Below are 57,671 nucleotides of genomic sequence, written 5' to 3'. Positions count from 1 at the left end.
TCGAGCGCACGGCGCGCAGCTGCTCGTACGGGCTCACCACGACGTCGACGAGCGCATCGGCGACGAGGCGGATGTCGCTCGGTTCGGTGTCGGGTTTCCACGCGTCGCGCAACGGCGGCGCGGGCTCGGGCTCCGAGTCGAGCACCACCGCGAGCAGGTCGGTGCCCGACACGCCGTCGACCATGCAGTGATGCACCTTCGACACGAGCGCCCAGTGGCCCTGCTCGAGGCCCTCGACCATCCACATCTCCCACAGCGGCTTGTGCCGGTCGAGCTGCTGCGACATCAGGCGGCCGACCAGCGTGCGCAGCTGGTGATCGCCACCCGGCGACGCGAGCGCGGTGTGCCGGAGGTGATAGCCGAGGTTGAAGTGCGGGTCGTCGACCCACACCGGCCGGCCGAGCTGGAGCGGCACGAACCGCACCTTCTGGCGGTAACGGGGGACGGCCGGGAGCTTGCCCGCGACCATCGCCTCGAACTCGTCGTAGCCGGGCGCCGGGCCCTCGAACACCGCGATCGAGCCGATGTGCATGTGGCTCACGGCGTCCTCGATGTGGAGGAACGACGCGTCGAGCGGGCTCATGCGATCCATCAGGACCTCCCCCGGTCGGTCTCGCGGGAGCGTACCGCCGCCCTTCCGCCGCGGCCCTGTCCGATTCGCGCCGAACATCCGATTCGACGGTTTCGGGTGCGGCTGCATCAAGACGTACCGGCACCGGGTCGATGAATACACATGAGCAGGGACGCGGCGGGCGGGGCCGCCGTAGGAACCCCGGACGTCGGCCTTCGTCGACGCGCGCGCCTGCGGATCCCCTCGCTCTCGCCAACGGTCATCGCGTACGGCATCGGTCCGGTCGCGCTCGCGCTGCTGCTCCTGTTCCGTCACGAAGGTCTCGTTGCGAAGGCACCGATCTGGGCGTACGTCACCGCGCTCGTCGGCTCGGGCATCACGAGCCGGGTCGCCGAGCGCTGGCGCAGCGCGGAGGCCGGATCGGCGCGACTGCACGTGCGCGTCGTCGTGCACGTGCTCGCGGTCACGATCGTCATCTACATGACCGGCTGGGGCCCCGGCCTCGGCATGGCGTACATGTTCTCGGCGCTCGCCGACATGGAGCAGTCCGGCGCGGAGGCGTGGCGCGCGTCGCTCGGTTGGTCGCTCGTCGGCTGCGCAGCCGGACAGATCTTCGTCTTCAATCGCTGGGCGCCGACGCTCATGACCCGTTCGCAGGCGATGACGATCGGCTTCCTCGGCGCGATCGTGTTCGCGATCGCGATCCGCATGGCCGGCGCGGTCGCCGAGCGCAAGGAGCAGATGGAGCAGCTGCTCGAGCACCGCGCGCTGCACGACTCGCTCACGGGCCTGCCGAACCGGCAGCTGCTCGTCGACCGGCTCACCCACGCGATCGAGCTCGCGCAGCGGCGGCGCGGCGTCCCGCCGGTCGTGATGTTCCTCGACCTCGACCGCTTCAAGCTCGTGAACGACACGTTCGGTCACCACGCGGGCGACGAGCTGCTCGTGCAGGTCGCCGAGCGTCTGCTCGAAGTGGTGCGCACGAGCGACACGCTCTCGCGCTTCGGCGGCGACGAGTTCGTCGTGCTGTGCGAGGAGCTCGGCGCGCACGAATCGGTGAACGCGATCAGTGAGCGCGTACACGCGGTGTTCGACGAGCCGTTCCTCGTCGCGGGCGAGAAGCTGCCCATGTCGGTGAGCATCGGCATCGCGGTGCTCGACGACGCAGTCACGACGACCGAAGTGCTGCTGAGCGACGCCGACGCCGCGATGTACTACGCGAAGGCGCACGGCGAGGCCGGCAAGGTACAGCTGTTCGACCCCGAGACGCGCGCCGACGCGCGCAACCGCGTCCAGACCGAGACCGCGCTCGCGCACGCGCTCGACCGCAACGAGATGCGCCTCCACTATCAGCCGATCATCGAGATCGCGACCGGACGGACCGTCGGTGTCGAAGCACTGGTCCGTTGGCAGCACCCCGAGCGCGGGCTGCTCGGACCCGGTGAGTTCCTCGAGCTCGCGGAGCGCACCGGCGCGATCATCCCGATCGGCGAGTGGGTGTTGACGGAGGCCTGCAACACGGTCTCGCGCTGGAACTACACGCGCCCGCCCGAGCACCGGCTGAACCTCAGCGTCAACCTCTCGCCCCGACAGCTCGCGGAACCGAACCTCGTGTGGAAGATCCGCGAGCTGCTCACGAACCAGCGCATCGATCCGCAGGCGCTGCGGCTCTCGTTCGAGCTCACCGAGACGTTCATCGCCGTGAACGAGGAGCGGGAGCGCCACCGGCTCGCCCAGCTCCACGATCTCGGCATCACGCTCGCGGTCGACGACTTCGGCACCGGTTACTCGTCGCTCGCGTACGTGAAGGATTTCCCCGTGAGCGTCGTGAAGATCGACCGCAGCTTCGTCGACGGCATCGACCTCGCGCCGCGCTCGCAGGCGATCGTGCGCGGCATCGTCGCGCTGGTGCACAGCATCGACATGAAGGTCGTGGCCGAAGGCGTCGAGACCGAAGGGCAGTACCGGGTGCTCACCGAGCTCGGCTGCGACTTCGCGCAGGGCTATCTGCTCGGGCGACCCTGCCCCGACGAGCCGCGCATCGACCCCGCGCCGGCACCGAGCGCGCCGATCGAGACGGAGACGGTCGTCACCTCGGCCTGAGCTGCGGCCTGATCAGCTCTGGTCCTGCTGGAGCTCGACGACGTTGCCCACCGGATCGGTGACGAAGACCTGCGCGACCTCGACGCCGCGTTGATCCTGCGAACCGCGCACGTACGGAATCCCACCGGCCTCGAGCTCCGCGACCGCGGCGACGAGATCGTCGACCGCGAAGCAGACGTGGTGCGCGCTCGGGTCGATGCGACCGTCGCCGCGCTCGGGCGCGCCGACGAGATGGAGCTGCACCGCGTCGACCGCGAACCAGGCACCCGGCACGCCGGGGATCTCGGGGCGCCAGGTGGACTCGAGCCCGAGCGTCCGCGCGTACCAGTCGCGCGTGCCCTCGAGATCACCGCTGACGTTGACGCTCGCGTGCAGCAGGCGCGTGATCTTCATGCGGGCTCCTCCGCGTCGGGCAGTTGCTCCATGAACTCCAGCCGGATGCCGCCCGGCGCCTCGACGAACACGATGCGGCGACGACCGAACGGACCGGACACGATCTCGGGTCCGTAGACGACGGTATGGCCCGCGAGCTGCGCGTCGAGATCGTCGCAGAACAGCGCGGGATGCAGGAAGCCCTCGGCACCGACGGCGTATCCGTCGCTCTCGTAGATCGCGCGGTCGAACAGGGTGATCTGGATCGGGCCGAGGAACACGTCGGCGCGCTCGATGCCGTTCCAGCTCATCCGGTCGCGCACTTCGAAGCCGCGTTGTGCGTACCACTCCGCCGCGGCGTCGACGTCGGCGACCTTGATCGCGAGGTTCGCCATGCCCGTGATCATGTGGCTTCGACCTCCACGAACGCGCCGCCGGCGGCGTCGGACGCGCGCACCGCGTCGAGCACGGCCATTCCGGCGACTCCGTCGACGAACGTCGCGGGCGCCGCGCCCGGTGGCGCGTCACGACCTTCGATGCGCGCGAGGAAGTGCTCACAGAGGCGCACGTACGGGCCGTAGTCGATCCCGAACGAGTGGAGCATGTCGTACTCCGTGACGAGCAGATCCGACGGCGGCGGCTGCGGCGGCTCGACGCGCAAGTCGTCGGGCGTCGGGATCTCGCGCACGCCGTTCGCGTCCTGAACCTGCACGCGATCGCCTTCGGACCACGCGGTGCCGAGCGCGCCGACGACCCGGGTGACGAAGAGCATCGGCCCGCGATCGGCGGCGACGGCTTGCAGCACTCCGGCACATGGGCCTGCGACGGAATCGGTGCGGAAGTGCACGACGTAACCGTCCTCGGCCGTCCAGGCGCGGTCGACGACGTGGCTGAGGGTCGCGCTGACGCCGGTGATGCGGCCGACGGTCGTTGCGATCTGATCGACGACGTGCGGCGCGTGCGCGCCGAGCCAGCCGCCGCCGGCATCGGCGTCGGACCACCACGCGGGCACCGCGCTCGACGCGTCGGCGAGCAGCGGGATGTGCATGAGGAAGGTCGCGATGCGGGGCGCACCGATCACACCGTCGGTGACCGTGCGCGCGAGGAGCGCCTGCCCCGGAGTGAAGCGCATCTCCGCGCCGAGCAGGTGCACGACGCCCGCGACTTCCGCGGCCGCGAGCAATCCGCGCGCCTCGGGCGCGTCGCGCGTGAATGGCTTCTCGCACAGCACGTGCCGGCCCGCGGCGATCGCCTCGTGCGCGATCGGCGCGTGGGTGTACGGCGGTGTCGCGATCGTGACCGCGTCGACGCCCGGCAACGCGAGCGCGTCGGCCAGCGCCGTGCACGCGTTCGGGATCTCGAAGCGCGCGGCACGCGCTGCCGTCTTCTCGGGGTCACGCCCGACGAGCGCGACGACGTCGAACCCCGCGGCGCGCAGCGCGCGGGCGTGCGTGAGACAGCCGAAGCCGGTGCCGACGACCGCGACGCCCGTCATCGCGCGGCCGCCGTCGCCAGCGCGTTTCGGACCCGCGGCAGCACGGCTTCACCGAGCGCTTCGATCTGCGCGCGCGCCGACGCCGGTTCGATGCCGGGCACGTGCACGCGCAGGTTGAGCGCGTCGGCGCCCGCGTCGCGAACCGCGGCGACGAGCCGTTCGACCACGACCGCGGCGTCGGTCGACTGCGCGAGCTCGTCGCTCCCCCAGCGCGCGGTCGCGGCATCGGGTGCGTAGCCGCGGTACACCGCGACCTGACGGTCGAACGCTCCGGGCGGCGGTTCGCCGAGCCAGCAGCGACGGACGAGCACGACGGGCTGGTCACCACCCGCGTCGCGGTACGCGTCGGTGAGCTCCCGGCACCGCGCCGCCGTCGAGAGTGAGTCGAAGAGCAGACCGCAGCCGTTCGCGGCGGCGCGACGCGCCGCGGTGACACTCGCCGCCGCGCTCAGGATAGGGATCGGATGGTCGCGGCAGCGGGCGATCGCGGCGTCGCGCGCGAGCGGGCCGTCGACATCGCCGCGCAGGAGGCGCGCGACCGTGTGCAACCCGGATGCGAAACGGGCGGTGAGGTCGTCCATCGTGGTGCCGGCGATCTCGAAGTCGACCGGCAGCGCGCCCGCGGCGACGCCGAGTCCGACGCGGCCGGGAAAACGCGCCGCGAGCCACGCGACCTCTTCCGCGACGAGCGCGGGCGCGCGGAGCGGCAACAGCAGCGGGCACGCCGCGGCCCAACCGTTCGGCATCGCGTCGAGCAGGAACGCGGCGAGCGACAGCGGATTCGGCAGGTAGCCCGCGAACCCGGCGTGGTGCTCGCTCGTCATCACTCCGTCGAAGCCGGCGCGCGCCGCGAGCGCGGCCTGCGCGCGCAGCTCCGCGATCGTGTCGACCGCGTCGAGCCCGTCGTGCGGGTAGCTACGCAGCGACACCGATGCCGGCGCGAACGGTCCGGTCATCAGTTCCTGGTGTCCTCGAGCTCGGTGGGCAGGTCGATCGGAGGGTTCGGCAGCTGCACGACGCCCCGCTCGTGCAGGAACCGCTCGTACCCGGCGTCGTCGGCGGGGAACGACCGCGGGTCGCCCATCATCACCTCGAAGAGGACGACACCTTCGGGACCCGCGACGAACGGGCCGAACGTGTCGCCCCGGTCGAGCGCGATGTGCGTGCCCGCCGGGCAGTGAACGTCGCCGCACGTCATCTCGCCCTCGAGCACGAATACGAGGTGGTCGCTGTTGTGACCGTGCGGGCGCACGATCATGCCCGGGTCCCAGCGCGCGTAGAGCGAGAGGTATCGGGGCGAGAACTCGAGCCACCGTTCCCACACCGACGCGGTGTGGTCGCCGTGTTGCTGGCGCCGACACTCCTGCCAGCGGTGGTCGTCGAGGTGGGTGAAGCGTGGACTGTTCGCCATGGACGATCAGCGTCCCACGAACGGGCGGCGCGCGGTCAAGCGGTCACAATGTCGACGTGCTCGGTCCCGACGACCTCGTGCTCTGCTCGGGGACGCTGCCCCGCGCGGCGACGTTCGGCGAGCGGCTCGACGCGGCGGCGGCCGGGGGCTTCACCGCGATCTCGCTCTGGGGTCGCGACTACTGGGCCGCGAGTCAGGACGGATGGAGCGATGCCAATCTGCGCGCCGCGCTCGCCGACCGCGGTCTTGCCGTCGCGGAGATCGATCCGGCCTGGTGCTGGACGCCCGCGCAACCCGATCACGAGTCGCTGCTCGCGCTCGACGACCTGGAGATCTTCCGGTACCGCGAGGACGAGCTCTTCGCGATCGCCGACGCGACCGGCGCGCGCTCGGTCAACGCCGTCGACGTCTTCGGAGGGCGCTGGGGCGTCGACGACGCGGTCGAAGCATTCGCCGGGCTCTGCGACCGCGCCGCCGAGCACGGCCTGCTCGTGCAGCTCGAGTTCCTGCCGTGGTCGAACGTCCCGGACGTGAACACCGCGTGGGACATCGCGCGCGGCGCCGGTCGCGCGAACGGTGGCATCGCAATCGACGCGTGGCACTGGTTCCGCGGGTCCAACGACCTCGACGCGCTGCGCGCGGTTCCGGGCGACAGGGTGCTCGGCATCCAACTGTGCGACGCGCCGCGTACGCCCGAAGCCGATCTCATGACCGCCGCGCTGCATGCTCGACTCGTTCCCGGCGCGGGCGATCTCGATCTGGCTCCGCTGCTCCGCGCATTGCGTGAGATCGGCGCGGTCGCACCCGTCGGCGTCGAGGTGCTCTCCGACGACCTGCACGCGCGCGACGCCGTCGAAGCCGGTCGGCTCGCCGGCGACGCGACCCGCCGGCTCCTCACCGCGTGACCGAGGTCTTCGTCAATCCCGCGCGGCGACCGTGGCGTGCGTCGGTGCGCAACGACGCGCGTGCGTTCCACCGCCGGTTGCCCGGTTACGAGGTGCGTCCGGTGCGCGCGCTGCCGACCATCGCGGCGCGGCTCGGTCTTCGAGACGTCTGGATCAAGGACGAGTCGGCACGCTTCGGACTGCCCGCGTTCAAGATCCTCGGTGCGTCGTGGGCGATCTACCGGCTGCTCGTCGACCGTCTCGGTCGCGAGCCCGAGTGGCGCGACATCGCAGCGCTGCGCGCCGCGTTCGAGCCGCTCCGCCCGCTCCGATTCGTCGCCGCGACCGACGGCAATCACGGGCGCGCGGTCGCTCGCGTCGCGATGCTGCTCGGCTTCGACGCGACGATCCTCGTGCCGCACGGCACCGCCGCGGCGCGCATCGACGGCATCGCGTCGGAAGGCGCGCACGTCGAGGTGATCGACGGCACGTACGACGACTCGGTCGCGGCGTCGGCGGCGCGGGCCGGCGATCGCACCCTCGTGGTGTCGGACACGTCGTGGCCCGGCTACACGACCGTGCCGGAATCCGTGATCGAAGGCTACGAGACGATCGCGACCGAAGCCGACGAGCAGCTCGGCCGCGCACCCGACCTCGTGGTCGTGCAGTCGGGCGTCGGCGCGCTCGCGGCCGCGATGGTCGATCACTACGCGGCGACGAGCCGCATCGTGGTGGTCGAGCCGAAGTCGGCCGCGTGTGGGCTGGCCGCGGCGCGCGCCGGCGAACCCGTGCTCGTACCGGGACCCCACGACTCGGTCATGGCCGGGCTCAACTGCGGAGCAGTGTCGATCGTCGCGTGGCCGCGCCTGCGCGACGGCGTCGACGTGTTCGTCGCGATCGACGACGACGTCGCCATCGCGGCGCTGCGCGAGCTCGCCGGGCTCGGGATCGCCGCCGGCGAGACCGGCGCGTCCGGGCTCGCGGGCCTGCTCGCGCTCGCCGTCGCCGCGCCCGAAGTCGTTGCCGATACCAGCGTGCTGCTGTTCGGCACCGAAGGCGTGACCGATCCCGTCGCCTACGCGCGCCTCGTCGACGGCGCGTGACCCGCGATCACGACAGCCGCTTCCGCATCTCCGTGGTGACGGTCTCGTAGCCGACCGCTTCGTAGAGCGCCTGCGCGCGGGGGTTGTGCCCGAAGACGTTGATCGCGATGGCGCCGAGACCACGCGCCCGCGCGATCGCCTCGACGGCCCCCAGCGTGGCCGTGCCGAATCCGCGACCCTGAGCGTCGGGCGCCATCACGATGTCGTAGATCCACAGCCCGCCGTCGTCGCCGGGACCGAGCCAGAGCCAGCCGACCGGGTCGTCGCCGCGCAGCACCCGCAGGAACTCGTGCCCAGTCGTCGCGCGGCCGTCCGGCAGCATGCGCGCCGACGCCGCGTCGGCCATCGCGCGCGCATCAGCCTCCAACCGTCCGTACGCGCGCGCGAGGTCGTCCGCGTAGCCCTCCTTGGAGCGCGCGAACCAGTCGTCGAACTCGGCGTCCGACATCGGCCGCAGCGACACTTCGGGCATCACGTCACCTCCGCCGTCGGTCGCGGGCAGCACCAGTCGGCGCGTCGGTCGCGTCGGTCGCGCCGGTCGGGTCAGCGGCCGTCGGGTACGACGATCTCGGCGAGCTCCGACCATTCGGCTCCCGGCACCTCGACATTGACGATGCGCGCCACGGCCGAGAGGTAGTTGCCGAGCTCCTCCACCACTCGCTGGAAGTGCTCGCTCGTGACGTGCGCGGCGCCGGCCTCGGCGTCGCGGAACGCCTCGATCAGCACGAACTCGTTCGGGTCGTCGACACTGCGCGACCAGTCGAACCACAGGTTCCCCGGCTCGGCGCGGGTCGCGTCGGTGAAGCCGCCGACACGGTCCATCCACGCGTCGGCGTGCTCGGGGCGGACCGGGAATTTCACGACGATGAAGATCACCGCGAGATGATCACGTCTCCGCGGCCGCGCCGCAACGGGCGCAACGGGCGCAACGGGCGTAGCGCTGGCATGATCGAGCCGTGGACACGTGGACCGGTGACGCGTGCTCGCTCGTCGACGCCTTCCGGCGCGGTGAGCGCAGTCCGCGAGAGGAGCTCGACGCGGTTCTCGACGCGATCGGCAACGACTCGCTGAACGCGTTCTCGCACGTCGATCCCGAACGGGCGCGCGCTGCGGCCGACCGTGCGGATCTCACGAAGCCCTTCGGCGGGCTGCCGGTCGGCATCAAGGAGCTCGAGCCCGTCACGGGTTGGCCGTTCACCGAGGGCTCGCTCGTCTTCCGCAATCGCGTGGCGACGCACACCGGCACGATGGTCGACCGCCTCCTCGGCGCGGGCGGCGCGGTGCCGGTCGGGCTCACGACCGCGAGCGAGTTCGGCGGCCTCAACGTGAGCGTCACGAAGCTCAACGGCGTCACGCACAATCCGTGGCGGCACGGGCGCACGGTCGGCGGTTCGTCGGCGGGCAGCGCGGCCGCGGTCGCGGGCGGGCTCGTGACCCTCGCGACCGGCGGCGACGGCGGCGGTTCGATCCGCATCCCCGCGGGCTACACCGGGCTCGTCGGCATGAAGGGCACGTACGGCCGCATCCCGCGCGGTCCGAACGCCTTCTTCCGTCCGGGCACGGTCGTGCTCGGCTGCCTCGCCCGATCCGTGCGCGACGCGGCGCGCTACTTCGACGTGTGCGCGGGGCACGACGCGCACGACCCGTGGAGTCTGCCCTCGCCGGGCGGCTGGGAGTCGGGGCTCGGCGCGCACGAGCTGCGGGGCCGGCGAATCGCGATCGTTCCCGACATCGGTGGCGTCACCTTGGAGCCCGGCGTCGAGGACCGCGTGCGGGCCGCTGCGAACGCGCTCATCCACGCCACCGGAATGGTCGAGGTGGAACGGGCCATCGAGCTACCGAACCTCGCCGCGCAGTGGGCGATGGGCAACCTCGCGACGCTCCTCGCCGAGCTGGGCGACGAGTGGCCCGCGTGCCTGCCCGATCTGACCGACGAGGTCGCGGTCGGCCTGCTGTGCGCGCAGTCGCTCTACAACCTGCACACCGCCGCGGTCGCCGAGGAGCAGCGCATCGCCGCGAACGAGGCGATGGCCGCGCTGCTCGACGACGTCGACTTCGTGATCGCGGCGACGAATCCCGGACCCGCGTTCGCGGCGGATGCCGCGATGAGCAGCCCGACCGCGAGCTTCGTCGACACCGCGAAGGCGAACCCCGCCGCGCGGCTCGCGTTCCGCGGGGTGATGGGTGGCGTGCGACTCGCGGCGGGCGCGTTCCCGAAGCTGCCGTCGGCGCTGCTCGACTTCACGTCGACGCGCTTCCCCGATCTCGTGAACATGGGGGCGCTGACGATCATCTCGAACATCTACGGCAACCCGGCGGTGTCGATCCCGGCCGGGTTCGTCGACGGTCTGCCGGTGGGGATGCAGATACTCACGCGTCATCATGCCGACGCGCTCCTGTTCGACGTCGCCCTCGCCGCGGAACGCGAGCTCGCGTGGCCGCTGATCGCGTCGACCGGAGTGCCCGCGCCGGCCCCGTGATCCGGCCCCGTGATCCGGTGACCCGGTGACCCGGTGATGCGTCTTCACGCGAGGAGGTCACGATGGCGAGTGTGAGCGTGCGGTACATCGTCGACGACGTCGACGACGCGATCCGCTTCTACGTCGATCGGCTCGGCTTCGACGAGGTGATGCATCCCGCGCCGGCGTTCGCGATGCTCGCCCGCGGCGACCTTCGCCTCGTGCTGAGCAAGCCCGGCGGCGGTCCCGGCGGCGGCGCGGCGATGCCCGACGGCACGGTCCCCACGCCCGGCGGCTGGAACCGCTTCGCGATCGAGGTCGACGATCTCGACACGCTGCACACCCAGCTCACGGCCGCGGGTGTGCACGCGCGCGGCCCGATCATCGACGGGGTCGGCGGCCGGCAGGTGATCGTCGACGACCCGTCGGGCAATCCGGTCGAGCTCTTCCAGCCGACGATCTCGGAGGCAAGGCTCGACCGCTGAGTTGCGGGGCATTACTCTCCGCACTCGTGGGAACACGGGCGGTCGCAAAGGGCCGACGACGCGCGGGGTGGTGGGGCGCCTGGATCCTCGCGGTCGCGGTGATCGGCCGGGGCGCGATCCCGGCCCAGACGGCCGCGGCCGCGTCACCCGCGGCGGTGCTCACCGCGACGAGCACGGCCTCCGACATCAACAAGATCGATCACATCGTCGTGATCATGCAGGAGAACCGCAGCTTCGACGAGTACTTCGGGATGTATCCCGGCGCCGACGGTTACACGCTCGACGGCGACGGGAAGCCGACGAACTGCGCGTACGACCCGCGCCAAGGCAACGCGTGCGTGCCCGTGTTCCACGACACCGACGACGTCGACTACGGCGCCGGCCACTCGATCACCTCGTACTCGCAGGACGTCGACGGCGGCAAGATGGACGGCTTCTTGGCCGCGTGGGAGCGCCGCTGCGCCGTCGGCGACACGCGCTGCGGCGGGCAGAAGCCGATCTCCGACGTGATGGGCTATCGCACGCGCGCCGACATCCCCGCGTACTGGGGCTACGCCGACGACTACACGCTGCTCGACCACATGTTCGCTCCGTCGAACTCGTGGAGCGCGCCCGAGCATCTCTACATGGTGTCGTCGTGGTCGGCGCGCTGCTTCCAGAAGAACGATCCGATGTCGTGCGAGAACGACGCCGAGTCGCCCGACATCCTCACGGCCGCGTCGGGCGGTCCCGCGGTGTACCAGTGGACCGACGTCACGTACCTGTTGAAGAAGTCGCACACGTCCTGGGGCTACTACGTGTTCGACGGCACGCAGCCGGACTGCTCGAACCCCGACGCGATCGCGTGCGTTCCCGCGCCGCAGGGTTCGAAGACCGCGAGCTTCTGGAACCCGCTTCCGCGGTTCGACGACGTGAAGAAGGACAAGCAGACCGGCAACATCCAGCCGATCCAGAACTTCATCGGCGCCACGAACACGGGAACGCTGCCCTCGGTGTCGTGGGTGCTGCCGAGCCAGCCGGTGAGCGACCACCCGCCGGCATCGATCACCGACAGCCAGAACTACACGACCTACGTCATCAACCACATCATGCAGAGCCCCGACTGGGACTCGACCGCGATCTTCCTCGCGTGGGACGACTGGGGCGGCTTCTACGACCACGAGGTACCACCGCGCGTCGACCAGAACGGCACCGGCATCCGCGTCCCGACCATCGTGATCAGTCCGTACGCGAAGCACGGCGTGATCGATCACTCGACCTACACGTTCGACTCGATCGTGAAGTTCATCGAGGATCGCTTCACGGGCGGTCAGCGCCTCGACCCGGCGACCGACGGCCGGCCGGATCCGCGCCCGACCGTGCGCGAGCTCGCGCCGACGACCGGAGATCTCCGCGACGCGTTCGACTTCACGCAGACGCCGTCGGCGGGCGTGATCATGCCGACGGTGAAGGCGGGCGCGCAGTTGGCGCAGCCGATGCCACCGATCCCGAAGGCGCGCGCGAGCGCGGCCCAACCCGCGGGCAAACGCCCGCTCGCGGGGACCGCGCCGTTCAAGGTTCGGTTCGACGGATCCGGGAGCCACGCGGCCGGCGGCATCGCGAGCTGGCGGTTGTCGTTCGGTGACGGCTCCGACGACGCGACCGGCACCGGTGATCCGCCGTCGTCGCTCGTGCATACGTACACGAAGTCGGGGGCCTTCACCGCCGCGCTCGTCACCAACGACGGCTCCGGCGGCCACGCGCGCGCCACACAGGTGATCAACGTGAGCCCGGCCGGCCCGCAGGCCTGGTTGTGGGGCACGCCGGTCACCGCGTTCACGCACGCGAACGTGACCTTCGACGCGTCGCTGAGCGACGCGGGCAACTGGACCATCGACTTCGGTGACGGCTCCGACCCGGTCCAGGGCACCGGCGTCCCGCCCTCGGACCTGCAGCACTCCTACACATCGGTCGGCAAGTACACCGCGACCCTCACGGTCACCGACGACCAAGGCAACTCGTCGGTCATGCGCGCGAACACGTTGATCTCCGCGCTGCGCAAACCGGGTGTGGGACCGATGCAACCGAAGCGGATCACCTCGACGGGCGCGCAGATCAAGGCGAAGATCGAGCCGAACGGCCTGCAGTCCACGGCCTACTTCCGCTGGGGTCTGACGCCCGACTTCGGCAACCAGACCACGCCGCGCGACATCGGCACACACAACCTCATCACCGCGATCGCGTGGGACCTCACGGACCTGCAGCCGAACACGACCTATTACTACGAGGCGGTCGCGATGAACTCGATCGGCACGTCGATCGGGAAGCTGCAGCACGTGACGACCGCGCCCTGAGCGCGCGTCCTCGCGTCGCGCGCGGTCAGCTCGTCAGAATCGCCGCCACGCGATCGCACCCGACGCGTTCGTCGTCGTGAACGTGCGCACCGCCGAGGTCGTCGTGCCGACGCCGTTCGTCGCGACCAGTTGGTACGAGTAGGTCGTCGAAGGGTCGAGCCCGCTGAGCACCGCGGTCACCGCCTGCTTGCGGTTGTCCGACTGCAGGTGCACGTCCGGGGTCGAGTGGTTCAGCGCGCCGTTCGCGCCCCACTCGTAGTGCGCGGTCGTGACCGAGTTCAAAGGGTTCACCGCGCCGTTCAGCGTTGCGGTGTCGGCTCCGACGGCGGTCGCCGCGTCGATCGTGACGCGCGGGCCGGTCGCGGTGACGAACGAGACGATGTTGCCGTTGGTCGTGCCGACGCTGTTCGTTGCGACACCGCGGTAGTAGTACCGCGCGCCCGGCGTCAGGTCCTTGACGATGACGGCGGGCACGGTGCTGCCGGAACCGGCCTGCTTCTCCGGCGAGCTCTCGTGCGCGCTGAGGGTTGGATCCGTGCCCCATTCGAAGTGGTACGAGGTCGGCTTGCCGTTGTTCCAGATCGCGGCGATGAGCTGCGATGACGTGGGGCCGGGATTCGGAGCGCGCGTCGTGACGGTCGGCGCGCGACTCGCGGAGACGACGGTGATCGCGCGCGCGACGGCGGAGAGCCCGGACTTCTTGTCGACGACGGTGAGCGTCGTCGTGTACGTGCCCGGCGTCGTGTAGTTGTGCGCGGTCGATCGCGGTGGCAGGCCGTTGCCCTTCACCGGATTCGAGCCGTCGCCGAAGTCGATGGTCCAGCTTCCACGCGAGCTCTGCGACGCGTCGAACTTCTCGGAGTCGCTGTCGAAACCGAGCGGCTTGTCGCCCTCGATCCACGCGTGCGGGGTCCCGGCCGTGACGTCGACCGAGACGCGGTCGGTCGCCGACGCGTCGGTGTCGTCGACGACGAGCAGGCGCGCGCTGTAGTGACCCGGAGCGAGGTACTTGTGCGAGATCGACTTGGGGGGCGCGCCCTTGCCGATCGCCTTCTTCCCGTCGCCGAACGTCAGCGTCCACCGCTTGATCGGCGCGTTGCCGGCGCGACTCTTCGACCCGTCGAACACGGTGCTGTACGGCGCGGTCCCGCTCAACCGACCGCCCGCCGCGGCGGCGGGTGTGGGCTGCGGCGCGCTCGCGGCCTTCTTCGCCGCGACGGTCGGAGCGGGGGTCGGGTGGATCGCCGCCGCGAGCTTGTCGGGCGCGACCGTCGGTAACAACGTGGGCTGGCGCGGCGTCTGCGTGAAGTCGAAGTCGTCGGCGAGGTCGGCGAGTTGCGGCGCGTTCTCGCGCACCGTCGGGCGGGGGTCGGCGCGCCCGTCGGTCGTCGGGTCGAGTCGCGCGCCGTCCATGAAGACGTCCTCGATGAACTTCAGATACGAGTCGAAGCTGTGGACGCCGCTGTCGATGTAGCCGCGCTTGGCGTAGGGGCTGATGAGGAGCGCGGGCACGCGGATGCCGAGACCGTTCGCGTCGACCTTCGGGGGCACGACGTTGTCGTAGAAGCCACCCCAGTCGTCCCACGCGAGGAAGACCGCGGTCGAGTCCCAGTCGGGTCCCTGCATGACCTGGTTGATCATGTAGGTGACGTACTTCTCGCCGTCGTTCACGCCCGCGGGTGGATGCTCGCTCACGGGGTTCGTCGGCACGACCCACGACACCGACGGCAGCGTGCCGTTCTGCGCGGCGGCCGCGAAGTTGTCGACGCTCTGGATGTTCGAGAGCGAGCCCGACTGCTTCACGTCGGTGAAGTTCGGCAACGGGTTCCAGATGCTCCCCGTCTTCGACGACTGCGGCAACGGCACACACGTGAGGTCGGACGGGTTGGTGCAGTCCGGCTCGGTTCCGTCGAACAGGTAGTAGTCCCAGCTCACGTGGTGCTGGTTCAACAGGTACGTGATGTCGGTCCAGGCGTAGTTGACGCTGTTCTGGAAACGCGCGTCGTCGACCGTGTTGATCTCGTTCTCACAGCTCGACGGATCGTTCTCGCGGTAACACCGCGCGGCCCACCCCGAGACCATGAAGAGATGCTCGGGGAGGCTCCAGGTGACGCCGGGCCCGAACATGTGGTCCATGAGCACGTAGTCGTCGGCGTACGCCCAGTAGTTCGGGATGTCGGCGCGCAGCTTGTAGCCCATGACGTCGGGGAACGGCTTCGTCACACCGCAGTCCTGTGCGCCCGGACGCGCCTGGCACTTCTTCAGCGCGACCGCGTACTGCTTGACGAAGCCGTTCATCTTGCCCTTGTCGATGTCGGCGTTCGCGTCCGACGAGCCGTGCGGGCCGCCGTTCTGAACGTCGGCCGCGTCGTGCCACGGGTACACGCACTGATCGGTCTCCGGATCGTTGAGACACACGGTCGGGTTGCCGCTGCCGTCGACGGGGATGCCGTCGGCGCCGGGGTACATCCCGAAGTAGTTGTCGAACGACCGGTTCTCCTGCATGACGATCACGATGTGCTTGATCTTCGACAGGTCGGCGGACGCCGACGTGCCCTTCAGCAGCGCGACCGGCCCGGTGGCGGCGCCGGCGCGTGCTCGTGCGATGACGACCGCGTTCCCGCCGACCGCGACGAGCGCGGCCGCGAGTGCGATCGAGACGTGGGAACGAGCTCGGCGCCAGCCGATCAAGGGCCCGGCGTTCCCGCGATCACGTTGGCGGGGAGCTTGACGGACGTGTGGCCCTTCGCCTCGTACTGGAACGCGTAGTACGAGAGCTTTCGCTTCGTGCCGTCGTGCGAGATCATCCCGAACCAGTTGTCCTTGTGCTTCGTCGACCCACCGGTGTCGCGGAGCTCGAACACGAAGAGCGGACCCGCGTACGGCAGCGCCATCCAGGTCTGCATCGCGTTCACCATCATCGCGGCCTGGTTGTTCTGGTCGACGTGCCCGTCGTCGGGTGCGCCCTTGGTCGGCGCGCCGTACTCCGTCGACCAGATGAGCTTGGCGCTGTCACCGTTGTCGATCATGAGCTGGCGCACGGTGTCGGTGCGGTACCACGGGCGGGGCTTCTTGCACGACATCGACGGGAAGCACGGGTACGAGTACGGGTGCCAGCTCACTGCATCGAACGAGCCCTGCGCGCCGTACTGGTACATCTGCGCGAGGAACGCGTCACCCGAGATGCCGCCGCGGCTGTTGTTCTGCGCGCCGAGCCCGCCCGTGAGCACCGTGATGTTCGGGTCGACGTTCTTGATCGCGGTGTAGCTGGCCTGCATGAGGCGCGTGTACGCGCACGCGTTCGCGGTGTGCCAGTCGGAGTGCGGCCCGGGCAGGTTCGGCGCGTTCTCGAGCTCGATCACGGGGACGCGCGCGCTGCCGTAGCGCTGCGCGACCTCGGCCGCGAAGTTGGCATACGCGAACACGTCGAACTCGGCCTGCGTCGTGCAATCCGCGACCGGGGGTGGGTTGTCGTACGCCCACAACGGCGGCGCGCCGATGATCGCCTCGAGCTTCATGCCCTCGGCCTGGACCATGTTCACGATGCGGTCGATGAGCAGCCAGTTGGCGTCGCTCGCGCTGTTGTGCTCGACGAGTCCCCACGGGATGTCGGCGCGCACCCAGTCGGCGCCGGCGGCCTTCATGATGTTCATCTCGGCGTCGAAGACCTCGGGGGTCTCGTTCGTGAGGTCGGCGCCGGTCGAGATGCCGAAGAAGTCGGGAGGAAACGTCGGAGGCTTCGCCGCGGTCGGTTGCCCCGCGTTCGCGACCAGCGGTCGCGTCGCGATCGCGCCAGTCGCGGTCGCGAGCACCGCGACGATGACGAGCACGCGTCGTCGGATGGAGTGTCGGTTCGTAGGTCGCATCGCGGTCAACTCGTGAGCTTCAGGATCATGGTTCCCTCACCGGGTCCTTGCGGATCCACGACGGCCGTCCACGCGCCGCTCGCGTCGAGCGTCACCGGGCCGAGCGCGAAGTTGGGGTCACAGCCGTTCACCGACGCGAGCACGGTGCCGTTCGGTCGCACGAACGACACGACCACACCGGCACAGCCCGTGAACGTCGACGACGAGATCGTGAGCGTGCGGGTCTGCCCCGCCGTGCCTTTGAAGTGGAAGATGCCGTCGGCGCCCGGCTGCTGCGCGGTGAACGATCGCAAGGCGTTCAGCGGGAGCGGCCGCACGTCGTCCTCGACGGTGAAGATCTGCGCGTTCAGCGTGCCCGCGGCGTCGCCCTGCGGGTCGATGATCAACTTCCAGGTGCCGCGCCGGTTCAGCGTGAACGTGTCGAGGAACGCGCCGTCCGAGCACGTTGTGACGGGACCGGCCACGGTCGTGCCCCCCGGACGTACGAGGGTCACCGCGACCGCGGGGCAGGCATCGCCCGTCACGTTCGAATTGCTCAGCACCGCCGAGATCTGGTCGCCGTTCTTGCCCTTGAAGGTGAGCGTCGCGTTCTGGCCGGGATGCTTGAAGACCAGCTTCGTGCGCTTGCCACTGAGGTCCGCGGGCTCGTTGAGATCGGTGAACGTGTACGCCTGGATCGAGCCGGTCATCGCGCCGGTGACCGGGTGCACGACGAACATCCACGTGCCGGTCTGGTCGAGCGTGACCGAGTCGAGGAAGGCGTCGGCGGCGCAGCCGTTCACGGTCGCGCCGAGTTGCGAACCACCGGGCCGCTGCAGCGACAGCGTGTAGCCCGGGCAACCGCTCGCGGTCGCGTCGGCGATATCGGCCGAGACCTCCTGCCCGGTCGTGCCGGAGAAGGTGAAGTCGCCGTCCTCCGTCGCGGCGAGCGAGAAGCCGAGCCGCGCGCCGTTCAGCGTGATGTCGCGCACCTGGTCGTTCGCGACGAGAGCTTGCACGTTCGCGGTGCCCGTCGCGGGTCCCTGCGCGTCGACGAGGAGGCTCCACGTCCCGGTCTGGTCGAGCGTGAGCGCCGCCAGCTGCGCGCTGGCGCTGCAGCTCGTCACGGGCGCGCCGAGCGTCGAACCGTCGGGTCGCACGAGCGAGAACGCGAAGGTCGGGCACGGGTCCGAGAACGTCGCTCCGGCCACCTGCGCGCTGATCGTCGTGCCGGAGGTCCCGTCGAACTGGAGCAGGCTGTTCTGCCCGGGCTGCAGCAGGTTCGCGGGGACCGCGGGGCCACCGACCTTGATACTCCGCACCTGGTCGGTCGCGTTGTGCGTTGCGAGCTGTGCGGTGCCGGTCGCGGCGCCCTGCGGGTCGACCCGCACGACCCAGGTCCCGCTCTGGTCGAGCACGTGCCCGTCGAGGAAGCCGGTGGCGCCGCACTGGGCCGCAGGAGTGCCGAGCGTCGTGCCGTCCGGTCGCACGAGCGAGAGCGTGTACGCGGGACATCCGGGGAAGGTCGCGTTCGCGACGGTGGCCGAAACCTTCTGACCACTCGTGCCGGTGAACGTGAACTGGCCGTTCTGCCCGGGCTCCGAGAGCGAGACGTTCGCCGTCGCGCCCCCGAGGGCCGCGCTCGCGTGCTGATCGGTCACGTCCCAGACCTGCAGGCCGCCCGAACCCGTGGCGTCGAGTTGCGGGTCGACGACGACGGTCCACGTGCCCGCCTGGTCGATCGTGGTCGTGTCGATGAACGCGGTGGCGCTGCACGTGGTCGCGCCGGCGGCCTGCGTGCCGTCGGGCCGGATCAGCGCGACGGCAACATCGGGACACGCGCCCGTGAACGACGCGCCGCCGAGCTCCACCGAGACCGCGTGCCCCACCGTCGGCGTGAACGTGAAGCGGCCGTTCTGTCCGGGCGTGCCCAGGTTCACCGCGGTCGCCGACGCGTTCAACGCGATCGGCCCGCTCTCGTCCGCGGGCACGCTCCACGCGCGCAAGGTGCCCGTGCCCGTGTTCTTCTTCAGCGCGTCGACGAACACGGTCCACGTGCCGCTCGCGTCGAGGGTCTGGGTGTCGAGGAAGTCGGTGCCGCCACACGTGCTCGTGGTCGTTCCGAAGCGCGTGCCGTCGGGACGCTTCAGCACGAGCGCGACCGCGGGACAGGCCGGACCGAACGTCGAGCCCGTCAACTCCGCGACCACGCGCGTGCCCGCGTTCGCGGCGAACTTGTAGTTGCCGTTCTGATTGGCCTTCGGGATCGCGACGCTCACCGGCGTGCCGTCGAGCGAGATCGCCCCCGTCGCCCCGCGCGCGGAGACGGCACCGAGACCCACCATCGCCGAGACGACGAGCACAGGCGACAACATCCGTGTGAGCTTTGACCGACCCCTCAAACGCGTTTTCCTCCGCACGGTCGCCCACAGTGTGTAGCCAACCGCCCTCGAACGGTCAACCGAGCGGGGATGAACTCTCGCCGTTCACTCCTGTTTCGCGCGAAGCGCGGCGATTCGAGCCCGTTGCGCGCGCGGATTACCCTTCCTTCTGCCGGACGGGGCGGACAGGAGCGGACCGCATGGTGAGGGGCGTGCGCACGAGGCGAGTCGTCGCCGGGGCGGTGGTGCTGGCGTTGATCGTCGCCCTCGCGGCGTGTGGTGGCGACGACGACGAGCCGAACATCCATGCGGCGAAGTCGGTGAAGCCGGGCGACGTCAGCGCCGCGCAGTACAAGGAAGCGGCGCGACTCGTGAACGTCGGCGGCTTGAAGAGCGCGCCGCCCGCGACGATCGTGCGGTGCGTCGCGAAGACGGTCGTCGAGAACCCGTTGCTCGACCAGGTCGCGAACGACATCGCGCAGATCGAGAACAAGGACCTGCGCCAGGCGGTGATGTTCGCCTACCTCTTGTGCGGTTACAACTACATCGTCGACACGTACATGCGCTTCGCGCCGCCGGGCATGTCGAAGCCCGACTTGAAGTGCGTGCGATCGAAGTTCACACAGCTGCCGACGCAGTCGCTCGCAGAAGTGATCGTCGAGGATCCCGACGCGGGTTACACCGGACCGCTCGTGATCCAGGCGTGCAAGTCGGGTTCGAAGGCGAACCCGTTGCTCAAGAACGGACAACTGATCGGCATGGGTGGAAGCTGATGACCGCGACCGACACGAACGACTCGATGCTGCTGCACGCGTCGGGTGTCACGAAGTCCTATCCGTCGCGACCGGAGCCCGTCGTCGCGCTCGACGGGATCGATCTCGACGTCGCCGCGGGTGAGTTCCTCGCGGTGACCGGACCGTCGGGCTCCGGCAAGACGACGTTGCTCAACTGTCTGTCGGGCATCGACACGATCGACACCGGCGCAGTCGTGCTCGACGGTGTCGACCTCGCCGGGCTCGACGACACGGCGCGCACCGACCTGCGGGGCTCGACGATGGGGTTCGTCTTCCAGGCGCCCAACCTGCTGCCCGTCTTCTCCGCGCTCGAGAACGTGGCGCTACCGCTCGTGCTGACCGGCACCAGCCCGGGTGACGCGCGGGCGCGCGCGAGCGACGTGCTGGAACGGGTCGGGGTCGGCCACCGGCGCGACCAGAAGCCCGGAGAGATGTCGGGTGGTGAGCAGCAACGGGTCGCGCTGGCACGCGCGTTCGTCAAGCGGCCGCGCGTCGTGTGGGCCGACGAGCCGACCGGCAACCTCGACTCGAAGTCGGCCGAGGTCGTGATGGCGCTGTTGCGCGAGCTCCACGGCGACGGCGCGACGGTGGTCCTGGTCACGCACGACCTCGGGCTCGCGGAACGCAGCGACCGGCGGATCGAGATGCGCGACGGGCGCGTCGTCGACGAGCAGCGCGGCTGAGCCGTGCTCACGATCGTCGTCCTGATCGTCACGGTCGTCGCGATCGTGCTCGCGGCGCGGGTCGGTGTGACCCGGCCGGAGCTGCGCGCGGTCGCGGTACGCAACCTGCGCGTACGGCCCGGGCGCGCGTTGCTCGTGGCCGCGGGCGTGCTGCTCGCGACGGCCACGCTCACGAGCGCGTCGGCGATCGGCGACTCGCTGCGATCGTCGATCCGCAACTCTGCGTACACGCAGCTCGGGCCGGTCGACGAGATGGTCGTCGCGTCGGGCGGTGCGGATACGGCACGCACGATCGCCGACACGATCACGCGCGCGCACCTCGACGGCGTCGACGGTGTGCTCCCGCTCGTCACCGCGCGGCTCACCGTGCAGGGTCGCGACTACGTGCCGCGCGTCGCACAGGCGCAGGTGATCGAGCTCGACTTCGCGGCCGCCGCACGCTTCGGCGGCGATCCCGCGCACACGGGCATCACCGGATCGACGCCGTCCGGGAACACCGGTGTGATGAGCGCGGACCTCGCGACCGAGACGTCGCTGCTCCTCCGCCACAGCGCCACCGTGCACGCCTACGGCACCGCGCGCACCTTCCACATCGAGGGCATCGCCCCGCGAGTCGGGCTCGCGGGTCTCGAGTCGCCGGGCGCGCCCGCCGGCAGCGCGTCGCTGAACCTGTTCGTGCCGCCGGGAACGCTCGCCGCGATGCAAGGCGCGGGCTCGCAATCCGGTCCCGCGCCCTCGGCGGTCGTCGTCGTGTCGAATCGCGGCGGTGTGCTCACGTCGCACGCGTCGAGCACTGCGGTGACCGCCGAGCTGCAACGCGCGCTCCACGGGCAGACGGTCGACGTGATCCCGGTCAAGCAGCTCGTCCTCGACGACGCCGCTGCGCAGAGCCGGCAGTTCAGCGCGCTGTTCCGCGCGTTCGGTCTGCTCAGCCTCCTCGCGGGTCTGCTCCTGTTGCTGCTCACGTTCGGCGCGCTCGCGCGCGAGCGCGCGCAATCGCTCGGGATCCTGCGCGCCTTCGGTCTCCGTCGCCGCGACCTCGCGGCCACGGTCGTGCTCGAGGCGCTCCCGAGCTGTGTGCTCGGCGTCGTGCTCGGCGCGATCGCCGGCGCGGGGATCGCCGCGCTCGTCGTGCTGATCGCGCACGGGACGCTGGCGAACGCGGCGTCGGGTGGTGTCGACCTCGCGTTCTCGGTCCGCACCGCGACGTTGCTCACGGGCCTCGCGATCGGTCTCGTCGCGTCGCTGATCGCCCTGGCGATCGCGGCCGGCGTCGTCGCCCGGACCGGCGTCGTCACGCTCATGCGCGGCGACACGGGCACGCCGCGCGTGATCGATCCGCGTCTGGTGCGCAACGGCGGCCTCGCGCTCGGAGGCGTCGGTCTCGTGGTCGCGATCGTCGGTGCCGTCGCCACGAACGCGTCGTTCGCGGTTGCCGGTGGCGCGCTCGTCGCGATCGCCGCGCCGTTGCTCGCGCCGCCCCCGTGGCGGCGCCTCACCGCGGCCGCCGCCGCCGTCGTCGAGATCGCGTGGGCCGTGATCGAGGTACGCGCGGGCCATCGGGCGTTCACCGGTCCGTCGCCCGCCGAGATCCTCACGATCGCAGCGGCGATGAGCATCGCCGCGGTCGCGCTCGTCAGCATCGTCGACCGCGCGCTCGCCGACCGGCGCCGTGCGGTCGGTCGCCGCCGGACCGCACCGGTCACGCTCGGGTTCGCGTACTCGCACGCGACGCCGAATCGCACCGCGACGATCGCGGCGATGTACGGCGTGGTCGTCTTCACGCTCTGCCTCGTCGTCACGATGGCGCACCTGTACGCGGGCAGCGTCGACAGTGTGGCGGCGCAGCTCGGGGGCAACGCCGCGCTCGAGGTGACGTCGAACGGCGCGCAACCGGTTCCGGTCAAGGACGTGCGCGAGCTCCCCGGCGTCACGCGTGTCGTCGGTGCGTCCTCGCTCGACACGCACGTGCTCGCGGGTGGTTCGCAATCGTTCGCCGACGTCACGCTCGTCGGCGTGAGTCCCGCGCTCGTCGGCCACGGCACTCCGCCGGTCGCGGTCGGCCCGTCGAGCGCGAGCACGTACGCGCGGGTGATGGCGAACCCCGATCTGGTGCTCGTCGGCGCCGACCTGCGCACGACACCGCAGAACACGCTCGACCATCACACTCCACGCGTCGGCGAGAAGCTCTCGCTCCAGGACCCGACGACGGGCGTGACGCGCACGGTGACCGTCGCGGGGCTCGTCGCCGCGGCTCGTTACGAGGGTGTCGATCACGTCTATGCGGCCGCGCCGCTGCTCGACACGCTCCACGCCGCGCCGGTCGTGCAGAACGTCTTGTACGTCGAGACGAGCCCAGGCACGAACAACGACACGGTCGCCGCGATCGTCGACGGCACGCACCTGCCGAACGGCGCGTACGCGCGCTCGTTCCACCACCTCGCCGACGACCGCCTGAGCGCGCAGCAGCGGTTCCTGAACCTCGTCTCGGGCTACACCGCACTCGGTCTGCTCGGCGGCGCCGCCGCGCTCGCGGTCGCGATGATCGATGCGGTGCGGGAGCGCCGGCGCCAGCTCGCAACGCTGCGCGCGCTCGGCTTCCGCCGTTCGACGCTGCGGCGCGCGGCGCGCGTCGAGGCGCTCGTCATCGGGCTCGAGGGCACGATCGCCGGCGCGCTCACCGCCGCGCTGCTCTCGTGGCGACTCGCAGCGACGGGCGCGATCGGCGAGTCGACACCGTTCAGCCTGCCGGGTGGCCTGTTGATCGCGATCGTGGTGATCGCGCTGGCCACCGCGCTCGCCGCGACCACGGTGGCGGCTCGCCGCGCCGCGCGCCTCCAACCCGCGGGCGCGCTGCGCGCGTCCGAGTGAGTCGCCTCACAAGGTGAGGATGAAGGCCTTCGCGTCCTTCGCCGACATCGTTCTCAGCTTCGCGAGCGTCGCACCGTCGACGGGATTGACGCCGTTCGCGAGCCGCACCTGCGCGGTCGCGGCGGCAATGTCGTCCTGCAACGCGTAGGCCTTCGCGAGCTCGAGGTGCGCGCGCTCGTGGAAGGCGTAGACCGTCTTCCACACGAGCCGCCGGTAGGCCTCGTGGTCGAGTCCGTCGGCGGTGTCGGAACGCTTCACCATCGCGGCGACCGCGTCGACGTCGGTCACCGATCGCGGTCCCGCCTTCCCGGCGACGACTTCCCCGACATAGCCGTCGGTGCGGTAGGCGACGAACGGCTCGAGCACGTGCATCGCGGTGACGTCGAGGAAGACGGGTCGGGTCCGCTGGATGCTGGCGATCATCCGCTCGACCATCTTGTCGGCGCTGTCGAGGCGGAGCGCGTCGCCGAGGTGCAGGCGCTGCGTCAGCTGTGCTCGTCCCCAGTCGAGTCCGACCGCGTTGGCGCTGACGATCGTGACGTCGCGTCGCTCGTGGTCGACGAGCTGTCGGTACAGCATCGGCATGCTGTACTCCTCGCCCCACACGAGCAGCACCGCGTGACGCGGAAGCTGCTCGAGGACGCGGTGGCCGTACGCGTCGGCGAGCGGCGCCACCTTCAGCGACGCGTGCGCACGGTGCACGACGACCGACGGCACGACAACCGCGGCGAGCAACGCCGCCGCGACCATGGCCGGCAGCACGCGCGCGCGCTCCGCGGGGGCATCGTCGTCGGAATCCGAACGCTGAGCCATCGCGCGCCCGACGAAGTCGACCGCACCCGTCGTTCCGACCGCGACGACCACTGCGATCACGATCATCGTCGCGAGCAGGTAGCCGCCACCGACGACGACGTTCTCGAACCCCCACATCTGCGTCACGCCGGACCCGATCGCGACGGCGACGAGGTTCACGCCGGCCGCGATCGCGAGGAACGCGACGCGCGCCGGGTCCAGACGCCGGCGAACGAGCTCGGCGACGCCGCACGCGAAGAGGACGGCGACGACCGCACCGAAGTCGCGCTCGAGCCCGCCGAAGAGCGTCGCGACGCGCTCCGTGACCGCGCCGACCTTGCCGCTCACCGTGCCCCCGAAGTCGTGCCGCATCACGAGCCCGACGAGGCGTGACGGGTTCGACGCCGCGCCCCAGTTCAACGTCGGATCCTGCGCCGCGCGCACGAGGACGTAGACGAGCCCGACGACGGCGACGACGACCAGGCTCGCGACCGCGCCGATCACCGCGGCGCGCGTCGGCCGGCGCCGGCCGAAGGCGACGAGCGTCGCCACCGCGAGGGTCATGATCGCGGCGAGCTGCCATCCCGAGCCGACGCTCGCACCGAGCAGGAGCCCGCTGACGACGAGCGCCGCCGTCGAGCCCCGCTCCTCCCAGATCACGACGCCGAGGGCCGCGCCCGCGAGCATGAGCGTGGTGACCGCGTAGTACTTGGCGAAGTCGGCGTTGAACCAGAACGACACGGCGGTCGCGAGCCCGAGCGCGCCGACGCTCCCGCCGATCCGGCTCGCGCCGAAGTGCCGTGCGAGCCGGAAGACGACGCCAACGGCCAGGGCCGCGCACACGAGGCTGAAGAGGTTCACGCGGAACGCCCAGCTGCCGAACGGCAGCACGGTGCCGAAGGCCTTCGCGAGCAACACGTACGTCGGGTAACCCGGCGCGTGCAGCACTCCGAGCGTCCGCACGCCCGCGACCGACTCCGGCGCGTCGCCGAGCGCGACGTGCGAGGAGAACGTGGACGCGAAGAGCACGGCGGCGATGAGCGTGAGCGCGCCCTGCCAGATCCACTCCTGCGGCGTGTCGCGTTCGCCCGGTCCCTCGATCCGCTCGCGCCGACGCGTCGACGGCGAGCCGGGACGCGCGTTCACGCGCGCGCCCGGTCGCGTTCCCGAGGCGCGTTGTACCTTGCGCCGCTGGTTTCGGCTGCGACTCATCGCGCTCGTGACGAACGGATCGATCCGGGCCCCCGCACGCCGCGGAGCGTAGCGAAACCGGGCTCACCGCCCGCCGGCACGCCCGGCGAGCTCAGTGCTCGTTCTTGATCACGAAGTAGGAACCGCGGATGGTTCCGGCGAGCTTCGACTTCTGCCGCGCGAACTTGAACCGGGATTCCAGCTCCGCGGGGATCTCCATCCCGTCCGACAGCTTGAACCCGACCGCGCGCTTCGACGCGTCGGCGATCGTGTACATCACGTTGATCGACAGACCGCTCTCGTAGAAGACGTACGCGATGCGGATGTTCTCGACTTCGAACTCCGTCGCCTCCAGCGGGGCCGACGAGATCACGAGGTCGCGCTCTTCGGCGAGGATCCGATGCACCCAGTCGACGGTCTTCTTGCCCTTGCTCGCCGGCTCCACCGTGAAGACGTGGTCGTACTTGTTCTTGAAGTAGCGCGCCTCGTTCGCCCGCAGGCCCGCGAGCGCCGCCGCGACGGGCGACGACTCGAGACCGACGGTCGAGACGTTCGTGAAGTCCACGGTGTACGACATCGATCGGGTCTCCTCGGAGGATCAGTCGACGCGGGCCGCATCGTTGCAGTCGATGCCGATCCCGGTGGGGACGCAGGCCATCGACTCATTGTGGCGTTTCGATGTCCGCTTCGATGTCACACGGTCGTGCGACACTGCGCGCATGCCCTTCGGACAGACCGCCGGTCCCCCGGCGACGCCCCGCCAGGTGAAGGAGCTGCTCGAGCTGCTCCAGGTCGCCGGCCACACCGATTTCCGGGACGCGCGTGGGCCGATGCGATTCAACCAGCGGCAGGCCGCGGGCCGCTTCACGCGCGACGAGGCCGACGGGTTCATCGAGCAGCTCCAGGCCACGGCCGACGGCGAAGCCGACACGCCCGTGGAAGCGCCCGTCGTCACCCGCGCGCCGCACCCGTCCACGGCGGAGCGCGCGCTGCGCCGGTTCTCGGATCAAGCGCTCGCGGCGGAGCTGCAACGCCGCGGCTGGATCGTCGTCGAGCCGTAGCGCGGCGCCCGGCGCGCTCGCAGCCGCGTTCAGACCGGCCGGCCCTCGAAGTCGCCGATGAGCGAGACCCGCGAACGATCGCCCTCCGACGGCGACGCGAACGCGGCGCGCTTGGTCTCGTAGTACGCGGACCGCAGATCGCCCTCGCGCGCCGCGTTGTACGTCGGGTAGAGCGCGCGGCGCGGGCGGTTCGTCGGGTTCGGCCCGCTGCGATGGGGCGTCCGGCTGTGGAACCACAACGTCTGGCCGGCACGGACCGACACCGGAGTCCACTCCAAGCGCGCGACGACGTCCGCGGCGACACAGCCGCGCCCGTCGACGGGCAGCACCTCGTCGAAGCAGCCCGACACGACTTCCAGGCCACCGTTCGTCGCGTCGGCATCGTCGATTGCGACCATCGCGGACGCGTGCACGTCGATCATCGGGTACGCGGGCGCGTCCTGATGGGGTGAGAAGCCCGCGCCGCCGGGGAGCTTGTAGTTGATCTTCTCCTTGTAGAGCACGGCGGGCTCACCGAGCAGCGCGCCGGCGATGTCGACGAGCGCGCCGTCGCACAGCAGTGCCCGCAGCGGAGCGTGCATCGGCACGAAGTTCTCGGTGCGACACAGCATCGGCCCGACGTCGGTGCCCTCGTAGTGCTGCATGACGCCCTGCTCGCCGTCGGCGAGCGCCGCGACCTCGTCGACCCAGCCCGACAAGGCGGCCGCGACCGGCGCGGCGAGCGCGTCGACCGCGACCCAGCCGTGCGTGCGGAAGTGCTCGACCAGTGCGTCACGCTCGGCGCCCGAGACCCCGAACGCCTCGACTCGCGGCGCCATCGTCATCCCGGAAGTATCGCCGAGCCGCGCGGCACGCCGATCGTCAGGCGTGCGGCTCGCCGAGGAGCACGTTGTCCGGGATCGCGACCTTCGACTTCCCCGTCGCCTCGTACCGGTACGTGTAATACGCGAGCTTGCGCTGCGTCATGTCGGTCGACGTCAGCCCGAACCAGTTGTCCTTGTGCTTCGTCGAACCGCCGGTGTCGCGGAACTCGAACACGAAGAAGGGACCCGCGAACGGGAACGTCTGCCACGTCTGCAATGCGTTCACCATCATCGCGGCCTGGTTGTTCTCGTCGACGTGGCCGTCTTTCGGGACGCCGTTCGTCGGCGCGCCGAACTCGGTCGCCCAGATGAGCTTGTTGCCGTCGCCGTTGTCGACCATCAGCTGCCGCACCGTCGTGGTCCGGTTCCAAGGGCGACTCTTGTCACACGACTGCGTCGGGAAGCACGGATACGAGTACGGGTGCCAGCTCACGGCATCGAACGAGCCCTGCACGCCGTACTGGTACATCGACGCGAGGAACGAGTCCCCGGAGATGCCGCCGCGCTTGTTGTTCTGCGCGCCGAGGCCGCCCGTGAGCACCGTGATGTTCGGGTCGACAGCCTTGATCGCCGGGTAGCTCGCCTGCATCAAGCGTGAGTACGCGCACGCGTTCGCGGTGCGCCAGTCGGAGTGCGGGCCCGGCAGGTTCGGTGCGTTCTGGAGCTCCATCGCCTGGACGCGCGCGCTGCCGTAGCGCTGCGCGACCTCACTCGCGAAGTTCGCGTACGCGAACACGTCGAAGTCCGGCGCGACCGGGCAGTCGGCGACGGGCGGCGGCGACCGATAGGCCCACAGCGGCACCTGGCCGATGATCGCGTCGAGCTTCATGCCCTGCGCCTGCACCATGTTCACGAGCCGGTCGACCAGTAGCCAGTGGCCCTCGTTCGGACGGTCGTGCTCGACCAGCGACCACGGGATGTCGGCACGGACCCACTCCGCGCCGGCGAGCTTCATGAGGCCGATCTCCTTGTCGAAGAGCGCCGCGCTCTCGTTCGTGAGATCGGCACCGGACGAGATGCCGAAGTAGCCGGGTGCGAACGAGGGCCGCGCCGTCGCCGCAGGACGCGCGTTGCCGGCGTCCGCGCTCAGCGGCGTCGTCGCGACGACGCCAGCGACGATCGAGACGAGCGCGCCGATCGTGCACAACCGCGCGCGCACGGAGTGCCGGGTCGTCGCGCGCCCCATCGAATTCAACCCGTCAGCTTGACGATCATGGTCCCCTCGACGGGTCCCTGCGGATCGACGATCACCGTGAACTTGCCTTTCGCGTCGAGCGTCGCGGGCCCGAGCACGAAGTTGGCGTCGCAGCCGTCGACGGACGCGAGCACGCTGCCGTCGGGGCGAACGAGCGAGACGACGACTCCCGGACATCCGGTGAACGTCGACCACGACACCGTGACCGTGCGGACCTGACCCGCGCTGCCCTTGAAATGGAAGTGCCCATTGGCTCCCGGTTGCTGCGCGGTGAACGACTTCGGCGTGCCGCTCGGAGCGATGGTGCGCACGTCGTCCACGACGGTGTAGATCTGCGCCCGCACCGTGCCGTCACTCGCGCCCTGAGGGTCGATGGCGAGCTGCCACGTGCCGGTCGCGTCGAGCGTCACCGCATCGAGGAACGCACCGTCGGCACAGGTGCTCGGCACGGCGACCGAGTTCGTGCCGTCGGGCCGTACGAGCGTGAGCGCGACGCCCGGGCACGCGCCGCCGGTCAGGCTGCTCGAGACGACGGCCGAGATGCGCTGCCCGGCCGTGCCCGAGAACGTGAGCGTCGCGTTCTGCCCCGGACGCTTGACGATGACCTTGAGGCTCTTGCCCGTCGACGCGGTCGGCTTCGTGAGCTCGTTGAACGTGTACGCCTGGATGCTCGCGTCGAGCGTGGTCCCCACGGGCTGCACGACGAACGTCCAGGTCCCGTCTTGGTCGAGCACAAGTGCGTCGAGGAACGCGTCGGCGTCGCAGCCGTCGACCGGCGCGCCGAGCGTCGTGCCGTCCGGCCGCACGAGCGCCAACGTGTAGCCGGGGCAGCCGCCGGCGAAGGACGCGTTCGAGACCGCGGCCGACACGTTCTGGCCCGCGGTACCCGTGAACGTGTAGTCGCCGCTCTGCACGGCGTTCAGATGGAGGCCCAGGCGCGCGCCGTTGAGCGCGATCGCACGCACGTCGTTCGTCGCGACGAATGCCTGCACCGTCGCGGTCCCCGTCGCCGGTCCTTGCGCGTCGACGCGGAAGCTCCACGTGCCGGTCTGGTCGAGCGTCTGCGCAGCGAGCTGCGTGGTGTCGGTGCAGCCGGTGACGGGACTCCCGAGGGTCGTGCCGTCGGGGCGCACGAGCGAGAACGCGAACGTCGGGCACGACCCCGAGAACGTCGCGCCCGTCACCTGCGCGGTGATCGTGGTGCCCGTGGTCCCGTCGAACTGCAGGAGGCTGTTCTGTCCGGGCTTCAAGAGGTTCGCGCTGACACCGGGACCGTTGATCTTGATGCTGCGCACCTGATCGGTCGCGTCGTACGCGGTGAGCTGCGCGCTTCCGGTCGCGCTTCCCTGCGGGTCGACGCGCAGTGACCAGGTGCCCGTCTGATCGAGGAGTTGCCCGTCGAGGAAGCCGGTGTCGCCGCATTGGCCGACGGGGGTCCCGAGGGTCGTGCCGTCGGGGCGCACGAGCGCGAGCGTGTACGCGGGACAGCCGGGGAACGTCGCGGCGGCCACGGTCGCCGACACCTTCTGCCCCGCCGTCCCCGCGAACGAGTAGATGCCGTTCTGACCGTCGCGAGCGAGCTCGACGTCGACGGCGCCACCGTTCAGGATCAGCGGCGCGTGCTGGTCGGTGTTGTCGAGAACCTGCAGCGCGGCCGAGCCGGTGCTGTCGAGCTGCGGATCGACGCGCGCGGTCCAGGTGCCCGCCTGGTCGATTGGTATCGCGTTGAGGGACGCGGTGCTGGTGCACGTGCTCGTGGTCGCGGCCTGACTGCCGTCGGGCCGGACGAACGACAGCGCGACGGTCGGACACGCTCCGCTGAACGCGGCGCCGGTGAGCGCCGCCGAGACCGGTTGGCCGACGGTCGGCGTGAACGTGAACGCGCCGTTCTGGCCGGGCGTGCCGAGACTCACCGCGGTCGCGGGCGCGTCGAGCGTGATCGGCGCGCTCTGGTCCGCGGGAACGCTCCACGCGCGCAACGTTGCCGATCCGATGTCGTTCTGCTGCGGATCGACGAGGAAACCCCAGGTTCCGGTGTTCGTGAGCGTTCGCGTCTCGAGCACCGCGGTCGAGCCGCAGGTCGTCGCGGTGGACCCGAGCTTCGTGAAGTCCTGGTAATAGAGCGACAGCGCGACCGCGGGGCAGTCGGGCCCGAACGTCGAGCTGGTGAGCTCGGCGAAGACGCGGGTGCCCGCCGTGCCGCTGAACGTGTAGATGCCGTAGTCACCGGACTTCGTGAGCGTCACCGTGACCGGCGAGCCGTTCAACGAGATCGAGCCGACGGCCGCGTCCGCGGAACGAACCCCGATGCCCGCGCACGCACCGACAATCACGATCGCGACCATGAACCGTCGCATCAGACCCACCCCCGCCCTCCCTGGCGGTCACAGTGTGGAGGCAACCGCGCTCGCACCGCAACAGAAGGACGCATCGCGGCGTCGCTCGTGAGTGTCAACGCGCGCTGGCGTTCCCCTTGTGAATCGTGTGGTGATCGAAGATCCACTCATGACGGCGGCGTGACGTTCCTCGCGGCGCTCGTTCAGGACGGGGGTGCGCAGGTCGTGGCGCCCATCGAGCACTTCACGACGAGGTCGTAGTCCAGGACGCTCGATGACGTGGTGGTGTCGGGTCCCACGGACTCCGTTCCGTGCCGCGGGATGCGCCCCTTGACCTCGGTGACGCCCTTCGGCAACCGGATCGTCAGCGGCGCGGGGCTCTGCAACACGACCTCGAAGGGCTCGGCCGACGTCGTGTTCGTCGCGTGGCAGACGCCGTGCGCGTTGTAACCCCACACGTGCGCTGCGTTCGTCGCCTGCGCGATCCCGAAGAACGACCCGCCGCCGTTCCACGGCTCCATCGAGTACGTGCGGTTGCCCTGGGGGTCGATGCGCACGCTCAACGGGCCGCCCGACCCTCCCGTGAGCGCTCCGGACCAGTCGTCGGTCGAGCTGTCCTGCCTGCCGCACTCCTCGTCGCCGCGCCCTTGGAAGAACGTTCCGCTGCCGGATCCCGTCGCCAAGATGCCCGCCGGATCGGGACGGCCCAGATCCTCGAGGGTCGTCGTGAGCGAGTCGCTGCCGCGATCGAGGTACAGCGGATCCCCGTGATGCGCGCCTGTAACGGCCGTTCGCAAGGATCGCCCGATTCGAGACGCACCCGGCGCCGTGAAGGGGGACCGCAGATGCACACGGTCACTGCAGCTCGCAGGAATCACCGAGCCACTTGGGCCGCGCCGGCCCTAGTGGTGGCCATGGCGGTCACATTCGTTTCGATGGGCACGCTCGCCGCCCCGGCGGCCGCCGCGGGCCGCGCTCCTGGTCCGGCCGCGGCGGCGATCGGCGCGTCAGGCCGGGCGCGCTCGACCAGCGGAGCGGCGCTCGTCGGAAACGCACGCCGGGTCGGTGTCGCGCCCGCGGCACCCGCGCACTCCGTCGCCCTCGGGACGCTCGCCTCCTCCACCGCGATGCACCTCATCGTCGCGCTCCAGCCGAGCGACCCTCACGGCCTCGAGCAGTACGCGACCGCGGTCGCGACGCCGGGCAGCGGCGCGTACCGCCGTTATCTCTCCCCGCACCAGTTCGCGCAGCACTTCGGCGCGACCCCCGCCGCGCTCGCGGCGACGAGCGCCGCGCTGCGCGCCGAAGGCCTGCGGGTCGGCACGGCGTCGGCCAACCGCTTGAGCCTGCCGGTCACCGGCTCCGCCGCGCGCGTCGGCGCGGCCTTCGGCACGGGGTTCCGCCGGTACCGACTCGCCGACGGACGGACCGCGTTCGCCAACACCGCCGCGCCCCTGCTGCGGCCGGCGATCTCCGCGCTCGTGCAAACCGTGATCGGGCTCGACACCGTGCACCAGCCGCAGCGGATCGGAGCGGGCGACGCGGCGGCACCTCCCGCGCGCGCGGCAGCCACGACTGCGAAGTCTGCGGCATCGCAGGTGGTCACCGGCGGTCCGCAGCCCTGCGCGGCCGCGTCGTTCGCGGGCTCGGCCCTCGGGGCCTTCACCGCGGATCGCCTCGCGTCCATGTATCGCTTCTCGCCCCTGTACGGGACCGGCGCGTTCGGCCACGGCGTGCACGTCGCGCTGATGGAGCTCGAAGGGAGCGACCACGGCGACGTCGCCGCGTACCAGGCGTGTTACGGCACGAACGCGACCGTGAACTACGTCCCCGTCGACGGTGGAAACGCCACGCCCCGGACCCCCGAGACGAATCTCGACATCGAGACCGTCATCGGTCTCGCTCCCCAGGCGACGGTCGACGTCTACCAAGCCCCGCCGGCGGGGAACGCCTTCTACGACGTGCTGAACGCGATCGTGACCGCCGACACCGCGCCGGTCGTGTCCATCTCGTGGGGCAGCTGCGAGCTCGTGACGGCACGCAGCGATCTCGAACCGTTCACCACGCTCTTCGCGCAGGCCGCGGTGCAGGGCCAGACGGTCTTCGCCGCGTCGGGTGACGACGGCAATGTCTGCGCCGAAACGTTGGGTGGGGACCTCAGCGTCAACTTCCCCGCCGACGACCCGTACGTCACCGGCGTCGGGGGCACGCGGGTCGTCGCCGAGGGATCGCCGCCCTCGGAAGTCGTGTGGAACGGCTGTACGGGCATCGGGTGTACGGCGGGCGGCAGCGGCGGAGGCATCTCGACCGCATGGCCGATGCCGTCGTACCAGGCGGACGCACCGGCGGGACTCCACGTGATCAACGCGAACTCCTCGGGCGCGCCGTGCGCCGCGGGATCCGGCTTCTGTCGTGAGGTACCCGATGTCGCGGCCGACGCCGCTCCCAGCACGGCCTACGTCGTCTACGAGGGAGGATGGACCGCCGTCGGCGGCACGAGCGCGTCGGCTCCGCTGTGGGCGGCGATGACCGCGCTGATCGACTCGACGCCGGCGTGTGCCGGTACGAGCGTCGGCTTCGCCAACCCCGCGCTCTACCGCGCCGCGGCCCGGTCGTACGCGACGTACTTCAACGACGTCACGGTCGGGAACAACGACGAGAGCAACGGCAACCACCCCGGGCTCTTTCCGGCGGGCCCGGGTTACGACATGGCGACCGGGCTCGGGACACCGAACGCGGCGGCACTCGCCGGTGTGCTGTGTCAGGGTCCGACTGCCTACGTCACGAACTCCGCCGCGAACACGGTGACGCCGATCGTCGGGAACGTGGCCGGCGCGCCGATCACCGTGGGGACGGCCCCGTTCGGCATCGCGATCACGCCCGACGGCACGACCGCGTATGTCGGGAACACCGGATCGAACACGGTCACGCCGATCTCGACGATCACGAATACTCCCGGTACGCCGATCCCCGTCGGCTCGCTGCCCGAAGGGCTCGCGATCACACCCGACGGCAAGACCCTCTACGTCGCGAACGGCTTCTCCGACACGGTCACCCCGATCTCGACGGCGACCAACACCGCGGGAACGCCGATCCCCGTCGGCGTCCAACCGAACGGTCTCGCGATCACACCCAACGGGAAGTTCCTCTACGTCGCGAACTCGCAGTCGAACACGGTCACGCGGATCACGGTCGCGACGAACACGCCGAGCAAGACGATCGTCGTCGGCACCACGCCGCGCCAGCTCGCGGTGACGCCCGACGGCAAGACCGTCTATGTCGCGAACTCCGATTCGAACACGGTGACGCCGATCGCGACCGCGTCCAACCGCGCGGGCGCGGCGATCGCCGTCGGCGCGGAGCCGTTCGGTGTCGCGGTCACCCCTGACGGCTCGACGGTCTATGTGAGCAACTCCGGATCGAACACCGTCACACCGATCGCGACGGCGACCAAGAGCGCGGGCGCGGCGATCGCAGTCGGCGCCTCGCCCTTCGACCTCACCGTCACCCCCGACGGATCCGCAGTGGAGGTGACCAGGTACGGCGACGACTCGATCGTGTCGATCGCGACCGCGACCAACACGGCGGGAGCCGCGGTGCCGGTCGGCCACCAACCGCAGGGAATCGCGATCGCGCCGGATCAAGGCCCCGTCGCCCGGTTCACGCACGGGGTCGGCCTCGCGATGTCGTTCAGCGCCCTGACCTCGGGCGCGCCGGGGACGCCGATCGCGACCTACACCTGGGACTTCGGCGACGGCACCGCCCCCGTCAGCACCGGCGCGGCGGACGTCAGCCACACCTTCGCCCGGCAGGGTTCGTACCGCGTGCGACTCACCGCGACCGACACGACGGGCACGGCGACGACGCGCGTGTTCACGGGGCGCACGGTCAGTCGGAACGGCGCCAAGTCGGCGACGGCGACCACGCTGGTCGTCGCGCAACCCGTCGATGCGTACATCTTGGACACGAACAACGACTGGCTGGCGCCCCTCGACGGGAGCGCGCCCACGGCGGTCGGGACCTACGCGTTCAGTTTCGCGATCACACCCGACGGTCGGACTGCGTACGTTGCCAGCTACGCCGAGAACACGGTGACGCCCGTCACGATCTCGACGCACACCGCGGGCACGCCGATCGCCGTCGCCGGCGGCCCGGACGCGGTGGCGATCTCCCCCGACGGCAGCACCGTGTACGTCGCAGGTGAGGACGGCAACATCGTCACCCCCGTCGACACCGCGACGGGCACGCCCCGCGCGGCCATTCCTGTCGGCGCGCAGCCGGGCGGCATCGTCGTCACGCCCGACGGCAAGACCGTCTACGTCGCGAACTCCGCGGACAACACGGTCACGCCGATCACGGCTGCGACCGGCGTGACCGGTCCGGCGATCCCGGTCGGGGCGAAACCGAGCGCCGTCACGGTCACACCGAACGGCAAGACGGTCTACGTCTCGAACTACCTCGGCAACTCGGTCACGCCGATCACGGTCGCGACCGACACCGCGGGGCCGGCGATCCCGGTCGGGGCGCGCCCGATCGGTGTCGCGGTCAACCCGAACGGCAGGACCGTCTACATCGCGAACTCCGCGGACAACACGGTCACGCCGATCACGGTCGCGACCAATGCAGCCGGCCCGGCGATCCGCGTCGGCCTGAGCCCGTACAGCATCGCGTTCTCGCCGGACGGCGCCCTCGCGTACGTCGCGGGGCTCGGCACGCTGCATGGCGACGGCAGCGACGGGGTCACCCCGATCCAGACCGCCACCAATGCGGTCGGTGCACGAATCCCGACGACCGTGGGAACCTACGAACCGCGGCCGATCGACATCGCGACCCTGCCCGACCAGGCACCCTCGGCCGCGTTCAGCGCCGTTCGAGGGCGGGCCGGGCAGCCGACGCAATTCGACGCCTCGGCATCGATCGCGAACGGCGCGCCGATCGTCAGCTACCAGTGGACCTTCGGCGACGGCTCCTCGGCGGCGGCGACCACGCCGACGGTTGCGCATACCTACGCGGTCGCGGGGAACTACAGGGTGAGGCTGACGTTGACCGACGCGTACGGCACGTCGACCAGGGTGGTCTTCACCGGCCGGACGGTGAGCCGCAACGGTTCCAAGCACGCCGCCGTCACCGTGACGGTCCGCATCAAGAGCTGACGGACGGCGCGCGTTCGAGACCGCCGACGAGCACGGTGCTGCGTGCGTGCGTGCGTGGGGCTAGATGGATTCGAACCATCGACCTCATCCTTATCAGGGATGCGCTCTAACCGACTGAGCTATAGCCCCCGGAACCGAGCGGGCATCGTACCAGCGGGGCATTTGCAGGCCCCGGGCGATCAGCGGCCTTCGTCCTCCTCGACGACCGTGATCACGACGCCACCCATCATCTCGGCGAAGAGGTTGTAGAACGCGGCCGCCACGACCGTGATGATCGTGCCGACGCTCACGATGACGAGTCCGAGCAGCGTGAAGCCGCGCAGGATTCGCCACGACAGGAACGTGAAGTCGTTCGAGCCGAGCAGGTCGCGCATGAAGTTCTGTACGGAGTCGATCACGCCCGCGACGCTCGCGATCTCCCACAACGCGATCGCGGCGACGAGCACGACGACCAACGCGCCGAGATAGAAGCAGATCGCCAGCTTCAGCACCGACCACAGATCGATCTTCGTGACCGTCTGCCGATAGCTGCGGCGGTTCGCGCGACCGACCGGGGCGACCACGAGGTTGCGCTTGCGCTGCTTCAGACGCTCGCGCCGGCTCAGCATCGGCGTCGTCGACGCGGCCGCGCCGGTGTCGCCGTCCGCGTGCGCGTCGGTGTGCGCGTCTGCGTCCGCGTCGAACGCGACGCGCTTGGCCACGTCAGTCACCTTCGTCCTCGGGCTCGACCGGCGGCGCGCCATCCGCGACATCCGCGTCGTCCGCGTCGTCCGCGAAATCCGTCGCGTCGCTGTCCGCGTCCGCGGTTGCAGCCTCGTCGCCCACCGTCTCGAGCACGCGCGCGACCGCGACGACGCTCTCGCCCTCGTCGAGGCGCGCGACGCGCACACCGGTGGCGGCGCGTCCCTGCTGCGAGATCTCGTTCACGCTCATTCGGACGATGTTTCCCCCCGACGAGAACACCAGCATCTCATCGTCCGCCGAGACCGTGAATGCAGCGACGACCTCACCCCGCTCCGCGGGCAGCTTCATGCCGCGAACGCCCTGGCCACCCCGGCCCTGGCGATGGAACTCGTCGAGCGGAGTGCGCTTGCCGTGACCACTCGACGACACGAAGAGCATCACCGCGCCCTCGCGGGCGACATCGCAGCTCACGACACCATCATCGCCGTTCTTGAGTCGCATCCCGCGGACACCGGCTGCGGCCCGCCCCATCGGGCGAACGTCCTCCTCGGAGAACCGGATGCTCATACCGTCGCGCGACGCCATGACGATGTCGTCGCGCCCACTCGTCTGCACGACGCGCACGAGCTCGTCGCCCGCATGCAGGTTCAGCGCGATGAGCCCCGACCGCAGCGACGAGTCGTACTCGCCCATGCGCGTCTTCTTCACGGTGCCCCGACGCGTCGCGAAGAACAGGTACGCACCGTCTTCGTAGGTGCGCGTGTCGATGATCGCCTCGATGTGCTCGTCGGGCTGCAGCGAGATCAGGTTGACGAGCGCGATCCCGCGCGCGGTTCGATCCTTCATCGGAATCTCGTGCGCGCGCAGTCGGTAGACGCGACCGCGGTTCGAGAAGAACAACAGGTACGCGTGCGCGGTCGTCGTGAGCAGATGCTCGACGTAGTCCTCGTCGCGCAGCTTCGCGCCGGCGACGCCGCGTCCGCCGCGCGCCTGCGTGCGGAACGCGTCGGCCGCGACCGTCTTCACGTAGCCGTTGTGCGACAGCACGACGACGAGCTCCTCATCGTCGATGAGGTCGAGCGTGTCGATCGCGCCGGGGTCGAACGTGATCTTCGTGCGCCGATCGTCGCCGTACACCTCGCGGACGTCGAGCAGCTCGTCGCGGATCACGCCGCGCAGCTTGGCCTCGTCGGCGAGGATCGACTCGAGCTCCGCGATCTTCGTCTGGAGCTCGTTGTACTCGTCGCGCAGGTTCTGACCTTCGAGCTGCGCGAGCCGGCGCAGCGCCATGTCGAGGATGTGCGCGGCCTGGATCTCCGAGAACGAGAAGGGCTCGGCCTGCAGCGCGTCGCGTGCGGCCGCCGCGTCGGCGCTCGCGCGGATCAACGCGATGATCGCGTCGATCATGTCGAGCGCGCGCAGGAGTCCCTCGACGATGTGTGCGCGTTTGCGCGCGTTGTCGAGCCGATACTGCGACCGCCTCGTGATGACCTCGACCTGGTGCGCGATGTAGTGGCCCAGTGCGTCGCGCAGATTGAGCAATCGGGGCACACCGTCGACGAGCGCGAGCAGGTTGACGGGGAAGCTCGTCTGCATCGGGGTGTGCTTGTAGAGCAGATTCAGCACCACCTGCGCGTTCGCGTCGCGCTTGAGGTCGACCACGAGCCGCACGGTGTCGCCCGCGGACTCGTTGCGCACGTCGCGGATCCCGTCGACGCGGCGGTCGTCGACGATCTCGGCGATCTTCTGGCCGATCACCTCGGCCGAGGTCTGGTACGGGATCTGCGACACGACGATGCTGACCCCGCCGTTGCGCCCTTCCTCGATCTCGGCGACCGCGCGCATGCGCACCGAGCCGCGCCCGGTCTCGTAGACCTCGTCGAGTCCCGCGCGTCCGAGGATCAGCGCGCCGGTCGGGAAGTCGGGCGCCTGCACGAACTGCTGCAGGTCCTTCACCGTCGCTTCGGGATTCGCGAGCAGGTGGACGGTCGCGTCGATGACCTCACGCAGGTTGTGCGGCGGAATGTTCGTCGCCATCCCGACCGCGATGCCGCCGCCGCCGTTGACCAACAGGTTCGGGAACCGCGCGGGCAGCACGAGCGGCTCGTTCGTGCTGCCGTCGTACGTCGGCTGCATGTCGACGGTGTCTTCGTCGATGCCGTCGAGCAATCGCATCGCGAGCGGCGCGAGGCGCGACTCCGTGTAGCGCGACGCGGCCGGCCGGTCGTTCGGGTCCGGAGATCCGAAGTTGCCGTGGCCGTCGATGAGCGGATACCTCAAGGAGAAGTCCTGCGCCATGCGCGCGAGCGCGTCGTAGATCGCGCTGTCGCCGTGCGGGTGGTACGAGGCCATCACCTGACCGACTGCGTTCGCGCACTTCTTGTGCGGCCGCTCCGGCCGCATCCCCTGCTCGTACATCCCGTAGAGGATGCGGCGGTGCACCGGCTTCAAGCCGTCGCGCGCGTCGGGCAACGCGCGCGCGGTGATGACCGACATCGCATAGTCCAGGAAGGAGCGTTCCATCTCCTCCTGGATCTCGATGGGCTCGGTGCCACCACCGAGTGTCTGCTGGCCGTCGTCGGACATGACTGAAAGGCTTTCGACGATCCTCAGATATCGAGGAAGCGGACATCCTTGGCGTTCGCCTGGATGAAGGTGCGGCGCGACTCCACGTCGTCACCCATGAGGCGCGAGAACGTGTCGTCGGCGATGGCGGCGTCCTCGACCGACACCTGGAGCAGCGAGCGCGACTCCGGCGCCATCGTGGTGACGCCGAGCTCCTGCCAGTCCATCTCGCCGAGACCCTTGAACCGGCTCACCTCGATCTTGCGACCCTCGTGCGACCCCTCGAACGCCGCGAGCGCGGCCTCGTCCTTGAGGTACGTGCGCTCCTTGCCGATGTCGGCGCGGAACAGCGGCGGCTGCGCGATGTACACGAAGCCCTGCTTCACGAGCCCGGGCAGCTGCCGGTAGAAGAACGTCAGTAGCAGCGTGCGGATGTGACTGCCGTCGACGTCGGCGTCGGTCATCACGATGATCTTGTGGTAGCGCACCTTCTCGGAGTCGAAGTCCTCGGCGATGCCCGCGCCGACCGCGGTGACGAGCGCCTGGATCTCCTCGTTCTTCAGCATGCGGTCGATGCGCGCGCGCTCGACGTTCAGGATCTTCCCGCGGATCGGCAGGATCGCCTGGAAGTGCGGGTTGCGTGCGCGCTTCGCGCTGCCGCCCGCGCTGTCGCCCTCGACGATGAAGAGCTCGGCTTCCTCGGGGTTACGCGACGAGCAGTCGGCGAGCTTGCCCGGCATCGACGCGGACTCGAGCAGTGACTTCCGGCGCGTGAGGTCGCGGGCCTGACGAGCCGCGACACGCGCCCGTGCCGCCTGCACGATCTTCGTGAGGATGGCCTTGGTGTCGGTCGGGTGCTCCTCGAGCCAGTCCCCGAGCTTCTCGTTCGTGACCTTCTCGACGAGCGACCGCATGTCGGTGTTGCCGAGCTTCGTCTTCGTCTGCCCTTCGAACTGCGGGTTGCGCAGCTTCACGCTGATGATCGCGGTGAGCCCCTCCCGGATGTCCTCTCCGAGGAGGTTCTCGTCCTTCTCCTTCAGGAGGCTCTTGGCCCGCGCGTACTTGTTCACCGCGTTCGTGAGGGCCTTCTTGAAGCCCTCCTCGTGCATCCCGCCCTCGGTCGTGGCGATGTTGTTCGCGAACGAGTGGAGGCCTTCGTTGTAGCCCGTGTTCCACTGCATCGCGAGGTCGACCTCGCTCGTGTCGCTCGAGTCCGCGAAGGCGATCACGTGCTCCGAGAGCGGCTCCTTGGACGCGTTCAGGTGGCGCACGAAGTCGCTGATGCCACCGTCGTACTTGAACGTCTGCTCGATCTGCGGGTCCGGGCGTTCGTCACGGAACACGATCTCGAGACCACGGTTCAGGAACGCCATCTCGCGTAGTCGCTCCATCAGCGTCTGCGCGCGCAGCTCGGTGTCCTCGAACACCGAGCCGTCGGGCCAGAACGTCACCGTCGTTCCCGAAGCGTCTTCCGGCGCGTCACTGACGCGCTCGAGCGGACCCTGCGCCTGACCACCGTCCTTGAACGACATCTCGTACCGGCCGCCATTGCGTGTGATCTGCAGGTCGAGGCGCGTCGACAGTGCGTTCACGACCGACACACCGACACCGTGCAGACCACCGGAGATCTTGTAGCCCTCGCCACCGAACTTGCCGCCCGCGTGCAGCGTCGTGAGCACGACCTCGGCTGCGGACTTGTCGGGATAGTCGGGGTGCAGATCGACCGGGATGCCGCGGCCGTTGTCGTCCACGCGGCAGCCGCCGTCGCTGAGGAGCGTCACGACGATGCGCGTGCAGAAGCCCGCCATCGCCTCGTCGACCGCGTTGTCGACCACCTCGTAGACGAGATGGTGGAGGCCCGACGGACCGGTCGAGCCGATGTACATACCGGGGCGCTCACGGACGGGTTCGAGACCCCGGAGCACCGTGATGTCTTTGGCGTCGTACGCCACGAGAAGCACCCTCTTCACTGCGTGGACGAACGGGTGGACAGGGGGAAGTTCGAGACCCGCTGCTGGACGCTGAAAGTCCAGGTCAGACCCGTCGTGGGCGGTCCCTCCATGGTACCAGATCAGGGGGTGGTTCCGGGCCCTTCGCGGCGGTCGCGCGCCCGGTCTCGTCAGCCTCGCGCGACCGTGATCCGCACCGCGCGAACGACGCCCGCGCCGAGCCGATCCGCGAGCGTCGCGACGATGTCGGACTCGAGGTAACGAAGCGGTGTGGCCCACGCGGGATCTTCGACGGTGAGGGTCAACACACCGTCTCGCAACGTGCCCAGCCGCACGTGTGGGGCGAGCTCGCGACCGACGAGCTCGGGCCACGCCGCGGTGACGACCGCCATTGCCTCGGGGCCTGCGACGCGCAGTTCCGACGTCAGCTCGACGAGCGCGTCGTGCAATGAAACCGGCGTCGATTCGTCGCGCGTCACGAGGTCATGATGCGCGCACCGTGCCGTCGACGATGCGCAATCGTTGCTCGGGATCGACACCGGGTGGCACCGCACTCGCCGTCGTCAACAACGTCTGACCCGGCGGGAGCTCGCGCACGAGCGCGTCCGCGCGCGCCGCGTCGAGCTCGCTGAACACGTCGTCGAGCAACAGCACCGGCGACACATCCGTCAGGTCCGCGGTGACGTGATGACCGGCGAGTCGCAGCGCGAGCGCGAGTGATCGTTGCTCACCCTGCGACGCGTGCGTTCGCGCGTCGAGATCGTCGAGTCGGAGTCGCAGCTCGTCTCGGTGCGGACCGACGAGCGTCACGCCGCGGTCGATCTCCTGCTTCCGTTTCCGCTCGAGCGCGTCGCGCAGCACGCCTGCGACCGCATCGAGCAACGTGGTGGCGATCGGCTCCTCGGACCATTCCGCGACGTAGGTCGCCTCGACCGCGCTCTCCCGGCCCGCGAGGTGCGCGTAGCTGGTGGTCAGCACCGGGAGGAGGCGTTCGACGAGCTGGACCCGGCCCCGCACCAGCTCGGTACCCGCCTGCACGAGCTGCTCGTCGAAGACCGTAAGCGTCGTGCGATCGTCTTCGTCGCGGATTCCGGAGCGCAGGAGCGCATTGCGATGCCGCAGCACCCGCTCATAGTCGCCGCGCGCCGCGTCGTAGCGCGCCGCGAGCCCGCCGAGGAGATCGTCGAGCAGATCGCGACGCCCCGACGGACCGCCCTTCACGAGCTCGAGATCGTCGGGCGCGAAGACGGTCACGCGCACGAGACCCGCGAGATCGCGCGTGCGCGTCAGCCGGTTGCGATTCAGCAGCACACGATTCGCTCCCGACGCGCGGATCGCGACCTCGAGCAACTGCCGGCGCTCTCCTTCCTGCACCTCCGCGCGCAGGATTGCTTCGTCGCAACCGCTGCGCACGAGCGCGCTGTCGGGCACGCCACGGAACGATTTCGCGCGTGCGGCCCACGCGACCGCTTCCAACAGGCTTGTCTTGCCCACCGCGTTCGCACCGAAGAGCACGGTGAGACCCGGAGCGAACTCGACGTCGAGCTCGTGAAAGCACCGGAAATCATTGAGCCAAACGCGCGCGACGCGCGCCGTGCCGGCGTTCACGTTCGCATCCGCGTGCGCGTCACCGTCTGTGGGACGGAACGGTTGCTGCGCCTGCTGCGGCGGCGGCTGGCCGAGACCTATGACGTTCGCACCGGCATGAGGAGATACATGAAGTCGCCGCCATCGGCCGATCGCAAGGTCGCAGGCTTGAGCGGGTCGACTGTGTCGAGCGCGACCTCCGCGCCGTCGACCGCGTCGATGCCTTCGAGCAGGAACTGCGGGTTGAACGCGACCGCGAGCTCGGTGCCCTCGAACTTCGCGTCGACCGCGCCGCTCGACGATCCGACGTCCTGCGCCACCATCGAGAGCTCGAGGCCGCTGGAGCTCATCGTCAACCGCACGGCCGCGTTGTCGCGGCCCTGCCCGACGATCATCACGCGCTCGACGGCGTCGCGGAACGCGTCCTTCGCGACCGTCAACCGGTTCGGGTAGCCGCTCGGGATCAGCTGCTCGTAGTTCGGGAACTCGCCTTCGATGAGCCGGGCCGTCACCTCGGCACGCGACGTGCGGAACACGACCTCGCGCTCACCCAGGACGATCTCGATCTCGCCGTCACCGGCGAGCCGCTGCACCTCCGCGAGCCCCTTCGCCGCGACGAGCACCTTCTGGCCCTCGGCCAGCATGCTCACGCCCTTCAGGTCGCGCATCGCGAGCCGGTAGGAATCGGTCGCCACGAGCCGGAGTCCGCCCGGCTGCGCCGCGACGAGGACGCCGGTCAGGATCGGCCGCAGGTCGTCCTTCGACGCCGCACGCACCACCTGCCGGAGCGCGCTCGCGAACGCCGCCGCTTCGATGCGCACGCCCTGGTCGTGACTCGTGCCGAGCCGCGGGTACTCGTCCGCGGCCTTGAGTCGCAGGGTCGTCGTGAACCCTCCGCCGGAGATGTGCGCCTCGTCGTCCACGGAGACCGTCACCGTTCCCGGCTCGAGCTTGCGCACGATCTCGCCGAGCAGCTTCGGGATCACGGCGACGCCGGGCTCGTCGACCTGCGCCGGCACCCGCACCCGATTCGTGATCTCGAGGTCGGAGCCGACGAGCTCGATGCCGTCCGCATCCGCGGTGACATGCAGGTCCGTGAGCACGGGCAGCGCGCCCGAACGACTGGCGACGGCCCGCTGCACCGTGGCGACCGCCTCGGCGAGGGTGTCCCGCTCGCACTGGAACTTCACCTCAGATCTCCTGTCATTCGCGCGGAAAGATCTCTTTGTCTCTGTAGGGGCTGTGGATTGTGCACGAAAACGCGTCCCTGCAGGTCGGAAGGTCCATCGACATGTGGACGAGCCGCTCCGTTGTCCACAGGTTTCCACAGCTCGGGTCGCGGAGCGCGGAGCGCGTCCACAGTGGACGGGAGATATCCCCAGCTATCCACAGGGTTGTCCACCGGTCGGCTCATGCCGGCGATCCGTGCTTGATGCGATTGATGAGCTCGTTGACCTGATCGAAGACCAAGAGCTTCTCGGGGAGCTGACCGCGGATCTTCTCGTACGCGTGCATGACCGTCGTGTGGTCGCGTCCGCCGAAGACCTTCGCGATCTGCGGATAGCTGTAATCGGTGAGCTCGCGGAACACGTACATGCAGATCTGACGTGCGTTCACGAGCGGTCGGCGCCGACTCTTGCCGATGAGCTCCTCGATCGGGAACCGGAACATCTCCGCGGTCTCCGAGAGGATCAGGTCCGGCGTGATTTGGCGGCGCCGCTCCGCCGGGAGGATGTCCGAGAGCACCGCGCGCGCGACCTCCTCGGTCAACTTGGCGCGGTGCAGCGTCGAGTACGCGGCGACGCGCGTGATCGCGCCTTCGAGCTCTCGGACGTTGTCGACGACGTTCTTCGCGATGTACTCGAACACTTCCGGCGGGATGCCGGTGAGGCCCTCGGATTGCGCCTTCTTGCGCAGGATTGCGAGGCGCGTCTCGAGCTCCGGGGGCTGGATGTCGACGATGAGCCCCCACTCGAAGCGGCTGCGGAGCCGGTCTTCGATGGTCGCGATCGACTTCGGCGGCCGGTCGGACGAGATGACGATCTGGCTGCCGCGCGCGTGCAGGTCGTTGAAGGTGTGGAAGAACTCTTCCTGCAGCTGTTCCGTGCGCTCGAGGAACTGGATGTCGTCGACGAGCAGCACGTCGACCTCGCGGTAGCGGCGCTTGAACGACGGCATCGACTTCAGCCGCATCGCGTCGACGAACTCGTTCATCATCGTCTCGGTCGACACGTAGCGAACGTGCTTCGTCGTGAAGAGGTAGAGCACGTGCTGCCCGATGGCCTGCAGCAGGTGCGTCTTGCCGAGGCCCGCCGGTCCGTAGATGAACAGCGGGTTGTAGGTACGGGCGGGCGACTCCGCGACCGACAGCGACGCGGCCTGGGCGAAGCGGTTCGACGATCCGACGATGAAGTTCTCGAACGTGCATTTCGGGTTCAGCGAGCCCTTCGTCCGCGGCTCGGCCTCGTCGACGGCCGCGAGCAGGGGCGCCGGCGCCTCGTGCTGCGGCGCGGGGGTCACCACGGGCGGCAGGTCCATGAGCTCGAGCTCGCGCGGGTCGGTCTCGACGACGAAGTCGCACCGCATCGGCGTCCCACTGAGCGTCTGCGCGGCGTCGTTCAGGATGCCGACGTAGCTCCGACGGATGCGTTCGACTGCGAGCGCGCTCGGCACCGCGAGGACGAGGACGTCGTCATCGGCTCGCAGTGCGAGTGCCCGAACCCCCCGGAACCAGGTGTTCCAGGTCGACTCCGCGAGCTGGCTCTGGACCGCGAGCGAGACCTTGCTCCATAGGTCTTCCGCACCGGCACGGTTCGCGTAGTCCTCGTCGTCCCGGTTGTCCACAGCAACATCCACAGGTGTGGAGAAAGCCTCTCGCCCGGACCGGCGGCGGCGCGAGTGGCCTCTCCAAGGTCCGAACGTGAACGGTTCCGGGGAAGTGTGCGCCGTCCGGGGCCGGACCGTTGGGCGCAGTTTCGGACCGTACCATCGGCCCTCGGGAGCGACAAGGCGACGCCTCGTCCAGCGCCCGCCGATTGCCGCGCCGCGCTCGACGGCCGTAGACTGTGGGGTCTGCGCAGCCGCGTCCGACGACGGACGCCAGGGCTTGCGCGCCTATCCGGGCCGAGGAGGCCATTGCGTGAAGCGCACGTTCCAACCCAACAACCGGCGCCGCAACAAGAAGCACGGCTTTCGCCATCGCATGTCGACCCGCGCGGGTCGCGCCCTCCTGAAGAACCGGAGAACGAAGGGCCGCACCCGCCTTTCGGCGTGATCTGGAGGGTCCGAGCCCCCCGTGAATTCCGTGCCTTCGATTCCGCCCGCCGTCACCGGCGGGGTCCGCTCGTGCTGACCTGCTGTCGCGCCGCGGACCCGGGCCCGCCGCGCGTGGCGTATGCGATCGGTCGCCGCGCCGGCGGCGCGGTCGACCGCAACCGCGTCCGTCGCCGGCTGCGCCACGTCATCGCGGCGCACGAAGCCCAACTCCGTCCCGATTGGCAATATCTGGTGGGGGTTCGTCCCGAAGTACGACGGAGCACGCCCGATGAGCTCACGGCCGCGTGGCTGAACCTGATCGCCCGTGCCCACGAGGACGCCTCATGACGCCCGACGCGCCCCGAACGAGCCGATCCGCACGGGCGGCCGACACCGCCCTCAACCTCTACCAGCGCGCGACGGTTCACCGTCTGCCGCGTTGTCGCTACTTCCCCACCTGCTCCCAATACGCGCGTGAGGCCATTGCCGCACACGGCGCGGCGGCAGGCTCGCTCCTCGCTCTGCGCCGTCTCGGTCGGTGCCACCCGCTCGGCGGGCACGGCTTCGATCCGGTTCCGGAGGCGCGTCCCTCGCGCCGCGGCGCCCCGTCGCTCCGGAAGGCCGGCCCGTGCTGAACCCGATCTACAAGGCCCTCGGCTACCTGCTCGCCGTCGCCTACTCGGTGGTGCCGCCGCACAATCTCGGCGTCGCGGTCATCGTCGTCACCTGCGTGGTGATGCTGATCCTGTTCCCGCTCACCGCGAAGCAGGCTCGCTCGATGATCGCCATGCAGAAGGTGCAGCCGGAGATCAAGCGCCTGCAGCAGAAGTACAAGAACGACAAGCAGAAGCAGAACGAGGAGATCCTCAAGTTCTACCAGGAGAACAAGATCAACCCGCTCGCCGGGTGCCTGCCCCTGGTGATGCAGATTCCGATCTTCATCTCGCTCTTCCATGTCCTCGAGAAGGTCCACAGCAACGTCCCGAAGACGGGGCAGTTCAACAAGCTCTACGTCGACATCTGCGGCAAGGCGGCGGTCGCCAGCGGGAAGTGTCAGGTCCATCCCAAGGGCCTCAGATTCCTCGGCATGGACATGTCGAAGTCGCTGTGGAGCGTGCGGGCGGAGTCCATCGCCACCGTCATCCCGTACGTCATCAGCATCCTTCTGATCATCGCGAGCGGCTGGTACCAGGCCCGCCAGACCATGGCGCGCCAGCAGAACCAGCCGCAGGCCGCGAGCGCGATCAACTCGCAGATGCAGTTCATGACCAAGGTCTTCCCGGTCGTGTTCGGCGTGCTGTCGCTCCGATTCGCGTCCGGGCTCATCGTCTACTGGGTGACGAGCAACGTCTGGCGGATCGGGCAGCAACACCTCGTCCTCAACAAGATCTACGACGACGCGCACGCGGCGCCGGCCCCGAAGGCGTCCGTCGCGGACGATGACGACGACGACGGCGGGGAAGACGACGGGTCCGTCGTCGACACCGCGAGTCGGCCCACGGGAGGCTCGAAGCCGAGCGTGCGCCGGCCCGGTGCGCCCAAAGGCGCGGGTGGAAAGGGCGCGGCGACGAACGCGGGCGGGAGATCACCGGCCAAGAGCGGCGGGAACGGTAGTGCCGGCAAGGCCGGCGGCAATGGCACGGGTAAGGGAGCCGGGAACGGCGGGCCGACTTCAATGTCGGCCGGCGCCCGGCGCAAGAAGCGCAAGCGCTGACCGACCGCCATGGAGTGGATCGAAGTCACCGGCCGTACGGTCGACGAGGCGAAGGAACGGGCGCTCGACGAGCTCGGCGTCCATGAGTCCGAGCTCGAGTTCGAAGTGCTCGACGAAGCCCGCTCCGGGTTCCTCGGGCGGATCGGTCGCAGCGACGCCCGCATCCGCGCCCGCATCAAGCCGCTCTCGCGGGAGAAGCCGGCCGACCGCCGGCGTCGGCGCCGCTCCGAAGGCGGACGGGGCGATGGCGAAGGTTCGAGCGGCAGTCGAGGCCGGAAGCGGCCTGCTCGCGAGGGCGGCGGTGGCGGCGCGGCGAAGTCGAAGCCCAAGCCGAGGTCGAAACCGAAGCCCGAACCGACGCCAGCAGCCGAGGTAGCCACCGGGGCCGCGGAGTCTTCCGCGCCGGCCGGCGCGGCACCGGGTCCCAAGCGCCGGAACCGGTCGCGATCACGCAACCGCCCGAATCGCGCCGAAGTCACAGAGTCAGATGAAGAGGAGCAGCCCGACATGGACAGCGAAGTCAATCTCGACGAGCAGGAAGCTGTCGCAGTCGAATTCGTCGAGGGCCTGCTCGACGCGCTCGGGGTCGGGGGTTCGGTGCGGACGACTCGCACCGAGGACGACGGCGTGGAGCTCGACATCGAGGGGGATGGTCTCGGCCTTCTCGTCGGGCCCAAGGGCGCGACGCTCGCGGCGCTCGAAGAGCTGACCCGCGCCGCGGTGCAGCACGCGGGAGATGGCGCGCGGGCGCGGCTGCACGTCGACGTCGGCGGATACCGCCAGCGACGCCGCGAGGCGCTCGCCGAGTTCACGCGCCAGGTGGCGTCCGAGGTGCAGTCGGGCGGCGACGCTCGCGCGCTCGAGCCGATGTCGGCCGCCGACCGGAAGGTCGTGCACGACACCGTGGCCGAACTCGACGGGCTGTCGACCGTGTCGGAGGGCGAGGACGCCCGCCGTCACGTCGTGATCCGCCCGGCCTGATTCCGAGCCGGCTCGTCGGGTGACGGATTCCGTCGGCGGCGCCGTCCCGTTCGATCAAGCCGATCTCGACCCGACGCATCGCCTCGCGGATCGCGTCGATGCGGCCGTCCCGTTCGATCAAGCGGAGCTCGATCGGGCGCTCGAAGAGGCTCGGCGGCTCGGGTTCTTCGGCCCTCGTCCCGTGGCAGAGCAACTGACTCATGCACGGGCACTCCTCCAACTGATCGAGGAAGCCGAGATCGTTGCGTCGCCGTTCCTCGATCTCGGCTCGGGCGGCGGGCTTCCGGGGCTCGCCCTCGCGGCCGTGTGGACGGACGCGGGCGGCGGGCTGCTCGATGCCTCGGCGCGGCGCTGCGCGTTCCTTCGGGAGACGGTTCGGAGTCTCGGTTGGGCGGATCGGATCGTTGTCTTCGAGGGGCGGGGCGAGACGCTCGCCCGTCGGCCCGAGCTCCGGGCGTCGTCGCCGCTCGTGGTGGCCCGGTCGTTCGCAAGTCCGGCGGTCACTGCGGAGATCGGCGGGGCGCTCGTTTCGCCGCACGGAGTGCTCGTGGTGAGCGAGCCCGAAACCGACGCGGATCGGTGGCCGTCGGAAGGTCTCGCTCGACTCGGCCTCGCCGTCGGCGACCGACGTCGGACCGAAGGCGCCGGCATCGTCGTCCTGCGACGGATCGAGCCGCTCGACGACGCCTGGCCTCGGGGCAACGGCGTCCCCGCCAAGCGCCCGCTCTGGTAGCCGGTTCACTGAGGTTGACGTTCCACGTGGAACGTCAACCTCCATGATTGCTCGGGCCACCCGGTGAGCGCCGAGCAGGCCCGACGCCACTTCCGACTCGTCCCGGTGGTCCGCGACCGACGTCCGGACCGAAGGCGTCGGCATCGTCGTCCGCGGCGGATCGAAGCGGCTGCCGGTGCCTCGAACGGAGCGACGGCGAATCGAACCCGCCGCCCTGACGTCACTTCCGACGGCGCCGCGGTCAACGTCGACGGGACCGAAGGGCGCCGGCAACGCGATCCTGACGGCGGATCGGACCGGCCGTCGACGCCTCGCCACGGAGAACGGCGGACGAATCGACGCCGTCCCACTTTCGACCGGTACGGTCAGCCCGACGAGCCCGACCGGAAGAAGCGCCGGCGTGATCTTGCGCGGGATCAACCGGTCGCCGATGCCGGGTACGGAGCGACGGCGGATAGAGGCGGGTGCCGACGCCAATTCCCGAGCTGCCCGGTGGTCTCCCTGTGACCCGCCGGACGGCGGGCGCCGGCGTGGCAATCCCGCGGCGGATCGAACCGGGGGCCGCCGCCCGGCATGGAGTGACGACGGCTCGCGCCGGCCGAGGACGGTCGCCGGCCGCCGACGTCACTTCCGACGGCCCCGGGGCCGTCGCCGAGGCGGACCGACGGGCGCCGGCGTCGTGATCCCCGCGCCGGATTGGCCACGGACGCCATTTCCGACAACTTCGCGGTCCCGAACGAGCGGGGCCGGGGAACCTCGGTTGTGAACCTGCGCCGGATCGAGCCGACCCGCCGACGCCATTTCCGACAACTTCGCGGTCCCGAACGAGCGGCGCCGGGGAACCTCGGTTGTGAACCTGCGCCGGATCGAGCCGACCCGCCGATGGCTCACCGCGCGGCGACGGCGGATCACGCCCGCTCGCCGATGCTGGGTCGGGCACAGGCACGGCGTGCCGCCAAACGCTGCCCTGGGGCCGGATTGAGGCGGCGACGTTCCACGTGGAACGTCCACCGAACCGTCTCAGAGCGCTGCGGAGCGCGAAACGGCCACCAGCCTCTACATATACCCAGGCTGTTGACAGGGTTGGGGATAAACGTCGGAAGGCCGACCGTGTGTCTCGGAAGCTGCGACGAATCGGCCGCGGGGCATTCCCTCGCGCGCGGCGCGGTAGTACGATGCGACCCCACGGGACAATGTTCCACGTGGAACACGGGGAAGATCGGGCGCCTACGGGCGACGAGAGCCGGGTCGCATGGACGGATCCTGGGCTCGCCGAACCCCCTCCTCCTCGTCGCGGGTGAACCCAGGAAAGCGATGCGCCGGTGAACGAATCCCATGTCGAGGCGCCCGATTCGGCGCCACCCGTCGAGTCGTCGAGTGCCGTGCCGTCGCCCGACACCATGGCACCGCTGCCGCCGATCGAGATGCCGTCGGTGCTGGCGGTCGCCAACCAGAAGGGCGGCGTCGGGAAGACGACCACCGCCGTCAACCTCGGCGCTGCGCTCGCCGAACTCGGTTTCCGTGTACTCGTGGTGGACCTGGATCCCCAGGGCAACGCGACAACCGGACTGGGCATCAGCCATCGCAACGTCGAGGGCTCGGTCTACGACGTGATCATGAACGACGTCCCGGTCGAGGACTGCGTCGAACCCACGAGTGTGCGGAACCTCTTCGTCATCCCGGCCACGATCGATCTCGCCGGCGCCGAGATCGAGCTCGTCCCGGCGATGTCCCGTGAGCTGAAGCTTCGACGAGCGCTGAGCGCAGTGAGCGACGACTACGACTTCGTGCTCATCGACTGCCCGCCGTCCCTCGGTCTGCTCACTGTGAACGGGTTGGCCGCGGCGGATGCCGTCCTCGTTCCGATCCAGTGCGAGTACTACGCGCTCGAGGGCTTGGGTCAGCTGCTGCGCAACGTCAAGCTGGTCCGGACCAACTTGAACGCCACGCTCGAGATGCGCGGCATCGTGCTCACGATGTTCGATGCCCGCACGAAGCTCGCGGAACAGGTCGAACAGGAGGTCCGCTTGCACTTCGGGTCGCGCGTCTACCGCACGGTCGTTCCTCGGACGGTGCGCATCTCCGAGGCGCCGTCGTTCGGTCAGCCGATCATCGTGTTCGATTCATCCTCGCGGGGCGCGATCGCCTACCGCGAGCTCGCCAAGGAGGTCAGCCGTGGCGCGACCCGGCGGGCTGGGTAGGGGGCTCGGCGCGCTCATCCCGTCCGGCGATTCGGCAGCGATGCCGGCGGCCGGGCTGCTCGAGCTTCCGACCGAGTCCATCCGTCCGAACCCTCATCAGCCGCGCGAGATCTTCGACGAGCAGGCACTCGCGACCCTTGCGGAGTCGATCCGCGAGGTGGGCGTCCTCCAACCGGTCCTGGTCCGGCTGTCCGGCGACGGGTACGAGCTCATCGCGGGCGAACGCCGCTGGCGCGCCGCACGTCGAGTCGGGCTCCAGACGATCCCGGCAGTCGTGCGGGTGGCCGACGACGCGCTCGCGTTGCAGCAGGCGATCGTCGAGAACGTGCAGCGGGAGAACCTCGATCCGCTCGAGGAGGCCGCCGCGTATCAACAGCTCATCGAGGACTTCCAGCTGACCCATGACGACGTTGCGCGCCGGATCGGCAAGAGCCGGGCCGCGGTCTCGAACTGCCTGCGGATCCTGCAGCTCCCGCCGACCGTGCAGCGCTACATCCACGACGGTTCGCTCAAGCGCGGTCATGCGATCGCGCTGCTCGGCACTCCCGATCGTGCGTTCCAGGAGCAGCTTGCCCGCCGCGCGGTCTCGGACGATCTCTCGGTTCGCTCGGTCGAGGACGCGGTTCGGGCACGCGGCGGCGAGCCGGTCGCCGAGCGGGTCGCGCGAGCCGGGCGCAAGCTCCGCCCACCGGGCCTACCCGAGCTCGAGAACCTGCTGTCGGATCATCTCGACACCCGCGTGAGCGTTGTCATGTCGGACGCCGACCGCCGAGGTCGGGTGATCGTCGAGTTCGCGGACCTCGAGGACCTCGAGCGGATCTACCGCAAGATGACCAACGGCTCGACTGCCCCGACGTCGGCGGACTGACGCCCGACCGAGGATCAGCCGTTCTCGATCGGTTCCTCGACACCGCGCCGAACACCACACACGATCGCGCTGACGAGCGCGACCGGCGCGGCCGCTGCGGCGCGCAGCCCGTCTTCGTCGTCCCGTCCCGCAGGCTGGCACTCCACGGCGGTCATCGGCGTCTCGCGCAGGATGCCGTACGCGCGGCCGCAGGCCTCGACCGGTCCGTGGACCCGGTCGAGCTCCTCGGCGATGCGCCTTGCGAGGGAGTAGCCGCGTTCAGATCGGAACGTCGAGGTCGCGAAGTAGGTCACGCGCCGGCCCGGCTCGTCGCCGACGCCGAGTGCGACGACCACGTCGGCGCCGTAGTGAGTCGCCTCTTCGGCGAGGTCGCGACTCTCGCGACCCGATGTGTCGATCAGCACCCGGGCGCCCGACTCGAGCAGCGCGCGTGCGACCGCCTGACCCAAACCCTCGAGCGCGGGATCGGCGGTCACGTACAGCCTCCGGCTCGCGAGCCGGCGCGGGTCGCGCCGCAGGGCCTCGCGTTCGCGCACCGCGGCCGCGGATCCGTCCGACAGGGCGCCGACCTGGTCGAGGCCGAGCAGCGTGGCGCGGCCGCACTGGCCGTCGGTCGCAAGCCCGACGTTCAGCTGAAATTCGCGCAGAGCGCGTTCAGTTTGGGGACCGAGGATGCCATCTTCGCGCCCAGCGTGAAATCCGAGCATGTTCAACCGCCGCTGGAGGGTTGCGACATCGTCGCCCCGCAGGAACGGGCGGGCAAGGAAGAGCATGCGGTCGCCGAGCTGGAACGAGCTCTCGACGAGGTGATCCCAGGTCTCGGGTCCGCACACACCGTCGACCCGCAGCCCGCGCTTGGTCTGGAACTCGCGCAGGGCGCGCTCGGTGTCGGGACCGAACTCGCCTTCGGCTCCGTCGTCGGGAATGCCGGCGACGGCGAGCCGCCGCTGCAGCTCACCGACGGCCTCACCGGTCGCGCCGGCCCGGAGCACGGGCCGGCCGGTCAAGCGATGAACTCGGACAGATCCTGCAGCAACTGCGCCTTGCCCTTGGCGCCGACGAGCCGCTTGCGCAGCTCACCCTCCTGGAACACGAGCAGCGTCGGGATGCTGAGCACCTCGTAACGACGCGCGATGTCGGGGTTGTCGTCGACGTTCAACTTGGCGACGGCGAGCTTGCCCTTGTTCTCGTTGGCGATGTCCTCGAGAACGGGGGCGATCATCTTGCAAGGTCCACACCACTCGGCCCAGAAGTCGATGACGACCGGGACGTCGGAGCCCAGCACGGACTCGTCGAACGTGGAATCGGACAACGTGACAATGGCGTCGGACACGGAGAACGTTCCTTTCGCAAAGCGGGTGGAGTGTACCCGTCGGTTGCGGAACACCCGCCTGCCGGCGGCGATTCCGCGCCGTTCGCAGCGCTACAGCGCTTCGAGATAACGCTCGGCGTCGAGCGCGGCCATGCAGCCGGAACCCGCGGCGGTGATCGCCTGCCGATAGATGTGGTCCTGCACGTCGCCGCCCGCGAAGACGCCGGGGATCGATGTCGCCGACGAGCCTGCCTTGGTGAGGATGTAGCCGTTCTCGTCGAAGTCGAGCTGGCCCTCGAACAGCGCCGTGTTCGGTGTGTGACCGATGGCGACGAACACGCCGCTCACCGCGAGATCACTCGTCGAATCGGTCTCGACGTCGCGCATGCGCAGCGCTTCGACCTTGCCATTGCCGAGCACTTCCTCGACGACGGTGTTCCACAACACGCTGATCTTCGGGTTCGCGAACGTGCGGTCCTGCATGATCTTCGACGCGCGGAACTCCTTGCGCCGGTGGATCAGGGTGACGTTCGTCGCGAAGCGCGTGAGGAAGTTCGCTTCCTCGAGCGCGGAGTCGCCGCCACCGACGACGGCGATCGGCAGATCGCGGAAGAAGAAGCCATCGCACGTCGCGCAGGTCGACACACCGTGCCCGAGCAGGTGCTGCTCCGACTCGAGGCCGAGCATCTTCGCGGTCGCGCCGGTGGAGATGATCACCGACTTCGCCTGGTATTCGGCGTCGCCGACGTGGATGCGGAAGGGGCGTTGCGAGAGGTCGACGCGGTCGACGTCGGAGGAGACGAACTCGGCGCCGAAACGCTGCGCCTGCTCGCGGAACAGCATCATGAGCTCTGGGCCCATGATCCCGTTCGGGAAACCGGGGAAGTTCTCGACGTCGGTCGTGAGCATGAGCTGCCCACCGGCACCGACGCCCTCGATGACGAGCGGCTCGAGGTTCGCACGCGCGGTGTAGACCGCGGCCGTGAGGCCGGCCGGGCCCGATCCGACGATGACGACGTCGCGCACGGCGCTCGGGTTCCCGCTCATTCACTGCTCCTCGGGCTGCGTTTGGCCCAGAAGAAGAGCCCCAGCACCACAAAGATTCCCCCGAGGACCAGCCAGACCGCCCACACCTCACCCTGCGCGACGAGCACGCCGCCGCGGAAGGCTCCGAGAACGAGCAGCACGAGCGCGGTGACGACCGCGAACGCGGCGAACATGCCGTAGACGACCACGCGCGTGAACCGGTGCGCGGGGACGACGGTGCGCTCGCGCACCGCGCCGACGACCTTCTCGATCGTGTCGACGGCTTCGGTGGTCCAGTCGGCCATGCGCGGTTGAACCCCCTGAGAGCGACCGAGGAGCGGAGATCGTACCCCGCGTCAACCCTGGAAGAACTGAGACGTGAGCAGCCGGCAGTCTCGCCGATCGAGCACGTAGATCAGCGTCTTGCGGTCGTCGCGAGCCACCACCACGATCGCCGGAGCCCCTCGATACGTCGCCGTGGACAAGGGCCGCGCGGTGACGCCCGCAGGCGTCTTCACGGTCGTGACGCACTGACGGCCGGGGATCGACGGGTTCGTGATGGGCGCGTCGGTGGGCTGCGCACGGAGTGCGGCGCGGACCTGCGCGAGCAGGCGGCGCGGCTCGGAGACGTCGCCGAGCGCGGCCGCCTTCGGGGTCGTCGTGGCCGCGCCGGCACCGTTCCGTGATGCGCTGCCCGTCTCGCTCGTGGAGTGCGACATGGCCGCGAGGGCCCACACGCCGAGCCCGACGACCGCGATCACTGCGGCCGCGGCGAGGAGGGGCGGCGGGACGCGATTCAATCGGCGGATCGCCGGCGCCGGCGTCGGTGCGGGTGCGCGCTCGGCCAGGGCGCGGTTCACGAGCCGGCGGCGCGTCGCCTCGTCGAGCGGTGGTGGGGACGTGCCAATGGCGTCGCGCGCCCGCGCGAGTGCGCCGTCGAGCGGTTCGTCGGGGTCGTTCGGTTCGTTGGTCATCACACGGCTCGTGAGCTTGGGCGTTCGGTGGGGTCGTCGGGGTTCCCGAGATGCTCGGCGACCGCGGCGCGACCGCGCGCGATGCGCGACCGCACGGTGCCGATCGGGATGTCGAGCACCTCGGCGATCTCGGAGTACTCGAGGCCCGCGAGGTCGCGCAGCACGACCGCGGCGCGCGCGGTGGGCGAGAGGGTCGCGAGCGCGGCGTCGACGTCGAGGCGCGCGTCGACCGCGCCGGTCGCGTCGCCCGACGACACCAGGTCCGGATCGATCGCCGACGGGATCGGGCGGCGGTGACGGCGGCGCGCTTCGTCGAGCGCGGCATTGGTCGCGACTCGGTACAGCCACGTCGTGAAGCGCGCGCGGCCGTCGAAGCGCGTGATGCCGCGCGCGACCGCGATCAGCGCTTCCTGGGTCGCGTCGAGCGCGTCGTCGGCGTTGCCGAGCACGCGCCGGCACACCGCGTGGATGCGGTCGACGTGCCGTTCGAGGAGCGTTTCGAGCGCGGCGCGGTCGCCGCCGGACGCGCGGCGAGCGAGCTCGTCGTCGTCGAAATCGATCAGTGGCCCTCGAACCAGGTGACGCCGATGACGCCGGGGCCGGTGTGCACGCCGACGACCGGTCCGATCTCGCCGACGACGATCTCCGCGTTCTCGACGATCGGTTCGAACATCGCGACGAAGGCGTCGACGTCGGGCGCGTTCGCGTGCATCACGAACAGCGACTCGACGGGGCGTTCCTTGACCTGATCGACGACGTGACGCAACGCCTTCGAGCGCGTGCGCACCTTCGCGACCGGCGACACCTCGCCGTCCTTGACCGTGATCACCGGCTTGATCGAGAGCATCGATCCGAGCAGCGCCTGCGCGCCACCGATGCGCCCGCCCTTGCGGAGGTACTCGAGCGTGTCGAGCGTGAACAGCGCGTGGGCGCGGGTGCGCGCGTCTTCGAGCGCGGTGACGATCGTGTCGACGTCGGCGCCGTCGTTCGCGAGGCGCGCGGCGCGCAACGCGAGCATGCCGATGCCCATCGACGCGCTCTCGGAGTCGAAGACTCTGACGGGGCACACACCGTCGAGCGACTTCGACGCGATCTGCGCCGACTGCATCGTCGCCGACATCTTCGACGAGAGGTTGACGCACACGATGCCGTCGGCGCCGCCTTCGTGCAGATCGCGGAACGTCGTCTCGAACGCGCCCACCGACGGCGCAGCCGTCTCGGGGAGGACCGTCGTCCGACCGAGGCGCTCCCAGAACGCGGCCGTCGTGAGCTCGACCCGGTCGACGAGCTCGTCGGCACCGAAACGGATCGAGAGCGGCACGATCTCGATGCCGAGCTCGTCGCAGAGCGCGGGCGGGAGATCGCAGGCACTGTCGCTCACGATCCGAACTGGCATGCGAACCCCCTCGTCAGGGCGGGGCCGGGAGCCGCCCTTCTGCTC

The 57,671-nt window shown here is 70.0% G+C and carries 49 protein-coding genes and 1 tRNA gene (1 of these 50 only partly in view); 18 read left to right on the top strand and 32 right to left on the bottom strand.

All coding sequences use genetic code 11. The features are described 5' to 3' along the window. Window positions 1-592, bottom strand: partial view of a wax ester/triacylglycerol synthase family O-acyltransferase gene (locus VH914_01725; GenBank protein ID HEX4489899.1) — the 5' portion only. It extends 800 nt beyond the left edge of the window; only the first 592 of its 1,392 coding nucleotides appear in the window; the start codon lies at window positions 590-592; its stop codon lies beyond the left edge, outside the window. A gap of 141 nt (window positions 593-733) precedes the next feature. On the opposite strand from VH914_01725, the gene VH914_01720 reads away from it, so the two are divergent. Next, complete coding sequence (locus VH914_01720) at window positions 734-2,674, top strand: EAL domain-containing protein (protein HEX4489898.1); 1,941 nt, start codon at window positions 734-736, stop codon at window positions 2,672-2,674. Between the two features lie 12 nt (window positions 2,675-2,686). Here VH914_01720 and VH914_01715 read toward each other — a convergent pair whose 3' ends face one another. From VH914_01715 to VH914_01695, 5 genes are read right to left on the bottom strand one after another with little or no spacing between them, the layout of a single operon-like run. Beyond that, the gene (locus tag VH914_01715) at window positions 2,687-3,067 is read right to left on the bottom strand and encodes a VOC family protein (GenBank protein ID HEX4489897.1); all 381 of its coding nucleotides are present in this window, start codon (window positions 3,065-3,067) and stop codon (window positions 2,687-2,689) included. Next, window positions 3,064-3,453 (bottom strand): VOC family protein, encoded by a 390-nt coding sequence (locus VH914_01710; GenBank protein HEX4489896.1) that lies wholly within the window; start codon window positions 3,451-3,453, stop codon window positions 3,064-3,066. Before VH914_01710 ends, VH914_01715 begins: the two co-directional genes overlap by 4 nt. After that, entirely contained in the window at window positions 3,450-4,541 is a 1,092-nt protein-coding gene (locus tag VH914_01705) for a Gfo/Idh/MocA family oxidoreductase (GenBank protein HEX4489895.1), read from the bottom strand. Before VH914_01705 ends, VH914_01710 begins: the two co-directional genes overlap by 4 nt. Further along, complete coding sequence (locus tag VH914_01700; protein ID HEX4489894.1) at window positions 4,538-5,497, bottom strand: LLM class flavin-dependent oxidoreductase; 960 nt, start codon at window positions 5,495-5,497, stop codon at window positions 4,538-4,540. Before VH914_01700 ends, VH914_01705 begins: the two co-directional genes overlap by 4 nt. Beyond that, complete coding sequence (locus VH914_01695) at window positions 5,497-5,952, bottom strand: hypothetical protein (protein ID HEX4489893.1); 456 nt, start codon at window positions 5,950-5,952, stop codon at window positions 5,497-5,499. The genes VH914_01700 and VH914_01695 overlap by 1 nt, the downstream gene beginning before the upstream one ends. A gap of 56 nt (window positions 5,953-6,008) precedes the next feature. Here VH914_01695 and VH914_01690 point away from each other — a divergent pair, with 56 nt between their 5' ends. Both VH914_01690 and VH914_01685 read left to right on the top strand, forming a co-directional pair. After that, the gene (locus tag VH914_01690) at window positions 6,009-6,857 is read left to right on the top strand and encodes a sugar phosphate isomerase/epimerase (GenBank protein ID HEX4489892.1); all 849 of its coding nucleotides are present in this window, start codon (window positions 6,009-6,011) and stop codon (window positions 6,855-6,857) included. Further along, a complete protein-coding gene (locus VH914_01685; GenBank protein HEX4489891.1) occupies window positions 6,854-7,939 on the top strand; it encodes a diaminopropionate ammonia-lyase in 1,086 nt (361 codons plus the stop codon). Before VH914_01690 ends, VH914_01685 begins: the two co-directional genes overlap by 4 nt. A 7-nt stretch (window positions 7,940-7,946) precedes the next feature. On the opposite strand, the gene VH914_01680 is transcribed toward VH914_01685, so the two are convergent. After that, complete coding sequence (locus VH914_01680) at window positions 7,947-8,411, bottom strand: GNAT family N-acetyltransferase (GenBank protein ID HEX4489890.1); 465 nt, start codon at window positions 8,409-8,411, stop codon at window positions 7,947-7,949. A 71-nt stretch (window positions 8,412-8,482) separates the two neighbouring features. Continuing rightward, window positions 8,483-8,815, bottom strand: coding sequence for a putative quinol monooxygenase (locus tag VH914_01675; GenBank protein ID HEX4489889.1), 333 nt, complete (start codon window positions 8,813-8,815; stop codon window positions 8,483-8,485). An 80-nt stretch (window positions 8,816-8,895) separates the two neighbouring features. Here VH914_01675 and VH914_01670 point away from each other — a divergent pair, with 80 nt between their 5' ends. From VH914_01670 to VH914_01660, 3 genes are all read left to right on the top strand, one after another. Further along, window positions 8,896-10,419, top strand: coding sequence for an amidase (locus tag VH914_01670; GenBank protein HEX4489888.1), 1,524 nt, complete (start codon window positions 8,896-8,898; stop codon window positions 10,417-10,419). A 62-nt stretch (window positions 10,420-10,481) separates the two neighbouring features. Continuing rightward, entirely contained in the window at window positions 10,482-10,883 is a 402-nt protein-coding gene (locus tag VH914_01665; protein ID HEX4489887.1) for a VOC family protein, read from the top strand. Between the two features lie 26 nt (window positions 10,884-10,909). Continuing rightward, window positions 10,910-13,216 carry an alkaline phosphatase family protein gene (locus tag VH914_01660; protein HEX4489886.1) on the top strand — a complete coding sequence of 769 codons (2,307 nt, stop codon included), beginning with the start codon at window positions 10,910-10,912 and terminating at the stop codon, window positions 13,214-13,216. A gap of 33 nt (window positions 13,217-13,249) precedes the next feature. Here VH914_01660 and VH914_01655 read toward each other — a convergent pair whose 3' ends face one another. The 3 genes from VH914_01655 to VH914_01645 are packed head-to-tail and all read right to left on the bottom strand — an operon-like array spanning window position 13,250 to window position 19,436. Beyond that, a complete protein-coding gene (locus VH914_01655) occupies window positions 13,250-15,907 on the bottom strand; it encodes an alkaline phosphatase family protein (protein ID HEX4489885.1) in 2,658 nt (885 codons plus the stop codon). After that, window positions 15,904-17,046: a cellulase family glycosylhydrolase gene (locus VH914_01650; protein HEX4489884.1), complete on the bottom strand. Its 1,143-nt coding sequence runs from the start codon at window positions 17,044-17,046 to the stop codon at window positions 15,904-15,906. The genes VH914_01655 and VH914_01650 overlap by 4 nt, the downstream gene beginning before the upstream one ends. A gap of 41 nt (window positions 17,047-17,087) precedes the next feature. Next, window positions 17,088-19,436 carry a hypothetical protein gene (locus tag VH914_01645; protein HEX4489883.1) on the bottom strand — a complete coding sequence of 783 codons (2,349 nt, stop codon included), beginning with the start codon at window positions 19,434-19,436 and terminating at the stop codon, window positions 17,088-17,090. Between the two features lie 218 nt (window positions 19,437-19,654). Here VH914_01645 and VH914_01640 point away from each other — a divergent pair, with 218 nt between their 5' ends. Genes VH914_01640 through VH914_01630 form a run of 3 tightly spaced genes read left to right on the top strand, consistent with a single transcriptional unit; the run spans window position 19,655 to window position 23,790 of the window. Then, window positions 19,655-20,215 carry a hypothetical protein gene (locus VH914_01640; GenBank protein ID HEX4489882.1) on the top strand — a complete coding sequence of 187 codons (561 nt, stop codon included), beginning with the start codon at window positions 19,655-19,657 and terminating at the stop codon, window positions 20,213-20,215. After that, the gene (locus VH914_01635; protein ID HEX4489881.1) at window positions 20,215-20,919 is read left to right on the top strand and encodes an ABC transporter ATP-binding protein; all 705 of its coding nucleotides are present in this window, start codon (window positions 20,215-20,217) and stop codon (window positions 20,917-20,919) included. The genes VH914_01640 and VH914_01635 overlap by 1 nt, the downstream gene beginning before the upstream one ends. A gap of 3 nt (window positions 20,920-20,922) precedes the next feature. Further along, the gene (locus VH914_01630; GenBank protein HEX4489880.1) at window positions 20,923-23,790 is read left to right on the top strand and encodes an ABC transporter permease; all 2,868 of its coding nucleotides are present in this window, start codon (window positions 20,923-20,925) and stop codon (window positions 23,788-23,790) included. Between the two features lie 6 nt (window positions 23,791-23,796). On the opposite strand, the gene VH914_01625 is transcribed toward VH914_01630, so the two are convergent. After that, window positions 23,797-25,728, bottom strand: a complete 1,932-nt coding sequence (locus VH914_01625; GenBank protein ID HEX4489879.1) for a DUF2723 domain-containing protein — start codon at window positions 25,726-25,728, stop codon at window positions 23,797-23,799. A 157-nt stretch (window positions 25,729-25,885) separates the two neighbouring features. Beyond that, the gene (locus tag VH914_01620) at window positions 25,886-26,350 is read right to left on the bottom strand and encodes a phage tail protein (GenBank protein HEX4489878.1); all 465 of its coding nucleotides are present in this window, start codon (window positions 26,348-26,350) and stop codon (window positions 25,886-25,888) included. Window positions 26,351-26,492: 142 nt separating this feature from the next. Between VH914_01620 and VH914_01615 the strand changes: the two genes are divergently transcribed. Then, window positions 26,493-26,834: a hypothetical protein gene (locus VH914_01615; GenBank protein ID HEX4489877.1), complete on the top strand. Its 342-nt coding sequence runs from the start codon at window positions 26,493-26,495 to the stop codon at window positions 26,832-26,834. 29 nt (window positions 26,835-26,863) lie between these two features. Here the strand turns inward: VH914_01615 and VH914_01610 are convergent, their stop codons facing one another. The 4 genes from VH914_01610 to VH914_01595 all read right to left on the bottom strand — a co-directional run bounded on the left by VH914_01610 (window position 26,864) and on the right by VH914_01595 (window position 32,025). Next, window positions 26,864-27,658 (bottom strand): phytanoyl-CoA dioxygenase family protein, encoded by a 795-nt coding sequence (locus VH914_01610; protein HEX4489876.1) that lies wholly within the window; start codon window positions 27,656-27,658, stop codon window positions 26,864-26,866. A gap of 37 nt (window positions 27,659-27,695) precedes the next feature. Next, window positions 27,696-28,883, bottom strand: coding sequence for a cellulase family glycosylhydrolase (locus VH914_01605; GenBank protein ID HEX4489875.1), 1,188 nt, complete (start codon window positions 28,881-28,883; stop codon window positions 27,696-27,698). A gap of 5 nt (window positions 28,884-28,888) precedes the next feature. Continuing rightward, on the bottom strand, window positions 28,889-31,249 hold the full coding sequence (locus VH914_01600; GenBank protein ID HEX4489874.1) for a hypothetical protein: 2,361 nt from the start codon (window positions 31,247-31,249) through the stop codon (window positions 28,889-28,891). 182 nt (window positions 31,250-31,431) lie between these two features. Next, complete coding sequence (locus VH914_01595; GenBank protein ID HEX4489873.1) at window positions 31,432-32,025, bottom strand: hypothetical protein; 594 nt, start codon at window positions 32,023-32,025, stop codon at window positions 31,432-31,434. 138 nt (window positions 32,026-32,163) lie between these two features. Between VH914_01595 and VH914_01590 the strand changes: the two genes are divergently transcribed. Beyond that, complete coding sequence (locus VH914_01590) at window positions 32,164-36,381, top strand: PKD domain-containing protein (protein HEX4489872.1); 4,218 nt, start codon at window positions 32,164-32,166, stop codon at window positions 36,379-36,381. 55 nt (window positions 36,382-36,436) lie between these two features. Here VH914_01590 and VH914_01585 read toward each other — a convergent pair. From VH914_01585 to dnaA, 8 genes are all read right to left on the bottom strand, one after another. Beyond that, a tRNA-Ile gene (locus tag VH914_01585) sits at window positions 36,437-36,510 on the bottom strand. 50 nt (window positions 36,511-36,560) lie between these two features. Further along, complete coding sequence (locus VH914_01580) at window positions 36,561-37,082, bottom strand: DUF3566 domain-containing protein (GenBank protein HEX4489871.1); 522 nt, start codon at window positions 37,080-37,082, stop codon at window positions 36,561-36,563. A gap of 1 nt (window position 37,083) precedes the next feature. After that, a complete protein-coding gene (gyrA, locus tag VH914_01575; GenBank protein ID HEX4489870.1) occupies window positions 37,084-39,651 on the bottom strand; it encodes a DNA gyrase subunit A in 2,568 nt (855 codons plus the stop codon). Window positions 39,652-39,674: 23 nt separating this feature from the next. Then, window positions 39,675-41,582, bottom strand: coding sequence for a DNA topoisomerase (ATP-hydrolyzing) subunit B (gene gyrB, locus VH914_01570; protein HEX4489869.1), 1,908 nt, complete (start codon window positions 41,580-41,582; stop codon window positions 39,675-39,677). A 167-nt stretch (window positions 41,583-41,749) separates the two neighbouring features. Continuing rightward, window positions 41,750-42,058 (bottom strand): DUF721 domain-containing protein, encoded by a 309-nt coding sequence (locus VH914_01565; GenBank protein HEX4489868.1) that lies wholly within the window; start codon window positions 42,056-42,058, stop codon window positions 41,750-41,752. A 4-nt stretch (window positions 42,059-42,062) separates the two neighbouring features. Next, window positions 42,063-43,187 (bottom strand): DNA replication and repair protein RecF, encoded by a 1,125-nt coding sequence (recF, locus tag VH914_01560; GenBank protein HEX4489867.1) that lies wholly within the window; start codon window positions 43,185-43,187, stop codon window positions 42,063-42,065. Window positions 43,188-43,264: 77 nt separating this feature from the next. After that, a complete protein-coding gene (dnaN, locus tag VH914_01555) occupies window positions 43,265-44,356 on the bottom strand; it encodes a DNA polymerase III subunit beta (protein HEX4489866.1) in 1,092 nt (363 codons plus the stop codon). 220 nt (window positions 44,357-44,576) lie between these two features. Beyond that, window positions 44,577-46,010 carry a chromosomal replication initiator protein DnaA gene (gene dnaA / locus VH914_01550; protein ID HEX4489865.1) on the bottom strand — a complete coding sequence of 478 codons (1,434 nt, stop codon included), beginning with the start codon at window positions 46,008-46,010 and terminating at the stop codon, window positions 44,577-44,579. A 295-nt stretch (window positions 46,011-46,305) separates the two neighbouring features. On the opposite strand from dnaA, the gene rpmH reads away from it, so the two are divergent. From rpmH to VH914_01515, 7 genes are all read left to right on the top strand, one after another. Then, complete coding sequence (rpmH, locus tag VH914_01545; protein ID HEX4489864.1) at window positions 46,306-46,440, top strand: 50S ribosomal protein L34; 135 nt, start codon at window positions 46,306-46,308, stop codon at window positions 46,438-46,440. 325 nt (window positions 46,441-46,765) lie between these two features. After that, window positions 46,766-47,056, top strand: a complete 291-nt coding sequence (gene yidD, locus VH914_01540) for a membrane protein insertion efficiency factor YidD (GenBank protein ID HEX4489863.1) — start codon at window positions 46,766-46,768, stop codon at window positions 47,054-47,056. After that, on the top strand, window positions 47,050-48,135 hold the full coding sequence (locus VH914_01535) for a YidC/Oxa1 family membrane protein insertase (protein ID HEX4489862.1): 1,086 nt from the start codon (window positions 47,050-47,052) through the stop codon (window positions 48,133-48,135). Before yidD ends, VH914_01535 begins: the two co-directional genes overlap by 7 nt. A gap of 9 nt (window positions 48,136-48,144) precedes the next feature. Next, complete coding sequence (gene jag / locus VH914_01530; GenBank protein HEX4489861.1) at window positions 48,145-49,116, top strand: RNA-binding cell elongation regulator Jag/EloR; 972 nt, start codon at window positions 48,145-48,147, stop codon at window positions 49,114-49,116. A 19-nt stretch (window positions 49,117-49,135) separates the two neighbouring features. Beyond that, window positions 49,136-49,849 carry an RsmG family class I SAM-dependent methyltransferase gene (locus VH914_01525; protein HEX4489860.1) on the top strand — a complete coding sequence of 238 codons (714 nt, stop codon included), beginning with the start codon at window positions 49,136-49,138 and terminating at the stop codon, window positions 49,847-49,849. A 1,424-nt stretch (window positions 49,850-51,273) separates the two neighbouring features. After that, window positions 51,274-52,050, top strand: coding sequence for an AAA family ATPase (locus VH914_01520; protein ID HEX4489859.1), 777 nt, complete (start codon window positions 51,274-51,276; stop codon window positions 52,048-52,050). Continuing rightward, window positions 52,025-52,918: a ParB/RepB/Spo0J family partition protein gene (locus tag VH914_01515; protein ID HEX4489858.1), complete on the top strand. Its 894-nt coding sequence runs from the start codon at window positions 52,025-52,027 to the stop codon at window positions 52,916-52,918. The genes VH914_01520 and VH914_01515 overlap by 26 nt, the downstream gene beginning before the upstream one ends. A gap of 14 nt (window positions 52,919-52,932) precedes the next feature. Here the strand turns inward: VH914_01515 and VH914_01510 are convergent, their stop codons facing one another. The 7 genes from VH914_01510 to VH914_01480 form a co-directional block, all read right to left on the bottom strand. Next, on the bottom strand, window positions 52,933-53,925 hold the full coding sequence (locus VH914_01510; GenBank protein ID HEX4489857.1) for a peptidoglycan-binding protein: 993 nt from the start codon (window positions 53,923-53,925) through the stop codon (window positions 52,933-52,935). Then, window positions 53,922-54,251, bottom strand: a complete 330-nt coding sequence (gene trxA / locus VH914_01505) for a thioredoxin (protein ID HEX4489856.1) — start codon at window positions 54,249-54,251, stop codon at window positions 53,922-53,924. The genes VH914_01510 and trxA overlap by 4 nt, the downstream gene beginning before the upstream one ends. A 90-nt stretch (window positions 54,252-54,341) precedes the next feature. Then, the gene (trxB, locus tag VH914_01500; protein HEX4489855.1) at window positions 54,342-55,277 is read right to left on the bottom strand and encodes a thioredoxin-disulfide reductase; all 936 of its coding nucleotides are present in this window, start codon (window positions 55,275-55,277) and stop codon (window positions 54,342-54,344) included. Further along, on the bottom strand, window positions 55,274-55,561 hold the full coding sequence (locus tag VH914_01495) for a hypothetical protein (GenBank protein ID HEX4489854.1): 288 nt from the start codon (window positions 55,559-55,561) through the stop codon (window positions 55,274-55,276). The genes trxB and VH914_01495 overlap by 4 nt, the downstream gene beginning before the upstream one ends. Window positions 55,562-55,612: 51 nt before the next feature. Continuing rightward, entirely contained in the window at window positions 55,613-56,230 is a 618-nt protein-coding gene (locus VH914_01490; GenBank protein ID HEX4489853.1) for a hypothetical protein, read from the bottom strand. Continuing rightward, a complete protein-coding gene (locus VH914_01485; protein ID HEX4489852.1) occupies window positions 56,230-56,790 on the bottom strand; it encodes an RNA polymerase sigma factor in 561 nt (186 codons plus the stop codon). The genes VH914_01490 and VH914_01485 overlap by 1 nt, the downstream gene beginning before the upstream one ends. Then, the gene (locus tag VH914_01480; GenBank protein ID HEX4489851.1) at window positions 56,790-57,626 is read right to left on the bottom strand and encodes a DegV family protein; all 837 of its coding nucleotides are present in this window, start codon (window positions 57,624-57,626) and stop codon (window positions 56,790-56,792) included. Before VH914_01480 ends, VH914_01485 begins: the two co-directional genes overlap by 1 nt. Window positions 57,627-57,671 lie beyond the last annotated feature (45 nt).

The sequence above is a fragment of the Acidimicrobiia bacterium genome (genome assembly GCA_036271555.1).
Taxonomy (GTDB): Bacteria; Actinomycetota; Acidimicrobiia; order IMCC26256; family PALSA-610; genus DATBAK01.
Note: the sequence above shows the minus strand (reverse complement) of the source record. Positions and strands in the feature narration are given on the sequence as shown.

Bases quoted from the DNA above. Each gene is read 5' to 3' on its own strand.
- VH914_01480 (HEX4489851.1), bottom strand. From the start codon at position 57,626: ATGCCAGTTCGGATCGTGAGCGACAGTGCCTGCGATCTCCCGCCCGCG.
- VH914_01600 (HEX4489874.1), bottom strand. From the start codon at position 31,249: ATGCGACGGTTCATGGTCGCGATCGTGATTGTCGGTGCGTGCGCGGGC.
- VH914_01610 (HEX4489876.1), bottom strand. From the start codon at position 27,658: ATGACGATGGCGCCGCGAGTCGAGGCGTTCGGGGTCTCGGGCGCCGAG.
- VH914_01605 (HEX4489875.1), bottom strand. From the start codon at position 28,883: ATGGGGCGCGCGACGACCCGGCACTCCGTGCGCGCGCGGTTGTGCACG.
- jag (HEX4489861.1), top strand. From the start codon at position 48,145: ATGGAGTGGATCGAAGTCACCGGCCGTACGGTCGACGAGGCGAAGGAA.
- VH914_01665 (HEX4489887.1), top strand. From the start codon at position 10,482: ATGGCGAGTGTGAGCGTGCGGTACATCGTCGACGACGTCGACGACGCG.
- VH914_01700 (HEX4489894.1), bottom strand. From the start codon at position 5,497: ATGACCGGACCGTTCGCGCCGGCATCGGTGTCGCTGCGTAGCTACCCG.
- trxB (HEX4489855.1), bottom strand. From the start codon at position 55,277: ATGAGCGGGAACCCGAGCGCCGTGCGCGACGTCGTCATCGTCGGATCG.
- VH914_01720 (HEX4489898.1), top strand. From the start codon at position 734: ATGAGCAGGGACGCGGCGGGCGGGGCCGCCGTAGGAACCCCGGACGTC.
- VH914_01680 (HEX4489890.1), bottom strand. From the start codon at position 8,411: ATGCCCGAAGTGTCGCTGCGGCCGATGTCGGACGCCGAGTTCGACGAC.
- VH914_01495 (HEX4489854.1), bottom strand. From the start codon at position 55,561: ATGGCCGACTGGACCACCGAAGCCGTCGACACGATCGAGAAGGTCGTC.
- VH914_01615 (HEX4489877.1), top strand. From the start codon at position 26,493: ATGCCCTTCGGACAGACCGCCGGTCCCCCGGCGACGCCCCGCCAGGTG.
- yidD (HEX4489863.1), top strand. From the start codon at position 46,766: ATGACGCCCGACGCGCCCCGAACGAGCCGATCCGCACGGGCGGCCGAC.
- VH914_01635 (HEX4489881.1), top strand. From the start codon at position 20,215: ATGACCGCGACCGACACGAACGACTCGATGCTGCTGCACGCGTCGGGT.
- VH914_01590 (HEX4489872.1), top strand. From the start codon at position 32,164: ATGGGCACGCTCGCCGCCCCGGCGGCCGCCGCGGGCCGCGCTCCTGGT.
- VH914_01710 (HEX4489896.1), bottom strand. From the start codon at position 3,453: ATGATCACGGGCATGGCGAACCTCGCGATCAAGGTCGCCGACGTCGAC.
- VH914_01490 (HEX4489853.1), bottom strand. From the start codon at position 56,230: ATGACCAACGAACCGAACGACCCCGACGAACCGCTCGACGGCGCACTC.
- VH914_01705 (HEX4489895.1), bottom strand. From the start codon at position 4,541: ATGACGGGCGTCGCGGTCGTCGGCACCGGCTTCGGCTGTCTCACGCAC.
- VH914_01645 (HEX4489883.1), bottom strand. From the start codon at position 19,436: ATGTTGTCGCCTGTGCTCGTCGTCTCGGCGATGGTGGGTCTCGGTGCC.
- VH914_01520 (HEX4489859.1), top strand. From the start codon at position 51,274: ATGCCGTCGGTGCTGGCGGTCGCCAACCAGAAGGGCGGCGTCGGGAAG.
- gyrA (HEX4489870.1), bottom strand. From the start codon at position 39,651: ATGTCCGACGACGGCCAGCAGACACTCGGTGGTGGCACCGAGCCCATC.
- VH914_01715 (HEX4489897.1), bottom strand. From the start codon at position 3,067: ATGAAGATCACGCGCCTGCTGCACGCGAGCGTCAACGTCAGCGGTGAT.
- VH914_01695 (HEX4489893.1), bottom strand. From the start codon at position 5,952: ATGGCGAACAGTCCACGCTTCACCCACCTCGACGACCACCGCTGGCAG.
- VH914_01620 (HEX4489878.1), bottom strand. From the start codon at position 26,350: ATGTCGTACACCGTGGACTTCACGAACGTCTCGACCGTCGGTCTCGAG.